Genomic DNA, 56285 nt, shown 5'->3' on the forward strand with positions numbered 1-56285 from the left:
GTTCGCGGCGAATGGCTGGGACAATACATCTTCGAAACGATTGAGGAGGCACAAGACCAGGCGACTGAATGGCTCTGGACTTACAACAACGAGCGGCCCAACATGGGCATCGGCGGCATAACTCCCGCAATGAAATTGAAAACAGCCGCATGAATTCTATGGCTGGACCCCATTAAAAATGGGGGGATTACCCTAAGACCTTAATGCTGGCCTCTTTTATAGCTTTACCAGATTCAGTCGCATAACTTTGTAATAGTTTTTCTCGGTTTTCACCTTCGAAAACACTGTCATTAAAAACACGTGTCTCCGAATGTGGTCGATCGCATTGTGTTTGCAGTTCTTTTAAGAGTTCAGCGACAGCGGCAAGGAACAGCGCTGCGTCCACTTGGACGGACACCTCGGACGACACTGTTCGTTTCGCTCCTTTTTCATTTCTGAAGCCATCCAAATGGCCCTGAACTTCGTCGGACATCAATCGATAATTTTGTGAAATAGCCGAAATAGGGCCGCCTGCGGGCTCTAAACGTGAAGCAACAATGCGCATATTAGACGGAATCCCGCGAATGGCGTCAAAGAAATCAAACAGCTTTTTTTGCTCATCGCTCAACTCTAAAAGTTGGCGAGACATCGCCTCGAGCGCAAAGGTGAGTTTACTCGAGCTGCGGGAGAGCGCAACGTCACGTGCAGAAATTTCTTGTCCGATTGCGTGAGACGAAAACGATTCGTAATCGTCGAAACCTTCGGTTTTGAGGGACGCCAAAATAAGCTCGGCACTCTCTTCAGCAGAAAGGCCTTCGTGCTCTTGTTCCAACACCCTCGCGTACAACTCTCGCGTTTTATCGAACAATGCTGACGACGGTTTCAGCCCAATCGACAAGTAACCATTCTCAACAGGTGAAATGATAGCATAAACCCAGTAGGATTTGCCATTCTCACATTGGTTTAAGATATATACGCCAGCGGATTCACCTTGTTGAAGGTGTTTCCAAAGAATATGAAATACTCCTTTTGGCATTTCAGGATGACGGACAACGTTGTGGGAGGCCCCCAGCAGCGCGTCCCATTCGAACCCAGAGACACGCTGAAAAACATCGTTGCCTCCAGCGATTATCCCGTGTTCATCAGTGGCCGAGAATAACAGTTCGTCGAAACCGAGCCGACCGTCGTCAAGATGGCTTTGAAACGTTGATGTGCTGTGTTGAAAAGTCATGATCTGCCCAGATATTGTTTACGCCCACATACAAACAATTTGTTCTTGCTATATCGTTAAGAGATCTCGTCTTAAGTCGTGGCGTGTCACAGCGCTCCTAACTGTGCGCGGTCAAATGTGTCGTTGTTTATGCGCTAAACCCCTTAAAATCTGAATCAACCTTCATGCAATCGGCATCTTTTCCACATGACCTGAACTACATTTCAATGAAATCAAAGCCTTAAAACTTTTACCCAAAATCAATATAAAATTGCTTAAAATTCACCAATTTACCTGCCGTTATCTACTCTGAGCCATGTTGTTTCAATGACGAACAATCGGCGCACGAAGGAGTCAGAGATGACCAGTTCAATTTCATTACAGGGCGGCTTTGACAGCCCATTGTCTGCCGCGATAACAGAACGCGATCGCAACACCATGCAAATGGTGCGCGACGCAATCAAAGCAAAACAGGTCATGTTAGCGTATCAACCCATCGTACAAACGCTGCGCCCTGACCGCCCTGCGTTTTACGAGGGACTTCTGCGTGTTTTGGACAAAAATGGACGTGTCATTCCTGCACGCGAATTTATCGAAGTCTCTGAAACGTCAGAAACAGGGCGCGAACTTGACTGTTTGGCCATCGAAATCGGGTTACAAACCCTGTTGGAACAACCAAATATTCGCTTATCTATTAATATGTCAGCACGATCCATAGGTTACCCACGATGGAAAGAAACGTTGCTGAATGGGCTAGCGAAAGATGAAACCATCGCAGAACGCTTGATTCTAGAAATCACTGAAAGTTCGGCTATGATTATGCCCGACATGGTCAGTTTTTTTATGACCGAGCTGCAGGCTAAAGGTATATCATTTGCGTTGGATGATTTCGGCGCTGGGTATACTGCTTTTCGGTACTTTAAAGATTTTTATTTCGACATGGTCAAAATCGATGGTGCATTTATTCGTGACATTGCGAACACGCCAGACAATTAAGTACTGACCCAAGCACTCATCTCAATTGCTCGACATTTCGATATGTATACCGTTGCAGAGTTTGTCGAAACGAAGGAGGATGCTGATTATCTTTCTTCTATTGGAGTCGACTGCTTACAAGGGCATTATTTCGGCGCAGCAACAATCGATCCTCTGTGGAAACAGCGCTCTGTACATAAAATTGCCAGCTAAACTGGATTTTTATGGAAAGTAAGGCGACCTGACCATTGATTATGATGCAGTCGCGGCATAGTCTTGAGTCGGGGAGTGCGCAACTTTGTTGCAAAAAATTCGCCTTATTGGCAATCTCCCTCTAAATTTTTAGGAGAGATAGCACTATCATGACAAATGTCGTAATCGCCTCGGCCGCTCGCACCGCCGTTGGTAGCTTTGCCGGCTCTTTTGCCAATACGCCAGCACATGACCTTGGTGCCGCAGTCCTTGAAGCCCTAGTTGCGCGCGCCGGTATTGAGAAAACCGAAGTCTCTGAAACCATTCTAGGCCAAGTTTTGACTGCAGGCCAAGGCCAAAACCCTGCTCGCCAAGCACATATCCTTGCTGGTTTGCCACAAGAATCTTCGGCGTGGAGCATCAATCAAGTCTGTGGATCTGGTCTACGCACCGTCGCATTGGCAACTCAACATATTATGCTTGGAGATGCAGACATCGTTTGCGCTGGCGGACAAGAAAACATGTCCTTGTCTCCCCATGTCGCCAACCTTCGCGCAGGCCATAAGATGGGCGATATGCAGTTCATCGATTCGATGATCAAAGACGGCTTGTGGGACGCATTTAACGGCTACCACATGGGCATCACCGCTGAAAACGTTGCCAAGAAATGGGACATCTCGCGCGAAATGCAAGATGCCTTTGCATTGGCATCGCAGAACAAAGCGGAAGCTGCGCAGCTGGCTGGTAAGTTTGTGGATGAGATTATTCCGTTCACGGTCAAAACCCGTCGCAGTGAAACTGTTATAGACGCAGACGAATACATCCGTCACGGCGCGACACTTGAAAGTATGCAAAAACTGCGCCCTGCGTTTGATCGCGAAGGCACTGTGACTGCCGGCAATGCCTCTGGCCTCAACGATGGCGCGGCAGGCGTTTTGCTAATGTCCGCCGAAAACGCCGCCAAACGCGGCATCAAGCCACTTGCACGCATTGCATCCTATGCAACAGCGGGTCTGGACCCTTCCATTATGGGCGCGGGCCCGATCCGAGCATCACAAAAAGCGCTTGAGAAAGCTGGCTGGAAAGCGGCAGATCTAGATCTTGTTGAAGCCAATGAAGCTTTCGCCGCACAGGCCTGTGCCGTAAACAAAGACATGGGTTGGAACCCAGAGATTGTGAACGTCAATGGTGGCGCGATCGCGATTGGTCACCCAATCGGTGCTTCTGGTGCGCGCATTCTCAACACTTTGTTATTCGAAATGCAGCGTCGCGATGCGAAAAAAGGTCTCGCAACACTTTGCATTGGTGGTGGCATGGGCGTCGCTCTGTGCGTTGAGCGCGATTAACAAAGACTCACTGCGCAACCATTTTGCGCAGTGATACACCTTTATTTTTGAAATTACTCGCCGGGGAGGGCACAATGGCTAGAGTTGCACTTGTAACAGGAGGCACGCGCGGAATTGGCGCTGCCATCTCGACGAAATTGAAGGCTGAAGGCTATGAGGTCGCGGCGAATTTTGCTGGCAATGAAGACGCTGCCGCAAAATTCACGGCCGAAACAGGCATTCAAACATTTAAGTGGAATGTCGCGGACTATGATGCCTCAAAAGCAGGAATCGCCGCAGTCGAAGACGCTCTAGGTCCAATTGACGTCGTTGTCGCAAACGCAGGTATCACACGCGATGCGCCGTTTCACAAAATGACCCCTCAGCAATGGCATGAGGTGATTGATACAAATCTCACAGGCGTCTTCAACACAGTTCACCCTGTGTGGCCCGGTATGCGCGAACGCAAATTCGGACGCGTGATCGTTATTTCATCGATCAATGGTCAAAAAGGTCAATTCGCACAGGTGAACTATGCCGCGACCAAAGCGGGTGATCTGGGTATTGTAAAATCACTGGCCCAAGAAGGCGCGCGCGCAGGCATCACAGCGAATGCGATTTGCCCCGGCTACATCGCGACCGAAATGGTTATGGCAATCCCCGAAGAGGTTCGGAACAAAATCGTCGCGGGTATACCTGCGGGCCGCCTTGGCGAGCCAGAAGAAATCGCGCGCTGCGTCGCGTTTTTGGCAAGTGATGATTCGGGCTTCATGAACGGGTCTACGATTTCCGCAAATGGCGCACAGTTTTTCGTTTAAATTAAATGCATGCGTAACAATTCGGGTCGCCTACGGGCGGCCCTTTTTGTTGACCTGAACATACTAAGCGGACATAGATCGAACCATGTCTCAACGCTCCGCAACCTTCATTGGATTTATCGCTATTATACTGTGGGCGCTACTCGCGCTTTTGACAGTCGGCACAGATCCTGTACCGCCCTTCCAATTGAATGCGCTTTGCTTTTCAATCGGCGGGATCATCGGGCTTGCATGGATTGCGACAACCAAAAGTTGGTCTGATCTTAAGCGCGTCCCCCTGTCGGTGTATGTCTTTGGAACGCTGGGGCTTTTTGGTTATCATTTTCTTTATTTCTCAGCCTTGCGCGCAGCGCCACCGGCAGAAGCAGGGCTAATCGCCTATCTTTGGCCGTTGCTGATCGTTTTGTTTTCAGGGCTTTTACCTGGCGAGCGTCTACGCCTGCTCCATATTGTTGGGGCGGTCATATCTTTTGCTGGCGCCAGCTTGATTGTCGCTGCAGGTGCCGAATTCGAAATTGAGAGCCTATTCGGATATGGGCTTGCACTGGCCTGTGCATTTACTTGGTCCGCCTATTCCGTTTTGTCGCGGCGGCTGGGCGATATCCCGACTGCTTCGGTTACTGTGTTTTGTTTGGCAACAGCCCTGCTATCAACCCTCGCGCATGTATTTTTGGAAACCACGGCTTGGCCAACCGCACCTATAGGGTGGCTGTCCATCTTGGCGCTTGGAATGGGGCCTGTTGGAGCGGCGTTTTATGTCTGGGATATCGGGATAAAGCGCGGAAATATTCAAATTTTGGGCACCGCATCCTATGCCGCACCACTGCTGTCCACACTTATACTGGTTGTATTTGGCGTCACAGCTCCAAAGGGATCACTTTTTCTATCAGCCATTTTAATCACGTTAGGCGCCGGCTTGGCAGCATATGCGAGCCGCCAAACCGATTAAAAAATCTATGCCGACAGGCGAGAAATTTCTTCTTTGAGACGGAGTTTTTGTTTCTTCATCGCTGCAACTTTAAGTGCATCGATACTTGGCGAACGTTGGGCACTTTCAACGGCATCAGCAAGGTTTTGGTGTTTTTTCTTCAACTCATGGATGTGGGAACTCAATGTCATTTCAAATCCTCTCTCTCGTGTTGACTGGCTCATTTTAAAGCCACACAAAGAGTGCAGCATATTTTTTGAGTCTTGTCACCTATCTGTTACGAAACATGTCAGTGGACCGATCTTGGCACGCAAAACCTTGCCAATTTCTTAATCATCCCAGCACAAAGCCGCTGAATGTCGCAAAATAGATAACGCTTTGTCACTGTAACTGTCGCCATCTCGTTCGTGACGCGGCCCATCATGCATTCGCAAAGGGGCCTCGAGCACGAAATCGGCACGCCCCAGTTTGCGCGCTTGAACGATGACCAAACGTGCGGCACGACCTGCCCTTGCCTGAATGGGTCGTACACGCACTGAGCCAAGTCGCCCTTCGAGCGCAGACAGAATATCAAGCAAACGGTCTGCCTTTTGGATCATGGTGAAGTATCCACGAGGCCCAAGCCTGCGCGAGGCGACATCGACCCAAGTGTCCAAAGGTGTTTCACCGCTGACCGCGACATCCCGTCCAAAATCGTCGGATGCTGTGGATTTTTCTTTCAAGTAATAGGGTGGATTGGCGATGACATGGTCAAAGCGACGGTCACGCACATGCAAAGGCAAAGCACGAATGTCCGCCTCTACGACTTCCATGTCCGCGTTGTTTTCTGCTGCATTTCGACGCGCCAGATCTGCATAATAGGGCTGGATTTCGACACCAACAAACGTCATGCCCTGTACGCGCGCATTGAGACACAGCGAGGCAGCACCTGCACCGCAGCCAAGTTCTAAAACGGATTGGCCCGCCGCACCTGGTGTGGCGGCAGCCAGAAGAACAGGATCAACCCCCGCGCGATAACCACGCGCAGGCTGCCTAAGCTGCACCAGACCCATTAAAAATGCGTCAACAGTCTCGGACTGATCCGTCACTCAGGCTCCAACTCAAACTCATTATCGATAAGAATTTGACGTGCCTCGGCAAGATCATCATTGAGCACCATGAGGCGGCGCGGCAATATGCCAACGGACCCTTCTAGCACGCTCATATGGACGTCCATTTCAAAGCAGTTTATATCGTCGCCAGCAAGCAGTGCTTTGGCATAGATGATTTTCATCGGGTCAGTTGTGCGTAAGAGCTGTTTCATGTTTCCGATTTAACGGCAGACGGTTTGATTTGTCGAGTGAAGGACCTGAAGAATGAGCCTTGATAACGCAACTGTTAAGCCACATGAAAAATTAGCAGCGGCACTCGCCTCAGAATTGGCAGAGGTCAATACACTTATCAAAGAGCGCATGGCCTCTAAACATGCGCCACGTATTCCTGAAGTGACCGCGCATTTGGTCGAGGCAGGCGGCAAACGCTTGCGCCCGATGCTGACACTCGCGGCGGCCAAAGCCTGCGGATACGACGGCCCCTATCACATTCATCTCGCCGCCACGGTCGAGTTCATTCATACGGCCACATTGCTGCATGACGATGTTGTTGACGAAAGCGCCCAGCGCCGCGGTCGCCCGACCGCGAACCTGTTGTGGGACAACAAATCATCGGTGCTTGTGGGCGACTATCTGTTCGCACGCTCATTCCAATTAATGACTGAATGTAATTCTATGCGTGTGATGCATATTTTATCTGGCGCTTCAGCTACGATTGCCGAAGGTGAAGTGTTGCAACTGACGGCCGCGCAAGATTTGGCCACGACGGAAGACATTTATCTGCAAGTTGTTCGAGGAAAAACCGCAGCGTTGTTTTCAGCCGCGACAGAAGTTGGCGGCGTAATTGCCGAGGCCGACCCTGCGATCACCCAAGCCCTGTACAACTATGGGGACGCCTTAGGCATATCGTTCCAAATCGTTGACGACTTGCTGGATTACGAGGGCACTGGCGAGACTGGCAAGAACATCGGCGATGATTTCCGCGAACGTAAGCTGACGCTGCCCGTGATCAAAGCTGTGGCCAAAGCAGACGATACGGAGCGCGCGTTTTGGGTGAAAACCATCGAAAAGGGCAAGCAAGACGATGGTGATCTAGAGCACGCGATTGCCTTGCTCAAAAAGCACAACACATTGGCCGAGACACGTCTTGAGGCCCTGAACTGGGCTGAAAAAGCCAAAGCAGCGTTGATCACATTACCAGACAGCGACATTCGCCAAATGTTGAGTGACATCGCAGATTACGTTGTCGCGCGTCTGCGCTAAAACAAAGATCAAGCGGGCAAAGTACTGGCCGCTTTCACCCACCACCATGGATTACTCTGCGCTATCTGCGCTGCGGCCATTTCTGCCGTAAGCCTGTCTGGATAGATCGCAAAGCAGGTCGCGCCTGAGCCGGACATCCGCGTCAACAAAACCTCGGGCGAAAGCGCCAAAGCCACCAGCACTGCGGCCACTTCGGGGGCAAGTTTTGCAGCTGGACTTTGCAAATCATTGCGCTGCGTGCCCAGCCAATCTGTAAACGCAAGACTGTCTGGCCAGTGCGGCAACTCTTCGGGCATTGGGCGATTATCTTTGCGCGCCAACTGCGCAAAGACCGCTGGCGTCGACACTTCTACCCCGGGGTTGACCAAAACAAGATGCAAAGATGGCAGTTTAACCGGCGTTAAAACATCACCAATGCCCTGCATGCGCGTCGATTTAGACGCCAGACACACCGGCACATCGGCACCAAGCAGCAAAGCATGATCGGAAGTCATCTGCGGGCCACCAAGGCGCATCGCTGCGCGAATCGTCGCCGCAGCATCCGCGGATCCGCCCCCTATGCCTGAGGACGGCGGAAGATGTTTATCCAACGTCAACTCCATCGGAAAGCCGCAAGCTGTTGCCGCCTTCACGACCAAATTGCTATCCCCCAAAGGCACGCCTTGCGCGAATGGCCCGGTGACCGCAAGGCGTGTTTTATCGGCGACCTCTGCCGTGATTTGATCGCCAACGTCCACAAACGCGACAAGACTATCAAGCATGTGATAGCCATCATGACGCTGTCCTGTCACATGAAGTGACAGATTGATTTTTGCTGGCGCAAAGACTTTAACCATCGGTAGGGGTCCGCGTTGGCTCCAGCCCCTCTTCTATCAAAACACGGTCCAATCCGATGGACAGCTTCAAACGAATCCGTTCCGCGTCTTTTTCAGTTGGATCAAAGGACAACGCACGGTTCCACTGAAAGCGCGCCTCGCGTGTGCGTCCAACAGCCCAATACACATCCCCCAAATGGTCATTCAAAATGGGATCAACGGGCAAAAGTGCTGTCGCCTTTTCCATGGGGGCCACGGCACCCTCATAGTCACGCAGACGGAACAATCCCCAAGCCAAACTGTCGGTGATATAGCCGTCATCTGGACGCGCAGCCACTGCGGCGCGGATCATGCTCATGGCCTCATCGAGGTTCTCATTCATCTCAAGAAATGAATACCCCATGTAATTCAAAACCTGCGGCTGGCCCGGTTGCAGTTCAAGCGCATGGCGAAAATCGGCTTCGGCTTTGGCCCATTGACCATCTCGCTCATAGGCGATGCCCCGCGTGAACAACAAAGGCCACTCGGCGGCTGTAAATTCAGACACCTTAGACAGAGCGGTTGAATAGGCATCGATCGCCTCACCATACATTTCTTCACGCCGCATCGCATCGCCCAGCGCCGTATAGACCTCGGGCATATTGCTATGGGTTTTGGATAGGGCACGCAAAACCTCAAGCTCTGCATCCGATTTACCCTCAGCACGCAACGCGGCAGCGCGACCCAATTCGGCCAAGTAAAAGGTGGGAGAGGCAGGATCAATGGCACTATAAACTTGTGTGGCCAGATCGTAATGCTGCAAACGTTCCAGAATGTTTGCAACTCTCAGCGCGTAATCTGCTTTATCTGGGCGCAATTCCAATGCAATCCGCGCGTATAAAAGCGTGTAGCCATCGTCAAACCCGCCATTCACAGCATCCGTGACAGAACTAAAGACTTCAGCGATACCATCTTGTGCATTGGTCACAATATCAAACGGTACGCTTTCGCCCGATGCCAATTGCGCGTCAAACGCAAGCACTTGCGGGTCGCGCGTCGGCCCGAACGCATCACGCAGCAACTGGCGTGCATCATCGTTACGCTCCAACTGACTAAGCATTTGCGCGCGGGCGAAAACCACCCCACCAGTTTGCGGCATAGACGGATCGGACAATAACGCCAAACCGCCCTCAAAGTCGCCCACCAAAGCCAAGGCCAAAGCGTGACTATAAGGGCCAAAGACTTGAAAACCATCATCGCCTTTTGAAAAGGCGTCAAACAGCTCCAGCGCCTCGCTCATTTCGCCCTTACCCACATGAGCCCAAGCGCGGCTCAATCCGTCAACGATAGATGAGACGCCCTCGCCCGCTTCGATGATGGTCAAAAGGGCATCCCAGTCCCCAGCTTCAACATAGCGAGGAAACAAAATCATCGCGGCAGTTTGACTGCTGGGGTCGATGTCTTTGAGCATCGTCGCATAGCCAAAGGCATCGTCAAATGCGCCAACAGAAATTTTGGCTGCGATTAAGGTTTCCAATAAATCTGGGTTGCGCGGATCAGAGACAAGAGATTGGCTCGCATACTGAGCTTGCTCTTGGTAATCGCGCTCCATCACAGCCTGACGCGTCGCCAAGTAAGACCCTGCATCAGCGAAGCTCGCTGTGGTCGAAGACAGTGTCAAACCAACGGACAGACCCAAGGCGGCAAGTTTTAAAATCGCGAACTGTTTCACACGCATCTCCCTATGTGTTGACATAAGCCTAGCGCGCACATTCGGGGGCTGCAATGGATGGGGGGCCCGCAAAGGCCCCCTAAACTGTTCAATTAAATCATGTTCGCGGCAAAACGCTTACATATTAGGATAATTCGGCCCATCCCCGCCCTGCGGAACGGTCCATGTGATATTTTGGCTCGCTTCCTTAATGTCGCATGTCTTGCAATGCACGCAGTTTTGGAAGTTGACCACAAACTTAGGCTCTTGGCCTTCTTCCGTCAGATATTCGTAAACACCTGCGGGACAATAACGCGCGGCAGGTCCGCCGTAGACGTTATAGTCTGTGGAAACCGCAACAGCAGGGTCCGCCAATCGCAAATGGCTTGGCTGACTTTCTTCATGATTTGTTGCCGCAAACGACACATTTGTCAGGCGGTCAAAGGACAGCACGCCATCCGGTTTCGGATAGTCAATCATCGGATAATCGCTGGCCTTGCCTGTGCTTGCCGCATCAGATTTACCGTGCTTCACCGTGCCAAACAATGACGTCCCAAGGATCGTGTTGCACCACATATCAAAGCCACCCAGCGCCAAAGACGGGAACAATCCCAGCTTAGACCAAAGCGGCTTCACATTGCGCACTTTTTTCAGGTCTTTGCCAACCGCGCCGCTGCGCAATTCAGTTTCGTACGCCTCAAGTGTATCGCCAGAACGTCCGTCTTTAAGCGCCGAGACAACGGCCTCAGCAGCCGCTTTGCCAGACAACATCGCGTTATGATTGCCTTTGATCCGCGGCACGTTCACCAAACCAACAGAGCAGCCCAGCAAGGCCCCACCTGGGAATGCCGCCTTAGGCATCGACTGATAACCGCCCTCGGAAATCGCGCGCGCGCCATAGGCCACGCGTTTACCGCCTTTGAGCAGCTCAGCAATCATCGGGTGATGTTTGAACTGTTGGAATTCCATATAGGGGAACAGGTTCGGGTTTTTATAGTTCAAGTGAACCACGAAACCAATAAACACTTGATTGTTTTCAGCATGATAGACGAAAGCGCCGCCACCAGCTTTGCCGCCCAAAGGCCAGCCCATTGTATGGGTCACTGTGCCCTCGACGTGTTTGGCGGGGTCAATTTCCCAGATCTCTTTCATGCCAAGGCCGTGCTTTTGCACGTCGCGCCCAGCAGACAGGTCGTATTTCGCAATAACCTCTTTGGACAAAGACCCACGCACACCTTCGGACAGCAACACGTATTTGCCATGCAATTCCATGCCGGGCTCTGAATCAGGGCCAAGCGTGCCATCAGCTTCAAGACCAAACACACCCGCGACCACGCCTTTAACTTCGCCGTTGTCGCCGTAAATAAGCTCAGAACAGGACATGCCTGGGAAAATTTCGACGCCCAGCTCTTCGGCCTGCTCAGCCATCCAGCGACACACGTTGCCCATCGACACGATATAATTGCCGTGATTGTTCATCAAAGGCGGCATTGGAAAATTAGGAATGCGGATTTGACCAGCGGCACCGAGCATATAAAAATTATCGGTTTTCACAGGTGTGTTCAGCGGCGCGCCTTTGGCTTTCCAATCGGGGATCAATGCATCAAGACCACTTGGGTCTAGCACAGCGCCTGACAAAATATGCGCGCCCACTTCTGAGCCTTTTTCCAAAACAACAACGTTTAGGTCAGCATCGAGCTGCTTCAATCGGATTGCGGCGGATAGACCAGCAGGCCCCGCCCCAACGATAACGACGTCATATTCCATCGCTTCGCGCTCAATATTTGACATAAAATTGCTCCCTCGATCAGTCAATCGTTCAACCTTCCTACCCTTTAAAACTAGGCATGGTCAATTTCTGGAAGGTCATTTTGTACGTTATCAGCAATTATTTTTTGAACAATTGCCGCAAAGCAGCATAAAGCACCAAGACGCAGACGATAGATGCATAGCCATCCACTGCATAATGCCAGCCCGTATAGACCGACAAAAACAAAATCGTCACGGCAAAAGCAATCGCGACAGGCGCAAAGAACCAGCTTCGCTCTGTCATATAAACCGCCCATACAGCAGCAATCGCCACATGCATAGACGGAAACGCGGAAATGGCCGCCCCGCCGGTATTCATGCCATCGTCCGTGACGAGCGCCTCCCAAAGCCGCGTTTGTAAAGCGTCCACAGAGGTTCCGGGGAATGTTAAATCTTTGAGCGATGCAATCATTGGCGCAAAGGCGTCTCCACCATAATAGCGATCAATGTAAATTGGCCCCACAGATGAAAATGCCGTGGCGATCACATTGCCAATCAAAATCCATGCCAAGGCGTAGAGCGCCAAAAATCGAACCTTGCGGGCCGGATCTTGATCACTCAATGCCAAAAACGCTGGGAATGAAAACGCGAAAGCTCCCCAAAAACCGGAATAGGTCCGCACGGCGCCATCCGTATCTATATAGGCGCTCAACCGATGCGACAGTTCCCAAGGCGCCACGCCGCCGTGCAATGCAAGATCCCATTGCGCGAACATCCCATCGGCCCAATAAGGCACCAGTACGGGAATGGTCCCCTTCATCAAAGTGTAAGCACACACCAAGGCAATCGTTGCGATAAACCCATATAGTGCCTCAGAAATGCGCGCGGGATGACGCACCACGTAGTAGACAAGAACGGGGAACAACCACATTACCCATGGGCCTGCGCCCATATATTTAATCAGATCCGTGGCCAAGAACCCGATTTCCATCAAATGCCCAAAGGAAAACCCATAAAGAACCACAGTCGTGACGATGGCAAAGATGAGATAGATAATGGAAAATCTTGCAAAAACAGTCATTTGGCCTTGGCTCTCTCAAGATTGTTTACGTTCACCTGATGTATTGTTTACGAATGCGGCACAATTATGGAAAACAACACGGATTTTTTCCGCCGCTCGCACCTCGTCAGTGGTGTCTGCTCTTGCAATTTGGGCGCGTTCGGGGTCTGGTGTTTGAACAAAATCAACAACCAGACGCGCAGCATTCAGTGCTGTGACGTCTTTTTCGTGCGAATGAGTGCTATGGAAAAAATTCTTATGACCCGCGCCGGTCACGCCGCGCTGAGTGCTGAGCTCAAAAATCTCACTTCAGTTGAACGCCCTGCAATCATTCAAGCGATTGCAGAAGCGCGCGAACATGGCGACCTATCGGAAAACGCCGAATATCATTCAGCACGTGAGAAACACAGCTTCATCGAAGGCCGCGTCAAAGAGCTCGAAGGCATCTTGTCTTTGTCTCAAATCATCGATCCCAAAAGCCTGTCAGGCGCTGTCAAATTTTCTGCGACGGTTACGATTGTTGACGAAGACACCGATGAAGAAAAAACCTATCAAATCGTCGGCGAACACGAAGCTGATATTGAAAACGGCTTGCTAAACATCAAGTCGCCAATCGCACGCGCTTTGATTTCAAAAGAAGAAGGCGATAGCGTCGACGTTCGCACACCCGGTGGCTTGAAAAGCTACGAGATTCTCAAAGTTGAATACATTTAGTCCGCAAGGGCTGTCTGCTTAAAATATTTCGCTGGGAGGCCACTTTGGCTCAAGACGGCAAACAATCCATCGAACTTGGCGTGTACACCCGCCCAGAAGATGATGCGCGTATCACGACGACTGAAATTATCGCTGGCGCTTTGTCCATCATCTGGTTGGCAATGACAGCTGTTTTTTTCATCGTTGTCGATGGTGGTGACAACGAGTCTCACTTTGACAGCATCCGCTTTGTCATGATGCTGATCGCTATTTTCATGCCGATTGCCATGATTTGGGTCGGCGCACTTGCCGTGCGCGCCTCTCGGACGATGCGTGATGAAAGCAGACGTCTGCAGGCTGCAATTTCTGCAATGCGCCAAAGTTATCTTTCTGGTCAAGGCAGCGGTGCCTCTGCATCCGTTGAAAAAAAGCTCGAAGAAATCGTGGCCGCACAGCGTAAAACGCAGACGACGTTGGCGACCTTTACCTCAATCCGCCCCCAAGAGACCCCGCCCGAAGACAGGCTTGCGATTGCATCGCCGGTCTTGGCCGAGGATCAAGCCTCTTTGGCCTTGGGAACACCGTCAGAAAATCTGGCACCGCCCTTATCGGTTGCAGACTTTATTCGTGCGATGAATTTTCCTGAAACAGCGGAAGACAAAGAAGGTTTTCGTGCCCTACGTCGTGCATTGACCGATCGCAAAGTCAGCCAGCTTATTCACGCCGCACAGGATATTTTAACCCTGCTCAGCCAAGACGGCATTTATATGGACGATCTGCGCCCAGACCGTGCCAAGCCAGAGGTTTGGCGCCACTTTGCCAAAGGCGAACGCGGTCGTGTTGTGGCACCTTTGGGCGGAGTGCGTGATCGGTCCAGCTTGGCGCTGGCCTCTGGGCGGATGAAACAAGACGCCATTTTTCGCGATGCAGTCCATCATTTCTTGCGCAAATTCGATAAAACCTTTGCCGAATTCGAAGCCACAGCAACGGACGAAGAAATCGCTGCCCTGTCGGATTCACGCACAGCGCGCGCCTTTATGTTATTGGGCCGTGTCGCAGGAACTTTTGACTAGATTTATATAAATCGCCCCATTGACGATCAGATCGACCATTGATTCAGATATTTTTTGGAAACAGACCATGCAGCAGCCCCATCAACGCAAGCCGTTCACTCAAGGCGCTTTAGACAGTCTGCCATTTTTTATCGTCATCGTGCCATTCGGGGTTTTATTTGGCGTGATTGCCACCGAAGCGGGCATGAACTTGGCGCAAGTGATGGGCTTTTCCATACTGGTCATTGCAGGGGCGGCGCAACTGACAGCGCTACAGCTTTTGACAGAGCACGCCCCCACCTTGATCGTTATCGTTACAGCCTTGGCCGTGAACCTTCGTATGGCAATGTATTCAGCATCACTTGCCCCGCACCTTGGTGCCGCCCCATTGTGGAAACGCGCTTTTGCGGCCTATGTTCTATTCGATCAACCTTATGCTCTATCGACGATTGAATTCGAAAAACGCCCCAACCTTAGCACCGCAGACAAGCTGAGGTATTTTTTTGGCGCAGGTGTGCCTTTGGGGCTGACTTGGTACGTCGCAACGTTTGGTGGTGCCGTTTTGGGTGAAAAAATCCCTTCCGATCTTGGGGTTGATTTCGCTGTGCCCATCACTTTTTTAGCCGTCGTCGCGCCTATGCTGAAATCTTTGGCTCATGTCGCAGCGGCGATAACCTCAATTGTCTTGGTGCTTGCGCTTAGTTTTATGCCTTACGGCACAGGCCTATTGGTGGCGGCAGTCGCAGCGCTTGTGGTGGGCGCGCTGGTTGAAACATGGGTTGAAATGCAAAGGAACACAGAATGATTGAGGCCAGCACCGCACAAATCTGGATCATCATCATTGCGATGGGGATCGGAACATATGTGATCCGGTTTTCATTCTTGGGATTGATCGGAAGCCGAGAGCTGCCGAACTGGCTTTTAAAAATGCTTAGGTTCACACCTGTGGCTGTTTTGCCGGGCGTGGTGGCGCCTATGCTGATCGGCAGCAACGCCGCGCATTCCGCCGACCCGCTAAGGTTGTCAGCGGCCATGGTCACACTCATCGTCGGCTTGCTAACCCGCAATGTACTCTACGCGATTATCGCAGGTCTGAGCGTCTTTTTCGGTCTGGGCGCTTTAATCGGCTGATCACATTGATCGGATAATCAATTGAGCAGCAAGTGCGGTGCTTCTACGAAGTGACCATTTTGCGCTGGCGAATCGTCGGAATGAGATGTGGTTGTCACATTTGGCAATTCATCAAACCATGTCATCACCTTTTTGGGGAACATGGTTTGCGGCGCATCTTCAAATCCCGGTAGGCCTGCCAAAATGTCCGTTATGCTATCCGCACATTGCGCCTTAGCCACAGCACCATACGCTTGAATGCGCGCCAAAGCCAATTCTGCAACCTCGGGGCTAACCAGAACGGTTTGCTCGATCACATCGTAGGTCACACGGGCATGGTAATCGATGTAGAATGCAACGGCTGCATCAGACATGCCAAAAATCACATCATTGCGTTCTGGCAAATGCGGGTGGTTGAATGTACCTGCTGGATCAAACATAGCGCGTTGGGACGGCGCGTTGACCATCAAGCCAGAATGTGCGCCCGCACCAGATCGGGCACCAACAACTGTGAAAAGCGTGATCGCGCTTGGCCCATCGTGACGATAGACAGAGCGGGAAACTTCGGAATCGGGCGCCCAAACAGGTTCAGCCGCACCGCAAGCCGTCAAAACAACTGCCGCTAGAAACAACACCCCTAGCCGCAGACCGCGCAACGATCCACTTCCCACACGTTTACTCATACTTAGGTTCTGAAGATCGCGAGGAAAACCAACACGAGAATCGAGAAAACGCCAACGCGAGTTGACCACTTCATGAAGCCTTCAAAAGACTGTTCTTGAACGGAAATATCCATTTCACCGTGTTTATGTTCGGACATGTTCTTTGATCCTTATCGCTATTTTTGGAATGAATTAAAGGAAATGCGCGCCTGTGTCACCTGCTCTTCGCACCCTGTGTGAACTTATGTCTCACTGTTGCTTTCCAGATCGTCGACCAAACGAAACCCAATACGCGTTGCAGCGACTTCTGGTTTTTGCTTTGGCAAGGCGCGCAGCATGACGTTCAATTGGGTCACGTGTTGCACAAGCTGGGTTTTGGTGCCCGCTTCGTCTGATCCATAGAATGTGACGAGATCTGGATCAAAAAACCCCATCCCCTCAATCCGCAACGCGCCCGTGCTAGACCCCGTGTATCCCATCGCGATTTCGTGTTCACCGTCGAGCTGTTCTTCGAAATTTTTGATGTACAAAATCAGACGTTCATAGGCCCATTCCGCAGGGCTTTTTTGATCGACAGGCTTACGTGACAAAGCGGCTGGAAGTGGCTTTTGCTCAGGCGATTGAGGCGCATTGGGATCACTGTGAACCACCCGAGCACGCGGCATTGCGGCGGCTTCCGCAGCTTCGGCTGACGTTTGAATTTGATCTGTTTCGTTCATTGCTGATCCTTACGTTGCCATACGATTGCGCCATCCTCGCGCAGACTGCGGGTGACAAGCCCATTGTGATACAAATGCACGCAATGCGCCATGGCCTCAACCATCGCCAATCCGTATTCGCCGCCTTTGATCTCACGTTTGAACAAAGGCACAAAACAGTCGCAGGCAGCATGTGGCGCGGACAAAAACGCCAGCAGGCGATCCAGTGCGGTGTGATGATTGGCAATCAATTGCGCAAGTCGCGCGGGCAGTCCAGTATAGGGCAGTTTATGCCCTGTCAGAACAAGTTGGCTTTCCAGCGCATGGTTCTGGAACGCCGCGCAAGAGTGCATCCATTCACCCACAGGATCAGCAAAAGGTTCCGTCGCACTGACGCCTAGGTTGGGCGAGATTGACCCCAAAAGCTGATCGCCACCCAAAACAAGCGCATGATCTCGTGACCAAAACGTCGCGTGTTCTGGCGCATGGCCATCGCCACAGCGCACATCCCAGATACGTCCGCCGATTGTTATTTCATCGCCGTCTTTGATCCGCGTATAGCCCAAAGGCAGCTGACCAACGACATCGGCGGTGTTGAACGGGCGTTCAGATATGCGTTTTGACAGAATATCCGACGCCATGCCGCAGGACCGCCAAAATGCAATCATTTCAGGTGTTGGCGCGTCTTGCACATCAAGTTGCAACATACGGGCCATCAAATAAGCGGTACGCGTCATCACAAGCTCTGCGCCGTGCTCAACGGCAAACCAGCCCGCTAATCCGACATGATCCAAATGATGATGCGTGACAATCAGTCGTTTGACCGGCTTAACGCTTAATGGTCCTGACAAAAGTTCGGTCCACAAACGGCGGGACAGCTTTGTGTCTACGCCTGTATCCACCACCGTCCAACCATCGCCGTCGTCCAAAATGTAGACGTTCACATGGTTCAAGGCGATCGGCAAAGGCATCCGCGCCCAAAAAACGCCCTGCGCCAGCTCGATCATTTCGCCCTGTTTTGGGGCCTCATCAAATGGAATGCGTATAGGATCGGTCATCCAGTGCTAAGCTCGTCCATAGAAAAGGCATAAAGGTCCGCCGCGCCAAGGCGGGCTTGCGCCAGTAAAGCGCCATGCTCAGGCAAAAGCCGTCGCATATAGAATGCTGCCAATTTGGTGCGCTTGCCCTCGTCCTTTTCGGCGATGGCAGCCTTTAAATGATAGTGCCCGCCCAAAACGCGCGCAAAGGCGCGTAAAAATGGAACTGCGCCAGCAAAGCGATCGTTCAGCGGCAAGGCGATCATAGCCTCAACACCTTCGCGCAATGTTTCCGCAGCACTCCAAACCTCTTTGGCCAAGGCAGGCATGTGCCCCCTTGCCGCTTCGGCAAAACTTTCGATTTCATCCAAAATCGCAAAGGCTGCATCGCCGCCATCATTGAGTTTTCTTGACACCAAATCCATCGCCTGAATACCGTTAGTTCCCTCATAGATCGACGTGATCCGTGCATCGCGCGCATATTGCGCGGCACCTGTTTCTTCAATGTAGCCCATGCCGCCATGAACCTGAACACCCATCTGCGCCACTTCATGCCCTATATCCGTCCCAAAGGCTTTGGCGATGGGAATCAAAAAGGCCCCCTTGGCCGCCTGATCGGCATCATCAAGCGCCATATCAAGCGCAACGCCGCAAGCCAGCGCGATTGAGCGCGCGACAAACGTTTCAGCGCGCATTGTCGCCAACATCCGTCGCACATCCGCGTGGTCACAAATAGCACCACTTTCGCCAGCCAAAGGCACGCCTTGCACGCGATCTTGTGCATAGCTCAGCGCGCGTTGCGTTGCCGCCTCTGCCACGCCAACACCTTGGGCCGCGACGCCCAAACGCGCATTGTTCATCATCGTGAACATGCACTTAATGCCTTCGTGTTCGCGCCCGATCAGCCACCCCTTGGCCTCGTTATAGTCCATCACGCAGGTCGGTGACCCGTGTATCCCAAGCTTGTGTTCAAGACTGACAACACTGACAGCATTCGCCTCACCCAGACTGCCATCCGCATTGGGAATGATTTTAGGCACCATGAACAAAGAAATCCCTTTGGTACCCTCGACCCCATCCGGCAATCGCGCGAGCACCAGATGGCAAATATTTTCGGCGAAATCACTGTCGCCCCATGTGATAAAAATCTTTTGCCCTGTAATAGAATAGGTGCCGTCGGAATTGCGTGTCGCTTTGCTGCGCAGCGCACCAACGTCTGATCCCGCACCGGATTCTGTCAGGTTCATTGTGCCGCACCACGTGCCATCCATCAATTTGGGCAAATAGAGCGCTTTGATCTCATCGCTGGCGTGATGCTCTAGCGCCTCAATCTGGCCTTGCGACATCAAAGGATTAAGCGACAGCGACAGGCAGGCCCCAGACAGCATATCGTTCACAGCCGTCGCCACAGACAAAGGCAACCCCATACCTCCGCTCTCTGGCGCAGCCAACATGCCAATCCAACCGCCTTTGGCAAGTGTTGCGAAACCATCTGCAAAGCCAGGAGACGTTTTGACAGCGCCGCTCTCCAAAGTGGCGCCCAGTTGGTCACCGCCGCGATCAAGAGGGGCAATCACGTCGCTGGCAAGTTTAGCAGCCTCAGCCAAAATCGCCGCGGCAACGTCTAAATCAACATCAGAAAAACGCTCTATGTCAGACAGTCCCCCAAAATCAACGACCTTGTCCAGAATGAACTGAAATTCATCGGCGGGGGCGCGATATGGCATGTGGTTCTCCTGGGCGGGCCGTCCTTGGTCCGACGACAAACAGTCAGGACTAAGGGCTATGTGAAATATATATGGGTTTAAGTCTACTCAACCTCGCGACTGCGACCAATCTGAACGCTGCGTCATGAGTTTTAGGCGCGCCCAGATTCAGCAGATAAAAGTGCGGCATTGACCCCCAAGGTTTCTAAAGCAGCCGCCCATTTTCGATCACCACTCAGATCAAAAACGATTCGACTGTCCGCATCACAGGTCAGCCAAGAGTTCTGCGCAATCTCCGCATCAAGTTGCCCCGGCGACCAACCCGCATAGCCCAAGCACAACAGACGCCGCATTGGGCCATTGCCCTGTGCAATATCGCGCAGAATATCTTTCGAGGCGGTCATGGAAAACGTATCATCAACGGGCAAGGATGCGTCACCATCGGTGTAATCCGTGCTGTGCAACACAAAGCCACGCGCCATTTCCACGGGACCACCATAGCAAACATCCAAAGCATCCATGGTGTCGCTAGGCGTGATCTCCAGTTGTTCAAAAACATCTTTGGCGGAAATTTGCGCCGACACTTTGTTGATGATCAACCCCATCGAACCTTCATCAGAATGTGCGCACAAATAAACCAAGCCCCCCTCAAAACGAGTGTCTTGTAGTCCAGGCATGGCAATCAAAAGCTTGCCTGTGAGATCGTGAGATGTTGTTTGAGCCATAAGATCAACTCACCCGATCCAGACCTCAAGTGCAAGAGCATGAAGATGGAAAAGAGACGATTTGACCACCCCACGCGCATCTCTCTCAAATGTGAGTTTCCCGTCAGCACCTTCGAGGCTATATCATCCTCATGAAATTCAAATCCGCCCCCAGCCTTTTCGCACTCTCATTTGTCGCCGGTCTAAGTCTGTCAGGTCTTTCGGCCGTGGCCGATGATCCTATTGGAACAATGGCAGAAGTGACTCTTTTGCCGGGGTGGGGTATGAGCAACGGTCACTACATGGCCGCCATGCATGTCAAGCTGGCCCCCGGCTGGCATACCTATTGGCGAGCGCCCGGTGCAGCGGGCATCCCTCCGCAATTTGACTGGTCTGGATCACAAAATATCGACGGCGCACGTTTTCACTGGCCCGTGCCAGACATCTACGAACAAAACGAGATGCGTTTTCTAGGGTATGAGAACGAATTGATCTTGCCCATCGAATTTACGACCTCAGCCACGGGCACCCTCATCGTAAATGGTGAGGTTATGATGGGTGTTTGCGAAGACGTCTGTATGCCCTACACCGCCCGTTTCCAAGGCACGTTTGATATGGATGCAGCGGCAACCAATATATCCAAGATTGAAATGGCCTTGAACAATCAGCCCAAATATTTATCGGGAGTGCGCTGTGCGGCTTCTACAATTGACGACGGGATGAAAATCACCACCACCCTTCAAGCGCCCCATTTAGGCGATTTGGAAATGGCAGTGGTTGAGCATCCGGACCCAAGTGTTTGGGTGTCTGAATCAATGCACACGCGTAAGGGTCGCACCGTTACGATTGAAAGCGAAATGGTGCCGCCCGAGGCCGCACCATTCTTCGTGGATCGCTCGCAATTGCGCATCACTCTCATCGGTGCAGGCGGCAAAGCCTATGAGGCACAGGGCTGCACCGGCTCTTAACTCATTGTCACAGCGCGGTTACGCATCAAAGTAACACATGCGGACACCACATAGATCACTATCAAGCCCGCAGTGAGCCCTGCCAGAAATACAGCTATGGCTGACAGCATACTGTCACTGCCGCCCATAATCTGTGGCAAAGCCCCTGTCACTGCGACGTGCCCAAGGGTGGCCGCGAACCACGCGATGGCGCCAACGATCGCAATACCAAGTACAACAGAGGCACGCCCGAACCCTTTCGGGTTTTGCACTCCGCGACGCAGACTTGCGATGTAACGCGCGACATCGACCTGCATTGATAAGATCGCGGGCACCATCAGCAACACAATCACCATGCCGAACCCAAGTCCGTAGACCAAGGTGATCACCGTTGGCTTCAAGAACTGCGCGTCTGCCGAGCGTTCAAACAACAAAGGCGCGAGGCCCAAAACGGTGGTGAGCGTCGTCAACATCACAGGACGCAAACGGTCCGTGGTGGCATCAACGATGGCAGGGGAAATACCGCGTTCTTCGGCGTATTCATCAATGGTCGTGACCAAAACGATAGAATCGTTGATGATGATCCCCGTCATCCCGATCAAACCGACGACTGAAAACATCGACAGCGGCACATCCCAATAAGCATGGCCATAAATCGCGCCAATTAGCCCGAAAGGGATTACAGCCATCACCACAACGGGCCGCGTCCAACTGGAAAAAATCCAAGCGAGCGTTAAATAAATGCCCAAAAGTGCCGCGGAAAACCCGAACATAGCATCGGACAAAAAGCGGTTTTCTTGTTCCGACAGGCCAGAGACGCGCTCAGTCACGCCGAAGTCTTCAGAAATTTGCGGCAGAATGTCGTCGGTCAGCGCTGTTTGGATTTCAACGGCGCGGGCGGGATCATCTTCGCTTAGATCGCCAGTGACCGACACCAGTCGCAAGCCATTTTCACGACGCACAGTTGAGAACCCCGATTGGCGCGTCACAGAGACGATATCCGACAGCGGCACATATTGACCCGAGGCTGTGCGCATCTGGGTCTTGTCCAAAAAGTCCGCTTTCAACTCAGTGTCTGGCAATTGCACCGTCACCGTTGCAGTGCGTGCGCCATCAGGAAATGTGGCCGCTTCTATCCCACCCAAACGATTGGACAGAACCCTGCCCAAAGGTTCAATGCTAAACCCAAGCGCTTCACCCTGCGCTGTGAGTTCCAAGATCAGTTCTTCTTTGTCATACGATAAAGAATCTTCCAGCGCAGAGACTTCTGGGTACTGTGCCAGTTTGGTTTTCAACGCCTCTGCTGCGGCTTTCAATGTGGCCGAATCTGCACCGTACAGTTGAATATCGATCGCATCGCCACCAGGGCCAAAACGCCCGCCTCGGAAAGACACCGTTTCCGCCAAGGGATGATTGACCACAGCCTCTTGCAGGTCTGTCACAAAGGCGCGTGACGAATACGGGCGCAGATCGGCGTCAATAAGTTCGATCGAAATGCCACCCAGCTGATAGCTTTCTTTCGTGTCAGTCCCCGCAAGGCCACGGCCAGCGCCTGCTCCTATTTGTGCCACAACATAAGCCACCGGATTGGTGCCGTGTTTGTCGGCATAATCTTCGCCCGTTTGTTCGACTGCGCGCTGCAATTCTTTCATCATAGCAATCGAGTCCTCGCGTTTGGCACCGGGCGCCATAGCAAAGTTCCCCGAAATCACAGCTTGCTCAGGTGAGTTGAAAAACCGCCACGGCACCTCGCCGGAAACCAGTAGCGACACCTGCCATGTCAGCAAAAACAACGCCGCAGCCACCACCGGATAGCGCAGCTTGATCACCCATACCATCAGAGGACGAAATAGCACATCGCGCACAAACCGAAAGCCTTTGTTAACCTTACGTGATGGCCAGTCATACCAATGATCTTTGGCGGTAGAGGCAATTGAATGGCTCAAGTGGTTTGGCAAAATTAAAAAACATTCGACCAAGGACGCAATCAAAACGACAATGACCGTAAATGGGATATCAGCGATCAAATTTCCAAAGCGACCCGAAATGGCCATCAACCCAAAGAAGGCAATGACGGTGGTGATCGTCGATGAAAACACTGGCGCAAACATGCGACGGGCCGCATTTTCAGCAGCCTCGACAGGCCCCTCGCCAAGCTTTCGCACCCGAAAATCGGCATGCTCGCCCACCACGATGGCGTCATCCACAACGATGCCCAAGGTGATGATCAAAGCAAAAAGCGAAATCATATTGAACGTCAGCCCCGCCACATACATTAGCGCAATCGCAGACAACATCGCCACAGGAATACCCGCCGCGACCATCAAAGCGGTGCGGGCGTTGAGAAACAAAAACAACAAAAGAGCAACAAGCCCAAGCCCCATCAAACCGTTGGTGATCAACAAATCCAAACGCGCTTTAATTGCTTCGGCGCGGGTGCGAAACAGATCAAGCGTTACCCCCTGCGGCAGTGTCAGTTCCATCGTGTCAGTCACATCTTGAACGATACCTTGAATTTCAATCGCATCGCCCAAATCGGACCTGTTGACCTGCACGGACACGGCCGCATTGTCACCGACGTAAAAGGCGCGATCCCTGTCGATGCCCTCAACGCGAATCTCAGCGACATCGCCGATGGTCAGTTTTGAGCCGTCCTCATTGGTGCGCAATACAATGCCCGCGATCTGGGGCGCAGATCGTTTTGCGACACCCGCGCGCACACGGGCAGCGCCGCCACCGACATCGCCAGCAGGATTCGCGTCGGCTTCTGCACCGATGGCAGCCGCTATATCGGCCATCGACACATCGTATTGAATAAGGTTGATGGTCGAGACTTCGACAATTGTTTCAGGTGCCGCAACACCGGTGATCGAGGTGCGTGTGACACCTTCACTGAACAGGCGGATGACCAATTCGTCCGCAAAACGCGCCAATTGGTCGGTGCCAACAGGCCCCGTGAGAATGATTTCGGTGACACGATCAGACCAGCCGCCCCAACGCACGGTTGGATCATCTGCCCCTTCTGGCAAATTGGAAACCGTATCGATTGCTGCTTTGATGTCATCCGCGCCGCGTTGAATGTCCCAGCCTGGTTCGAATTCCAAACGAATAGAACCGCGCCCCTCGGAAGACGTGGCTGAGCTTTCCGTAACACCTTCGACGGCCAACAATGTCGGCTCCAAAACCTGCACCACAGCGGCATCAACATCTTCTGCGCCAGCCCCGCTCCAGCTGACGGACACCGAAACAGTATCAACGACCACATCGGGGAAAAACTGCGCGCGCATGTTTGGCAAAGCCACAAGGCCAGCGCCCAACATCAGTACCAGCAGTAGGTTCGCAATCGTCGCATGTCGTGTGAAATACGACAGAATGCCCGATGCCTTAGACGTCAGCGGATCTGATTGAGACCTCTTTTGATTCTGTGACATGATCAGCCCCCCATTCGGCTTTCAAGCCGCGTGACCAACGCCAATGGCACCTCATCCGCTTTCAACTGTTCGGCCATGCGGTCGCGCACCTCTGCCGGCATACCTGTGTTGCTTTCCACAAAGGCCAACAGTTTTGCGCGCCGATCATCCGTCAACGCAACGGTATCACTGTCGTCTGTTGGAGTATCGGTGGACGTTACATCATCGGGGCTCGCGTCGCCTCGCTCTGGCATCTCCGCTCCGATCACCTTGACCCGAATGCCTGCCCCAAGCAAAGGCGAGCGTTCAGACACAATTTGACGCCCTGCAATGGCACGCGCAGCGACAATCACGTTGTCCCCTTGGCGACGCAAAATCGGCGCGGATAGAACTTCAAGACGGCTATCAGGCGTGAGCGCAAGAACAGTATTCGCGGCATCAACCGCTGCCGAGGGGATCAGCGCGACATCCCGCAACACTGGCTCTTCAATACGCACAGTTACAAAATCGCCGGGACGCAAGCCCAAGGACGTTTCCAAACTTGCGAACAATTGGCGGCCCGTCTGACCCGAGCCCACAACTGCACTTTCACGCGAAATGCGGCCTTTGGCCGTCAATTCCAGATCTGCCATGCTCAAAGAGGCCTCAATTGGCAAATTTGACAGTGAGCCGCTTTGCGATGTGAGATTAGCGTATTGCTGCGTCGAGACCCGAAAGGCGATTTCCAGATCGCTTGGATCAATCAACGTACCGATTTGTTCATTGTCATTGAGGATCGCGCCAAGAGCGACCGAAACATCCGACAGCGTACCATCAAAAGCGGCGATCACTTGCGTATTTTCTAAGGCGCGTTCGGCTTCAGCCACGTTAATTTGAGCACGCAACACGCCGTTTTTACTTTGATCGACACGCGCCACAGCCGCTGCCAAAGACTGACGTTTAGACAAAACCGACTGGCGTGCGGCAGCCTCAGACAAGGCAGCCGTTTCGACTGAGGACTCAGTGCCGACGCCACGATCCGCCAGATTGCGTTGTCGCGCGAGCGCTGTCACGCGCAGGTCCAACTGTCCTTGGGCCGCTGCCAAATCATCTTCGGCGATATCAAGTCCACGTTCGGCATCGTTCAACTCAGCTTCGGCTTCTTGAAAATCGGCTTGGGCCACACGCAAATTCGATTCCGCATCTGTGGGATCGACACGCAGCAACACATCGCCAGCTTTGACTGCCCCGCCCTCTTGGAAGGTCTCAGCCAGTTCGATAACTTCACCGCCCTGAGGCGCGCGTAATTCTAACGTTCTGCGCGCAAGCACTTCGCCGAATGTCGACAAAACCGGCGCGATTTGAGTTGGCTTGACCCGCACCGCATTCACAGAAAACTGCCGTTCTCTAGCAGGCGGACGAAAGCCCTCTTGCGCTGCTTTTTCTCGGATCGATGCATACATATTATACCCCGCCCCAAATACCAGCGCCGCGCATACAGAAATAAGGAACAATCCAAACAAAGAGCGGCGAAGGAATTTCATGAGGCAGCCTTACATATTGTCGTCTTATATAGAATTAGCACGCGCAGGCGTACATTCCACAGTCATCATTCGAGGCAGAGCGTCAAACAGTCTGTGGTTGATTTCCAATAAAACCAAAATCATTTTGCCGTGATCTATTTACGACGCATATGCTCATCAAGCCGCGGAAGAATTTGCACGAAGTTACAGGGCTTGTGGCGGTAATCAAGCTGAAGCTTTAAAATCTCGTTCCACGCATCCTTGCAAGCCCCTGTTGATCCGGGCAAAGCAAACAAATACGTCCCCTTGGCAACACCTCCCGTCGCACGACTTTGCACAGCAGAGGTACCAATTTTCTGCATCGACACGACCGTGAACACAGTCCCGAAAGCGTCGATTTCTTTCTCATACACATCACGGTGCGCCTCAACAGTCACATCACGACCTGTCAGCCCCGTGCCGCCCGTTGAGATCACAACATCAACATCAGCACGCTCGATCCATGTCGTCAGTTGGTCGCGAATGAGAGGGCGATCATCTGTGATGATGGCACGATCCGCTATGGCATGTCCCGCCGCTTCGATCATCTTAACCAAAGTCGCACCTGATTTGTCGTCATCAAACCCGCGCGTGTCAGAGACGGTCAAAACAGCGATGCGCACTGGGATGAATTCCAACGAAGTATCAAGTGTGGACATGCGTGTTCTCGCTTGTGATAAAATTTCAGGTGAGGTTCGCAAGCTTGGCACGCAGATCCAAAAGGTCCGCCCAGGCCTCGCGCTTGGCAATGGGGGTGCGTAGCAGGTCACGCGGCGACATCATCGGTAAAACGGGCTTGCCCAACACAGTCTGCCAATTGCCCCGTAATCGGGTGATCCCTGCGCGCCCTAAAACGGTCATACAGGCGGCATTGCCCATCAGCACAATCACGTCAGGTTTGGCCAATTCAATATGCTTGAGCAGAAACGGCTTGAGCATCGCAATCTCTGTGGGACTTGGGTCGCGGTTTTCAGGCGGCCGCCATGGCAACGCAGTCGTAATATACAGACCCTTGTTAGCATCCTCGGCCGCGCGATCCAGATCAATAGCGGCAAACATTTTGTCAAACAGCGCGCCAACAGGCCCCGTAAAAGGTTTGCCCTCAATGTCGTCTTCACGACTGGGAGTATCCCCGACAACCATAAGTCGCGCGCCAACAAATCCATCTTGGAACACAAGGTTACGCGCACCGCGCCGCAGGTCGCACAACTCAAAGCCCATCAGGGCCGATTTCAAATCATCTATCGAGGTGACACCGCTGACAGCTTTTTGCGCTTCATCAACAGAATCAACCTCTGGGGTCTTAACCGGCGGAGGGGGCGCTTTCGCATCCACGGCAGCAGCAGGTTTGGGCATCGTTTGTGGCGATTCATAACGATTCACAGGAGTTTCGCCGATGGCTTCGCTCACGCCAAGCTCGACTTGCCACTCTAACAGAGCATGCGCATCCCAATAATCGATCTGAGTCTCCATGCCCGTAAGCTACGCGTCCTTTGCACGAAGGTAAATCGCAAGAAAGCATCGACGCAGCATTGCCGCACCTGCCCTGAGTTTCTATAAGCAGATCAGAGGCATTCTATCGCCGCACAGCATTCACGGGGGCACCATGGCATTTCGGCAAAAACACCTTCTCGGCATAGAACCCTTGCACCCCACCGAGATCACCACGATTTTGGATGTGGCCGACAGCTATGTTGACCTCAACCGTCAAGCCCACAAACATTCTGATGCTCTGACGGGCATGACCCAAATCAACATGTTTTTCGAAAATTCCACCCGCACCCAAAGCTCGTTCGAATTGGCGGGCAAACGATTGGGCGCGGACGTGATGAACATGTCGATGCAGGCGTCATCGATCAAAAAGGGCGAAACCCTGATCGACACCGCACTGACGTTGAACGCCATGCACCCTGATCTATTGGTCGTGCGCCATCCTCATTCGGGCGCTGTTGATTTGCTGGCTGAAAAGGTCAATTGCGCAGTCTTGAACGCAGGGGACGGAAAACACGAACATCCGACGCAAGCTTTGCTGGATGCCTTAACCATTCGCCGCGCCAAAGGGCGCCTGCATCGCCTGTCCATCGCGATTTGTGGTGATATTGCCCATTCCCGCGTTGCCCGATCGAATTTGATCTTGCTGGGAAAAATGGAAAACCGTGTGCGCCTTGTTGGTCCGCCGACTTTGATTCCGACTGGCATGAACGAGCTGGGCTGTGAGGTCTATGAAGACATGGAAGAGGGGCTGAAAGACGTCGATGTCGTGATGATGCTTCGTTTGCAAAAAGAACGCATGGATGGCGGATTTATCCCGTCAGAGCGCGAATACTTTCACCGTTATGGTTTGGACGCGGCAAAACTGGCCCATGCCAAACCCGATGCGATTGTGATGCACCCCGGTCCTATGAATCGCGGCGTCGAAATTGACGGCAGCATTGCGGACGACATCAACAGGTCGGTCATTCAAGAGCAGGTCGAAATGGGTGTCGCCGTGCGCATGGCTGCGATGGACCTGTTGGCGCGCAACCTTCGTGCAGAAAAAGCCGCCAACCAAGACGGCGTAATGGCATGAGCGACACGCTCGACATAACAACAGCCCCACATCGTTCGGTTTGGATTTTCGCGATTGATCTGCCCGACGGTGAAATTGATGCGTTTTCCCATGAAACAGATAACGGCAATGAGGATCACAGTTGGCCATTGGGTGACGCGCTAGGCGTGACGCCCTATCCCGATCAGGATTTTGTCGAAGTCCTCGATTTGGAGGCCCTGCGCGCCTTTGGGTTTTCCAATTACCTAACCGAAGGCAATGGCCTGAACATTGGCGGCGACGCAACAATGTTGGACGCATTGACCGGCCATATCTTGTTGGTGTTTTCCCAAGGTGTTGAAAACGGACAAACCGCTTTTGTGCCACAAGCGCCGCTGAGCTTCGTTGCGCGCTATAGCCAAGTGATGGAACATTCCTTGCATGAACCTTTGACCAGCAACGCAGCCCAAGGCCAATTGCCCCAAGGCAAGGCGCCGAAATCAGACGCCCGTATCGGCGGTATGGTGGCGACATTTGTTTTGATTTTCTTGTTTATCTTTGTTGGCGTGTTCGTGTGGATTGCCGGATGATGACACAGCGCTCACCCGACCAATCGATCTGCATCTGCCCACATGACTGCACATTCCGATTCTGTATAAGAGGCCGCATATGAGTAACTTTATCAACGCCCGTCTCATCGATCCTGAAACACTCACCGATACGCTTGGCTGGCTGCATGTCGAACATGGCGCGATTGCAGCGATCGGAACCGGTACAGCCCCCTCTGACCTTTTGGGCGATATCGTCGATTGCGCTGGCAAATGTCTGGCCCCGGGGATCGTCGATCTTGGAGTGAAAGTGTCTGAACCAGGCGAGCGCCACAAAGAAAGTTTTGCCTCTGCAGGCCGCGCAGCCGCCGCTGGCGGTGTCACAACTATGGTGACCCGCCCTGACACGCTGAGCGCGATTGATACGCCAGAAGTTCTGGAATTTGTGGAACGCCGCGCCGCCACGGATGCGATTGTGAACGTCAAACATATGTCTGCATTGACCAAAGATCGCGCGGGCAAAGAGATGGTCGAAATCGGCTTTATGAAAGACGCAGGCGTGGTGGCCTTTTCCGATTGCGATCATGTCGTGGAAAACACCAAAGTTCTGCAACGCTGCATGACCTATGCGCGCTCTCTAGGTGTCCTTGTGATTGGCCATCCGCAAGAACCGACATTAACCAAAGGCGCGGCCGCCACATCTGGTAAATTCGCATCTTTGCGTGGTCTGCCTGCCGTGTCGCCTATGGCCGAGCGTATGGCCGTAGACCGTGATATCGCTTTGGTGGAAATGACAGGTGTGAAATATCACTTTGATCAACTGTCCACCGCGCGCGCCCTGCCCGCTTTGGAACGCGCCAAAAACAACGGGCTCGATATCACTGCGGGCGTATCGATCCATCACCTAACATTGAATGAATATGATGTCGGCGACTACCGCACGTTTTTCAAAGTGAAACCACCGCTGCGTTCAGAAGACGACCGTTTGGCGATGGTCGAAGCTGTGGCCTCGGGCCTGATTGATATCATTTCATCGATGCACACACCGCAAGATGAAGAAAGCAAGCGCTTGCCGTTTGAGGAAGCAGCTTCTGGCGCTGTGGCGCTTGAAACACTGCTGCCTGCGGCCATGCGTTTGGTGCACGCGGGTCAACTGACGCTGCCGGAACTGTTCCGCGCGATGTCTTTGAACCCGGCCAAACGTCTTGGTCTGGAGTGTGGGCGCTTGACCATCGGGGCGCCTGCGGATTTGGTGCTGTTCGATCCCGATGCGCCTTTTGTGTTGGATCGCTTTAAATTGCAGTCCAAATCCAAGAACACCCCATTTGACGGCGCACGGATGCAAGGCAAAATCAAAGGCACATGGGTGGCAGGCACTCGCGTTTTTAACGCCTAACTCCGTTTCATAATTAGGATAAACACATGACGATGTTCTTGCTGCTTTTCACTGCTGTTTTGGCTTATTTACTTGGGTCGATCCCTTTTGGCATTGTCATGGCCAAGGTGTTCGGGCTTGGAGATTTGCGCGCCATTGGGTCGGGCAACATCGGAGCGACAAACGTTCTGCGTACGGGCAATAAGTTGGCGGCATTTCTCACGCTTTTGGGCGATAGCGGAAAAGGGGCTGCGGCCGTGTTGCTCGCACGGGCTTTGATCGGCGAAGAAGGCGCTGGCACAGCTGCACTTTTTGCGATGCTTGGGCACCTTTACCCAGTCTTTTTGAAATTCAAAGGCGGCAAAGGCGTTGCGACATTCTTGGGGACACTTTTGGCCCTGTCATTCCCTGTGGGGTTGGCTGCTTGCGCGACCTGGCTCGTGACGGCTGTGATCTTTCGATACTCAAGCCTGTCGGCACTGGTCGCGGCGCTGTTGGCTCCGCTGTACACCGCAGTGCTCTATCATCAGCACGGCGCGATTTTGGTGGGTATATTGTCAGCTTTGATATTCTATAAACACCGCGAAAACATTGCGCGCATGCGCGCTGGTAACGAGACAAAAATCGGTCAAAAGTAACGAGGAACTCATGGATTTTCAAACTGCAGTCAAAACCTGCTTCAATAAATATGCGACATTTTCTGGCCGTGCGAGTCGGTCTGAATATTGGTGGTGGACCCTATTCGTCATCGTCGCCAGTATCATTTTGCAAGTGGTGGACTTTGCCATTGGCTTGGGCGATTGGGGCCTCTTCGGCAACATTTTTAGCCTTGCGACGATTGTTCCATCCATTGCCGTGGCCGCGCGTCGTCTGCACGATGTGAACAAGTCAGGTTGGTGGCAACTTTTAGTGATTGTCCCACTTGTCGGATGGATCATCTTGCTGATCTGGCTCATCAAAAAAGGCAGCACGGATGTGAACCGTTTTGGTCCTGCTGTCGTGACTGTCAGCGATTTTGTTTCTGAAGACTAAATAAATCACTTCGACAAACACGCAAAAGCCCCGCACGATGTGCAGGGCTTTTTTGTAACTGCATCACAGTTGATTAATAAGAATACTCACCAAAAACGCGGGTCGCGTCTCCGTTCCATTCGCCCTCAAATTTGGCGATCAATTCATCGGCTGGCGCTTGGCCTGAATCCAAGCTGTCTTTGAGAGCATTAAGAAAATGGGTTTCGTTGGCAACCAAGCCACCAGCCCCTTCGCGCGCACGCGCCACAAGACCCGCTTCGGAAATCGCTATCGTCTCGCGTGCCAAATCCATCATTTTAACGCCTTGCACTTCCGCTTGCAGGCCATCGACGGAGGCCGCAACACGCAACTCTTCGCGGAACTCAGGCGTCCAGTTCTTGGCGATATCCCATGAGGCATCCAGCGCGGATTGATCATACATCATACCGACCCAATAAGCGGGCAGCGCGCACAGACGACGCCAAGGGCCACCATCGGCGCCGCGCATTTCCATATATTGCTTGATCCGCGCCTCAGGGAAGATCGTGGTCAGATGGTCGGCCCAATCAGACATCGTTGGCTTTTCACCGGGCAAGGCAGGCAGTTCGCCTTTGAGGAAATCACGGAAGGACATGCCCAGCGCGTTGATGTATTTGCCATCGCGATAGACAAAATACATCGGCACATCGAGAGCAAAATCGGCGTAGCGCTCGAAACTCATGCCCTCCTCGAACACAAAGGGCAACATGCCGGTGCGGCTGTCATCCAAGTGACGCCAAATCCGTGAACGCCACGATTTATGCCCGTTCAGCTTGCCTTCAAAAAAGGGCGAATTGGCGAAAAGCGCCGTGGCCACAGGCTGCAGCGCCAAAGCCACACGGAATTTTTGCACCATGTCAGCTTCAGAGCCGAAATCGAGGTTCACTTGCACAGTACAAGTGCGGCGCATCATCTGTGTGCCCGCCGTGCCAACAGTGCCCATATAGGCGTCCATCAACTTGTAGCGTCCCTTGGGCATCAGTGGCATGTCGTCATGCGTCCAATGCGGAGCAGCGCCCAGACCGATAAATTTGGCACCGATTTCATCGGCCACAGTTTGAACCTCGTGCAGGTGCGTATGCACCTCGCCGCAAGTTTGATGGATGTTGTCCAAAGGCGCGCCAGAGAGTTCAAGCTGGCCACCGGGTTCCAAGGACACATTCGCCCCCTCTTTGGTCAAACCGATAAGATGTTCGCCCTCAAAGACAGGGTTCCATTGATACTTGTCTTGCAGACCTTCAAGGATCGCTTTGATCGAGCGGTCACCATCATAGGGAATGGGCTGGAGCGTATCTTTACAGTAGCCGAATTTCTCATGCTCTGTGCCGATCTTCCAATCTTGCTCGGGCTTACAGCCTTCGGCAAAATAATTGACCAAGTCATCGTAGCTTTCGATCAGGCCGCCGCCGGATTGTGGAATGGACATATCGGGTCTCCGGTGGAGTTAAATAAGGTGTCTACAGTTGTGCGAACCGCCCCGCGAAGTCAATGCAGAGCAAGTGTGCGTTTTCGCCATATCACCACTGGCGATTTTGGCGTTTCCTTGATTTGCCTCAACATGCGTTCGGTTTCTATGCCATCAAGCGACACAAACACATCGAACAACTTTTCGGCATCCACCGCATTCAGTGGGATTGTCAGCGGAATTTGCCCCGAGGCTTCCAATTGCCAATGCGCGATGCCTTTATCTGCGGGAATCAAAATCACTGAGGTGAGCATTTCGATTTCCACCTGCCCGCCAGTATAAGCGGTCAAATAGCTGATGATGCCCTCGTCAATTTCAACAACACCAACGCCCTGCCCGCGCGAGGCAAAACGCGCGCGTTGAAACGCAGCAAAGGCCAGAAATATACAAATAAGCGCAACACCAAAGCCAAGCCATCGCATGAAGCCAAAGCTCGACATCGCCCACCACAGACTTAAGACCATCAAACCCAAAGCGGCAATCACTTCGCGCAGTCCCCAGATCTGTTCTCTTACTTCGGGGCGGATCATGACCAATCTCCCAAATGTTGTTGCCAGACGGTCATCGCCGCCACCGCAGCAGTGTCAGCGCGTAAAATGCGTGGGCCCAAAGACACAGGATGCGCATAGGGCAAGGCATGTAATTTTTGCCGCTCCGATTCTGAAAACCCGCCTTCTGGTCCAATCAGAATCGCCCATTTGTCGCCTTGAACAGCCCCCAAGACCTCGGCCGCACCCACTAGCGCCTCATCACAGAACATGATCTGACGCGTCTCGTCCCACTCTGCCAGCAAACGATCAAGTTTTTGTAAATCGGTGACCTCAGGCACATAAGTGCCGCCGCATTGCTCTGCGGCTTCCAACGCATGGGCTTGCAAGCGGTCTTGGCGGATGCGTTCCGAATTGGTGAAATTTGTGCTGACGGGCACGATCTTGGCCGCGCCCATTTCAGCGGCTTTTTCAACGATGAAATCCGTACGCACCTTTTTGATCGGGGCGAAAATCAGCCACAGATCAGGGGGCAATTGCAAAGGTTTGCTTTGCGCATGACAGATCAAAGCCCCGCCGCGTTTGTTCGCGATCGTGACCTCGGCCTGATATTCACCATCCACGCCATTGAACAGCGCGACAAATGCGCCGATTTGCAACCGCATGACCGCAAAAAGGTAATTAGACTGGTCCTTATCGAGGGGAACAGTTTGCCCTTGGGTCAAAGGGTGATCTACAAAGAGTCTGACTTTAGCTTGAACCATGGACAATACATATGACCGACAAAGCCCAAGCACCAGACCCGCAAGACGAAGAAATGTCAGGGCAGGTTGCAGACGCCGTCAAAGGCAACTGGGTTGACAGCCGCGCCCCCGCTTGGACACGGCCCTATTTGCGCCTATCACGCGCGGATCGCCCCATTGGCACATGGCTTTTGTTGCTACCATGCTGGTGGGGCGCTCTTTTGGCCGCGTCTATCACGGGCCAACTAACGTTGCGTACGGTTTGGGTGTTGGTCGGTTGCGCGGCTGGTGCTTGGCTGATGCGCGGCGCTGGGTGCACATGGAACGATATCACAGACCGCGATTTAGACGCCGCAGTCGCGCGGACCAAAAGCCGCCCCATTCCATCTGGGCAAGTCACAACGAAACAAGCCACCGTTTGGATGGCACTGCAATGCCTGCTGTCCTTAGGTATTCTGTTGAGCTTTGGTACACTCGCGATTGTATTGGGGATTGTTTCTTTGATCCCTGTTGCGATCTACCCTTTCGCCAAACGCTTTACATGGTGGCCGCAGGTGTTTTTAGGTGTCGCCTTCAACTGGGGCGCTTTGCTGGCATACGCCGCCGTCGCAGGCGAATTAACGGCTGCGCCTGTGTTCTTATATCTATCTGGTATCGCTTGGACGCTGTTTTACGACACAATCTATGCACATCAAGACAAAGAGGATGACGCCCTGATTGGCATCAAATCCACCGCGCGGCTTTTTGGCGATAACACGGCTGTTTGGCTCAAACGTTTCATTATTATGTCCGTTGTGTTGTTTGCTGGTGCGGTGATTGAGGCGCTGATCGATGGATCGATTTTGTCTGTACTCGTTGCGATCGGTGGCGCTTGGGCTATGGGGTGGCATATGACGTGGCAATTGAGCAGACTTGACATTGACGACCCAGAAAAATGCATGATGTTATTTCGTTCGAACCGCGACACGGGACTATTGGCTGCGCTGTTTCTTGCCATGTCTGTCTTCCTGTGATTGCAGCTCAGGCTCAGACATCCTAAGACATTCACCAATTGCGATAAAACCGGACAGCAGCCCATGCGCCTATCCTCAATACTTCCCATCCTTGGCGCCTTCAGTGGCGCCGCCCTCTTGTCCGTCGGGGCAGCGGCCATTGGTGCGAATGCGATTCAACGCACATCGCAGAAAGCTGTGGCCACTCAACTTGAGCTTGAAGGCTTTGAATGGGTTGACGTTGATGCAGATGGCTTGCAGGTCATTTTAACAGGCGATGCACCAAATGAAGCGGCACAACTTGCCGCCCAGCGCGTCGCAGGTCATGTGGTCGATGCAGCGCGCATCATGAATGTGATGACCATTGCAGAGCAGGACGCGACACCTGCTCCCCGCTTTTCCATTGAAATCTTACGAAATGATCAAGGCATTTCCTTGATTGGTTTGGTTCCAACGGCTTGGGATCGCGAAGAATTTATAGAGACGCTGAAAAAGGCTGGCGGCACCGGTTCTGTCGCAGATTTATTGGAACATGCCGACTACACCGTGCCCGAAGATTGGGATGCTGTCATGCAATATGGCGTCACGGCGATTAAACAATTGCAGCGGTCCAAGATTTCGTTGTCCGCAGACCGTATCGACATCACAGCTTTGGCAGACAGCAAAGAACAACAAGCAAGACTTGAGCGATCCTTGAACGCGAGCGCCCCCAAAGACGTAGAGGCATTGATCAACATTTCATCCCCACGGCCAGTGATCACGCCGTTTACAGCCCGCTTCTTGATCGATGAAGATGGCGCTCGCTTTGACGCCTGTACGGCTGAAACCCCTCAAGGCCACGCCCGCTTGCTTGCGGCAGCCAAGGCATTGGGTGTTGAAAATCCAACTTGTGTTGTGGGCTTAGGCGCGCCGACCACCGCATGGGCCAGCGCAGTTGAATCTGGCATGCGTGCGGTTGAACAACTTGGCGGCGGCTCTATCACATTTTCCGACGCTGATGTGTCGTTGATCGCGCCCGAAGGGACCAGCACCTCAATGCTTGACCGTGTTGCTGGTGACTTGGAAGCGACTTTTCCTGATACATTTTCGCTGCATGCCAGCGTGCCGCCAAGTGCGAACAATGAGGCCAGTGACGAACAGCCAGAATTCGTCGTGCTGCGCTCCCCAGAAGGACAAGTGCAATTGCGTGGACGTATCACGACCGAGCGCAATCGCATCGCAACCGAGGCTTTGGCCAGCGCAACATTCGGGTCACAAGCGGTCTATTCCGCGATGCGCGTTGACGACAACCTGCCACGCAACTGGGCCACCCGCGTTATGGCCTCTATCGATGCGCTCAGCCACCTCAACCAAGGCTCTGTCACCGTCACTGAAGACCTCATTTCTGTGCGCGGTGAAACAGGTGATCCCACAGCCAAAGCTGAAATCACAGGTCTTTTGGCGTCCCGCTTGGGGGATTCACAGACCTATGACATCACTGTGAATTACGTTCGAAAACTGGACCCCATTCTCAACCTGCCAACACCGCAAAAATGTGTTGATGCAGCCAACCAAGCCATCTCAAGTGGTAAGATCGAATTCGCGCCGGGGTCTACAGATGTTGATGACAGTGCCAATGACACGCTTGACCGTATCGCAAAGGCACTGGATGAATGCGAAGATATGCAAATGGAAATTGGCGGTCACACTGACAGCCAAGGTGGCGAAGACATGAACCAGCAACTCAGCCAAGCCCGTGCCAATTCTGTACTAGACGCCCTGCTCGCGCGCCGTGTCACGGGGGTCAAATTCACGGCCAAAGGCTACGGCGAAATCGAACCGATCGCTGACAATGAAACAGCCGAGGGCCGCGACGCCAACCGCCGGATTGCCTTTAAACTGATTGAGGTTCCTGAGACCTCAAACGACGAAACCACATCACCGGACACCAGCGCCGCACCAGAGACAAACGAGGAAAACAATGAATAGAATTGAGCTTATCATCGCAACGGCGATCGTTCTTTTCATCGCCTTTTTGATGGGTTGGTTTACGCATTGGGTGATCCATCGCTTTGTGCGTGTGGGTGACGCCGACATGTCTGACCTCGACACAATGGCGCAGCAATTACATGAAGCCGAAGAACAACGCGACCAAGCTGTAACCTATTATCAGCAACGCGAGGCCGAGATGAGCAATCAGCAAACGCAGACCGAAGCAGAGCTACGCGCGGCTATGGAAGGCTTGCGCGAAGCACGCCACGAGGCAGAAGAGCTGCGCGCCTACATTGATCGCAAGGCCGCCGAATAGAACAGAATGTCTCATGGAAAGCATAACAGCGTCGTCAGATTGCGGTTATGGCTTACCAACGCGTCAAAGCATCTTCGTCACTGTCTTTTGCAGACACCCATTGCGCCACAGTCCCGTCTCGGCTGATTTCTTTTTTCCAAAAAGGCGCACGGGATTTTAGGTAATCCATAAGATATTCGGCGGCTTCAAAGGCCTCGACCCGATGCCGGCCCGCTGTAGCCACCATCATGATTTGTTCGCCGACATGCAGCTTTCCATAGCGGTGGATCACCAAGCAATCGGTGAGCGACCAGCGTTCGGCGGCGTCTTCGGCAATTTTAGAAATCGCGCGTTCGCACATGCCGGGGTAATGTTCGATCTCAAGGTGGTCCAATACACCCGTATCATCGCGCACAAGCCCCGTGAACGTCACCGTGGCGCCTGTGTTGGCCGCTTGCCCAAATCCCGCCAGTTCTGCCGCGAGATCGAAATCATCAGATTGAACACGGATTTTCATCGCCTACCCACCTGTCATTGGTGGGAAAAATGCGACCTCGCGCACGCCTGCCAAAGGCGCATCAAAGTCTACGAGTTCTTGATCCACCGCCACGCGTAAAGACTCCAAATCCGCGAAAGCAAGATCATAACGCTCTTCACGGGCTTTGAGTTCCGTCACAAGGTCCATCACAGTTTCAGCCGTCGTCTCGATTTGCTCAGACGGTAAGCCGATGCGTTCACGCACCCATGCGAAATAGACAACGTCGATCATCACGCATCCTCAGATAAAAATGGCATGGCTTTGCGTAAATAATCGACTCCCGTGATCACCGTCAAACATGCTGCGATCCACAGCAAAATGATCCCGCCGTTGTAGGACAAAATCGTTCCATAATAACTGAAACGTAATCCTGTTTCGTCAGACAACTCGCCGGCCATAATGGCATCAACTGTCGCGCCATCCATACCGAATGAGCCCATGCCAAGGTAATGCGAAAACACCCCAAAAGAAAACAGCACCGCAATGGCGACCATCTGGGCTGTGGTTTTCCATTTGGCTAATTTTGTCACTTTCAACAACCCCGCCGTTTCACCCAAAAATTCGCGCAATCCAGATACGAATGTCTCGCGCAACAAAATGAAAGCGGCAGGCAGAATAATTAAGGGATTAGGGCCAAAGTTCATCGCCAAAACTGCAATCGCTGTGATCACCATAGCCTTGTCTGCGATAGGGTCCAGCATGGTGCCGAACTTGCTCATTTGGTTCCACTTGCGCGCCAGATAGCCATCAAACCAATCGGTGATGGATGCGCCAGCAAACAGGATCAAAGCCACCCAATCTGAAAAAGGGTGCGGCAAAAAAATAAAGGCGATCGCGACGGCAGGCGCGCAAAGCAGCCTGAAGACGGTGAGAATATTAGGGATGTTCCATGTCATAAGACTACCTTTACCTGTTCAATCGCCTTCATGGAAGAAGTCATAAATGGTTTGGGCCACCTTACTCGAAATTCCCTCAACTGCAGTCAGATCGACCAAATTGGCATTCGCCACAGCTTTTGCAGACCCAAAATGCGCCAGCAGCGCCCGTTTTCGGGTCGCGCCCACGCCAGGCACCCCATCCAGCGGATTGGCAATAAGCGCCTTTGACCGTTTGGCGCGGTGGGTGCCGATTGCAAACCTGTGTACTTCATCGCGGATACGTTGGATAAAATACAACACCGGATCGTTGCGCTGCAACGCGATAGGGCGCTTGCCCGTGCGGTAGAATTCTTCTTTACCATGATCGCGAAACTCGCCCTTGGCCACACCGACCATCGCAATATCAGCCACACCCAACTCATCCATGATTTCTTGCACAGCAGACACCTGCCCCGCGCCGCCATCAATCAACAGCAGGCTGGGCCATGTGTCGCCTTTGCGCTCAGGGTCGTCTTTGAGCAAGCGCTGGAATCGGCGCGTCAGCACCTCTTTCATCATGCCAAAGTCATCACCGGGGGTGAGCGCATCGTCTTTGATGTTGAACTTGCGGTATTGTGATTTGATGAACCCGTCTGGTCCCGCGACAACCATTGCCCCAACGGCGTGTGCGCCTTGGATATGCGAGTTGTCATAGGCTTCGATACGCGTGGGCACCTGCGGCAGATCGAAAGCTTCGGCGACCCCTTTTAGCAAACGGGCCTGCGCCGCACTTTCGGACACTTTGCGCCCAAGGCTTTCGCGCGCATTGCGCAGGGCAAAGCTGACAAGATCAGCCTTTTCACCCCGCTGTGGTACGATGATTTCAACCTTTTGACCCAACTTATCCGTAAACGCTTCTTGCAGCAATTCGCGGTCTTCGATGTCATGCGACAGGATCAGTTGTTTTGGCGGTTCTTTTTGGTCATAGAACTGCCCCAAAAAGGCGGTCAAAACCTCGCTTGCATTATTGTCAGCTGCGATACGCGGGTAGAAATCTTGGTTGCCCCAGTTTTGATTGGCGCGAATAAAAAATACTTGAACGCAGGCCTGCCCGCCATCCATATGCAAACCGATCACATCCGCCTCAGTCACGGTACGCGGATTGATGCCCTGTGCAGTTTGTACTTGGGTCATGGCCTTGATGCGGTCGCGTAAAGCAGCTGCGCGCTCGAATTCCATATTGTCAGAAGCCACTTGCATCTGCGCCGCCAGACGTTGCTGCATGCCTTTGTCTTTGCCTTGCAAAAACTTTTCCGCATCCGACACCATCTCAAGATAATCCTCTTTCGATATCTTGCCGACACAAGGCGCAGTACAGCGTTTGATTTGGTATTGCAGACAAGGCCGCGTGCGCCCTTCAAATTCTGCATTGGAACAATTGCGCAGCAAGAACACCCGCTCAAGCTGGTGTAGCGTTCGGTTCACTGCTCCCGCCGACGCGAAGGGACCGTAATACGCGGCCTTGCGTGATTTTTTTCCACGATGTTTAGAAATCTGTGGAAACTCGTGATCTTTGGTCACCATGATATTCGGAAAGCTTTTGTCATCACGCAACAGCACATTGTAGCGCGGCTTCAACTGTTTGATCAGGTTTTGCTCAAGCAGCAGAGCTTCGGTTTCAGTACGCGTGGTCAGAAACATCATCTGACTTGTTTCAGAGATCATCCGCGCGATGCGCCCGCTGTGACCATGGGGGCGCGCATAGTTCGAAACACGATTTTTCAAGTGCCGCGCTTTGCCAACATAAAGCACGTTATGCTCAGCATCGAGCATCCGGTACACACCCGGCGATCCATCAATCTGACGCAGATATCCCTCGATAACCTTATGGCCTTTTGGGATGGCCTTGATGGGATGAGATGGGGTGTCTTCAGTCATGCTCAATCTCTTATGATTCCCACAGTAGCTGCAACCTTATGGCATTGAGGGCAAGAGGAAACAAATCCACCGTTTCTGTGGATAACCCTGCTGATAACTCTCAATGGACGCCACTTTTTCCTTTGTTTAAGGCAATTTCCACCGATTGCCTTAAAAATAGGCAAAAACCCAAGTCACTGAAATGCAACGTTATTTTTTATCACCGCCGGTCAAATCATTGAATTTATTTACATTTTGGTCATATTTGGCCCAGACAACAGTCACAGGTGCACAACTTTAATCTGATTCAAGCCAAATCATCTCTGGAGCGCCCCATCCACATCAATCGTCTGCCACCCCAAATGTTGACCGCCGTCGGTGCAAATCAACTGACCCGTCACACTCGGGGCGTCCCAAAAGTACCCCAAGGCAGCGTTAATATCTTCTGGATTGGACCCGCGCTCCAAAACTGTCGCACTGCGCTGCTGAGCAAAGGCTTCAACTGTTTGGTGCGTGCCTTGCAATGTCGGACCGGGCCCAATTGCATTTACCCGCACACGCGGCGCCAATGCTCGTGCAGCCGTCTGCGTGAACGCCCATAAACCCATTTTGGCAATGGTATAGCTCATAAAATCGGGAGTTAGCTTGCGCACACGTTGATCAATTATATTGACCACCAAGGCCTGCGCCATCGCTTCGCCACGCTCATCAACCGAAGCCTCTGACACCTGTGTGGCAAAATTTTGCGTTAACACCACAGGAGCGCGCAGATTGCTTTCGATATGACGATCCCAACTGTCACGGGTCGCTGTCTCGATGGTGTCTTGTTCAAAAATAGAGGCGTTGTTGACCAGCAAAGTCAAAGGCCCGCCCAGTGCGTGCGATGCACGCGACACCAAGGCTTGCATATCAGCCTCGATCAACAAATCCGCTTGCAGCGCCTCGGCTTTGACGCCCAGCGCACGCAGTTGCGTCGCTACCTCTTCTGCACCATCGTGCGAACTGGAATAATGCACAGCGACATCAAACCCGCGCTGCCCAAGGTACAACGCCATAGCACGGCCAATACGTTTGCCAGCGCCTGTGACCAATGCTTTTGGCTTATGCATCACGCCTCCTTAACTGCAAGACATCTACGATGAGAGTAAAACTCTCAAGACATAAGCAACATATAGCCCGCTAAAGACAAATCCCCAAAACCGCGTGATATCAATACGCTTGATGACAAAAACACCCAGCAAAAGCGATGCCGCCAGCATGATCCAAATGTCAAAAGACATCAGCTCCGCCCCCACGGGCAAATTGCCCACAAAACTGGACACGCCAATGATGCCAAGCAGATTGAACATATTTGACCCGATGACATTGCCAAAGGCCACATCAGCTTGTTTGCGCAGCGCGGCCATAACTGTGGTGGCCAATTCAGGCAAGGATGTGCCAATTGCCACGAGCGTCAGGCCAATAATTTCGTCGGACACGCCGTAGGCAGTCGCGATATTCGTTGAAGCATCGACCAATAGTTTGGCGCCCAAAGGCAAACCCATCAAACCTGCGACCAAAAAGGCGATGATTTTCCACCAAGGAAGATCAGGGTCAGCCCCTTCTAAATCTTCGATAGCGACCTCATCGCAGGCTTCTTTTACCGCATCAGCCGCAGCCGTGTCACGACGATGGCAGCGCGCCTGAAACACGGCATATCCAAGCATAGCCGCCAAAGCAGCCAACAAAATGAAACCTGAAACCCATGTGAACGTCCCGAAACTGGCCAAACCAATAAACAAAGCCGTACCAGCGATCATTTGTAGATAGCTAGAACGTGTGGAATTGTCTGTCACATGTAACGTGGTGATCAGCGCGGGAATGCCCAAAACCAGCAAGATATTGGCAGTATTGGAGCCGATCACATTGCCCAAAGCCAATCCCGGAACACCCTCGTGGATGGCAGAGACTGAGATCAGCAATTCCGGCGCAGAGGTCCCGAAGGCCACGACTGTTAAGCTGACAATCAAAGCGGGAATGCCGATCCGCAGCGATAAGTTGACAGCGCCACGCACCAACGCATCGCCCGCGAGCAACAATAGGACCAAGCCAACGCAGGCAAGAATAAAATCCATCAACGCTTTCCTTTTTCGCAGGCACAGGGGCCCTTGCCGATCTTATACCGACCGCATGTTTTGCAGGTCAGTGCCTTGAGTTTGTCTTGTCCGGGAAACCGAAACTTCCCCACGAGGGCTAACACCATCATACCAACAAGAAACAGGGTGATTATTTTGAAAATCACGTCATAAACCGAACCGCGCCCAAAGTGCGTGTTCCTCAACAGATGATGTCAGTGCAGAACTCAGTTGCGCGCCAAAGCGTGACAGCAGCGGCTTTTTCGGACCGTAAACAGACAATTGGACTTTATCGCCGTAGATATCTTTCATCATGGGCACAAGATGTCCAATCCCGTCCGCCAAGCCCAAAGACACGCCAGTTGTGCCGGTCCAGAACGAGCCGTCAAACAATTCAGTCTCGGTGCTCAAACGTCCCTCACGAGAGGCACGCACATGTGCGACAAAGGCATCATGAATTTCAACCTGCAGCGATTTGATGCGTTTCACATCAGCTGCATTTTCTGGCTTGAACGGGTCCATCTGGCTTTTGGATTTGCCAGCTGTATAGACGCGACGCTCAACACCATGCTTTTCGATCAGCTTGTCAAAACCAAACCCAGCCGAGATCACGCCGATAGATCCAACGATAGAACTGTGATCGACATAGATTTTATCAGCCGCACAGGCCAACCAATAACCGCCTGAGGCAGCGACATCTTCGACGAAAGCATATACTGGGATTTCTTTTTCCGCTGCCAATCGACGAATACGCGCGGCAATCAGCGAGGATTGCACCGGCGATCCACCCGGAGAATTGATTGACAGAGCCACAGCGTCAGGCTTGCCACGCCTGAACGCGCGTTCGATAGCTGAGACCATAGATTGATCATTCAGCCCGCCTTGACGGGTCATAATCGCACCATTTAATCGCACCACACTCACGCGTGGGGCAGATTTCACAAAAGGGATCCATTTTTTCATATGTTGGATGTAAAGACGCCCAGCACTACAAACAAGTGCTGGGCGCAAGGTAACGTGGAATTATCTGCAGGCATCAAAGCTGTCAGCCACGCCTTGAATCAGTTTTCCGTAAAAATCAGGGCCAAGATCAATGTCTCGTCCCAATGGATCGATCACACCATTATGTGCTGACGTGCCTTCCAAGATGGTTTTCACAAGCCCCGCATTGAATTGTGGTTCCGCAAAGACGCAATCGACACCTTCATCTTTGATCATGTGCTGTAACTCTGAAATACGCGCAGGGCTTGGCGCCGCCCCATCGCTCAAAGAGATCGCCCCCGCCGCGTTGAGGTCAAAACGTGATTCAAAGTAATGATAGGCATCATGGAACACGACAAATTTGAGATCGTGCTCATCTGCCAGTTGCTCTTGCAGGCGCTCAGTCAGTGCGGTCAGTTGAACAGCTCCTTCAGCGGCGTTTGCGGCATATGTCTGCGCATTTTCGGCATCAAGGTCACTTAGGATTTTGGCGATAACATCCAACCATGCAATCGCGTTTTGTGGGTCTAGCCATGCGTGCGGGTCCAGTCCGGTATGGTCGTGGCCATCATGGCCTTCATGCGCCTCATGATCGTCGTGACCGTGGTCATCATGATCATCATCCGCCGCGTGATCGTCGTGATCGTGGTCATCATGATCTTCATCCGCCTCATGATCGTCGTGACCGTGGTCATCATGATCATCATCCGCCGCGTGATCGTCGTGATCGTGGTCATCATGATCTTCATCCGCCGCATGATCGTCGTGATCGTGATCGTCATGGTGGTCATCTTCCGCGTGATCATCATGATCGTCATGGCCAGCATGATCCGCGTGATCGTCATGGCCAGCATGATCCGCGTGATCATGTGCTTCAAAGGTCGCCCCCTCACGGAACTCAAGCTTGATGCTCGTCTCTTCCTCGATCAACGGCACAGAAACAGCATTAGGGGCCAGCGTATCAATCGCGCCCCCCAGCCAAGGCGCCAAAGCATTGCCGGACCAAAACACCACATCAGCCTGCTGCAAGTTTCTCGCTTCAGAAGGCCGCATGGCATAACTATGTGGTGACGCGCTCTGGTCCATCAAAAGGGTCGGCTCGCCCAAATCACCCATCACTTGTGCGACCAATGAATGAATAGGTGCAATGTCGGTGGCAACGGTTGGCACCTGCGCCATCACGGGTGAGGTAGAAAGCATTAGGGCCGCAAAAGCGGAGGTATAGCGTGTCATATCAATCATCCTGTTATACTATAACACCCGCTTGATATATGTCATAATATAACATATCAACCCCAAAATAGTAAGACAGTCATTAAGGAGTGCCCATGCCCCTCAACAGCGACCCCATCGGATTTGCCCACCACGATCACGCCAGTTGCGTCACCGATGCCGTGGCCTCAGTGGAAGCACGTTGTATCGCTGCTGGATTGCAGTTCACACCTGTGCGCAAACGCGTGTTCGAAATCTTACTCGAAGAACACCGTGCTCTCGGAGCTTACGAAATTCTAGATCGCTTGCGTGACGAAGGGCTTGGGTCGCAGCCCCCCGTTGCCTACCGTGCCTTGGACTTTCTCACCAAACATGACTTCGTGCACAAAATAGAACGCCTCAACGCTTTTATCGCCTGCGCCCACCCGCATGAGGTTCATACGCCTGCATTCTTAATCTGCCGCGACTGTAATGCTGTGGCCGAAGCCGAAACCAATTTGACACAAGGCCGCTTGGCACAAATTGCATCTGCCACAGGGTTTATCATTGAACGCGCTATTTTAGAGGCCGAAGGTCTTTGCCCCAATTGCATCCCCAAAAGTGAACCTGCCTGATGTCCGACACGCTTATTTCTCTCAAAAACGTCTGCGTTCACATCGGGGCGAAAGTCGCGCTTCATGATGTAAATTTGGCGATCAAATCTGGCGAAATCGTTACTGTTGTCGGCCCGAACGGGTCAGGCAAATCCACCCTATTGCGCACGCTCGTGAGCGCGATCAAACCCACGGGCGGCCAGATCACCCGCATGCCAAATTTGCGAATAGGCTACGTGCCGCAAAAGCTGCACATTGATCCGACGCTGCCCCTCACCGTGCGTCGGTTCCTCAGTCTCCCACGCCGCGTCAATGACGCCGTGGCCGAAAAAGCGCTTAATGATGCTGGTGCAGGTGATCTCGGAAAACGCCAGATGACTGGCCTATCGGGCGGGCAATTCCAACGCGTCTTACTTGCGCGTGCCCTGCTCAACGATCCGCATATTTTAATTTTGGATGAGGCGACACAAGGCCTCGATCAACCGGGATCTGCTGATTTTTACGCTCAAATCGCGCAAGTCCGCCAAAACTTCGGCTGTGCTGTGTTGATGGTCAGCCATGAATTGCATGTCGTGATGGCTGCCTCGGATCGCGTGATCTGCTTGAACGGTCATATTTGCTGTGAAGGTGCGCCAGAAATTGTGGCCTCAGCCCCTGAGTATCGCGCCCTGTTTGGCTCAGGCACCCAAGGTGCCTTGGCCCTGTACCGCCATGAGCATTCACACACACATGATGAAACTTGCGCGCATGATCACGCGCAGAGCCATCACAACGAAAACAGCCACGACAACTCTGAGGCCACATTATGACCCTGCTTGATGATTTTATGGTCCGCTCCACCCTTGCTGGGCTTGGTGTGGTTCTGGCTGCTGCACCTTTGGGCTGTTTTGTTGTCTGGCGACGTATGGCCTATTTCGGCGATGCCACCGCCCATGCGTCGATTTTGGGCGTGGCGCTGGCTTTGGCCTTCAACGTGTCCATTCTGGGTGGCGTATTGTCCGTCGCCTTAATCATGGCCTTAACTGTCTCTGCCTTAGGCGGGCGCGGCTATGCAATGGACACGCTGCTTGGCGTCATGGCGCACAGCTCGTTGGCGTTCGGCCTTGTGGCGGTTTCGTTCATTGATGGCGTGCGCGTTGATTTGATGGCCTATCTGTTTGGCGACATTTTGGCTGTTGGGCGCGTTGACCTGCTGGTGATTTGGGGGGGCGCGGCTTTGGTCTTGTTGTTGCTGCTTGCACGTTGGTCAGCGCTGTTGACCTCGACATTGAACCCTGATTTGGCGAGTGCAGCAGGCATTTCGCCTCGTCGCGAGCAACTTATCCTGTCGCTGGCACTTGCCATGGTTGTCGCCGTCGCGATCAAAGTGGTGGGCGTTTTACTCATCGCTGCGATGTTGCTTATTCCGGCAGCCGCCGCGCGACCCTTTGCGCGCACGCCCGAACGCATGGCATTGATCGCTGTGGTGATTGGCGCTGTTTCGGTCTTATCGGGCATCCAATTGGCATTTCAATTTGATTCTCCCACAGGGCCGACCATTGTATGTGTCGCAGCCGTGTTATTTTGCGCAGCCAGTGTCATGGATTTTCTACGCGCAAATCGCATTTAGGCTTAGGTATCTGAGGCAATAGCCACGGTTTTCACGATAGCGAAACAAGGCACACCAACATCCAATGCCATCGCAGAAACGGACCGTCGCGTCACCCGTGCAAGCACAGCGCCTGCGCGGGTAGACACTGTGACAATAGCGCTGGATGCACCAGTGTCTTGGATCGCCTCAACCCTGCCCGCAACGATATTAAGCGCCGACAGCCCCGACGGCCGCGTTGTCGCCAACATGACATCAGAGGCAGGCAATCGCACCCGCAGATTCGTACCGATGTCCGCCTTCACATGCGGCAAGAAATATGAATCGCCGCTCGCATCAAGTTCCGTCAAACCGTCTTGGTGATGCGCTTTGATTCGCACATTCAAAACCGCACCGACTTGACCAACGCCCATGGGCATCGTCGTCGGATCGGCCAACACATCAAGCGCGGGGCCTTTGCGAAGAACCTTGCCCCCTTCAAGCGCAACCACAGTGGTGGCCAAGCGCGCGACCTCATTGGCGGAATGACTAACATAGATGATCGGAATTCCGGTCTCATCACGGATACGTTCAAAATAGGGCAGGATCTCAGCTTTGCGCGCAGCATCCAAGGACGCCAGAGGTTCATCTGCAAGGATCAATTGCGGATCGGCTAAAAGCGCCCGCCCGATAGCAACCCGTTGTTTTTCGCCGCCCGATAATCCGAGTGGCCTGCGATCAAGCAGATCGCCAATGCCCAACATTTCGATGACCCGCTCACGCTGCACCGTATCAATGCCACGCCTTGCAGCCCGCGCACCATAATCCAAATTGCGCGTGACAGTGAGATGTGGAAAGAGACGGCTGTCTTGGAAAATATATCCCAATTTACGTTTGTAAGCGGGCATAAAAATGCCTGCACCACTGTCTTGCAGCACCTGTTCATCAATGGAAATTTTGGCATTATCTGGCCGTATCAATCCAGAAACGGCATTGATGATCGTGCTCTTGCCCGAGCCTGAGCGCCCATACAAAACAGTTAAGCCTTTAGGAACTTCAAAGGACACGTCCAACGCGAAACCGTCAAAGCTATGCTGAATCGAGATAGACAAACTCATACGCCAGTCATCCGCTTCATAGTCCGGCGCGCCAGCACTTCAGACAAGAGCAAGGCTCCCATCGCCAACACGACCGACACGAGGACCAATCTCAATGCTGCGTTTTCTTGACCTGGCACCTGCAAAAGCGCGTAAATCGCCGAAGGCACCGTTTGCGTTTGCCCCGGAACTGCGGACACAAATGTAATTGTCGCGCCAAATTCACCCAAAGCTTTGGCAAACCCCAGAACAGTTCCCGCCAAAATGCCCGGCACAGATAGGGGCAAGGTGATGGTCAAGAAAATCCACACAGGCGACGCCCCCAAAGTGGCCCCAGCCTGTTCCAATTTTGGATCAACCGCTTCCAACGACAATCTGATCGCCCGCACCATCAAAGGAAAGGCCATAATGGCGGCAGCCAATGCGGCCCCTGTCCAGCGAAAGGCGAAAACAAGACCCCAATCTTGCAAAAAGGCCCCGACAGGCCCGCGCGTGCCAAAGACCACGAGCAGCAAATATCCCGTCACCACGGGCGGCAAGACCAAAGGCAAATGCACAAGCCCGTTCAAAAACTGTTTGCCGAAAAAATCCCAACGCGCCAATGCATAGGCCGCAGTTAGAGCCAAAGGCAGACTGAACAAAGTTGCCACGAAAGACACTTTGATCGACAGCGCTATCGCTTGCCATTCTGCGGGCGAAAAGTCCAAAAGCATCAGTGATCCACGTTCCCGAACCCATGCTCATCAAAAATCGCGCGGGCCTCTGGTGACGCAAGATATGCAGCGAATTCAGACGCCGCCACTGTCGCGGGCGCGATCACAGCGGCGGGATAAACGATGGGAGCATGGCTGGCCTGAGGAAACTGCGCAACAACGGATACACGCGCTTCGCTTAGTGCATCTGTTGCGTAGACAATCCCCAATGGAGCCTCGCCCCGCGCCACCAAAGCCAAGGCACTCCGCACATTATCTGTTTGTGCAACATGCGTCGACAGGCTGTCCCAAAGCCCCAAGTTGACCAATGCCGACTTGCCGTAAATGCCCGCAGGCACGGCCTCGACAAACCCCATCGCCATAGGGCCTGCTTCAAGCAGACCAACAAAATCGATGTCATCGATCGACGTTTTTGGCATGTCCGCATCTTTAGGTACGATCAGCACAAGTTGGTTGGTCAACAAAGTGACACGGCTATCTGCGTCAAGCAGACCTTCAGTGGCAAGCTGGTCCATCCAATCGGTATTGGCACTGATAAAGACATTGGCGGGTGCGCCCCGTTCGATTTGGCGCGCAAGAGCTGACGAGCTCGCGAAAGACAGCAATACCTTATGATCAGATACGAGTTCGAACTCTATCGCGACGTCATCCAAAGCTGCTTTAAGACTGGCGGCTGCGAACACCGTCACAGTGTCAGCCTGCGCTGATCCCAGCCCTGCCAGCAGAACACAGGCAGCACCTTGTATCACAGAACAGATGAAACGTATGGGCATAAACCCCCTAGTCGTAGTTGCACGGCATCATTGCCTATCACTACATCACAAGCCAAAGGGCTGCAAAGCAAGGCCTATTTACAAATGACCTCGGTCGACGACGAGAAAACACATGCAGTGAAGTTAGTGCCTTAAGGCCCAAGATCGCCGCTCCCACAAGATTTAAAGTTTTCGCCCTATGAATCACAATACCTGCGCAGTAACATTGCGCCGATACCGATCATCAAGACGAACACTTCACTCTTTTACTTTTCCTGCTGTGCAGCTGCTGAGGACGCATTCGAAGATGAAACAAGTGCCTAAAGAAACGACCGACGATGCCTTGATCCGTGAATTTTTGGAAAAAGGCGGCAGTATCAGCAAGGGCAAAACCAAGCCCATGCCAAATGAACTTCGCATCAGTAACAACGCTTGGAACACCAAGCTGACCAAAGAAGAAAAAGCGTCTATGGCCGCGCCGACTGGGCCTGTTCCTAAAATTCCTAAGAAATAAGGCCACTAGGTATTAGGTTTACGAACAGAAAAAAGCCGAGCATTTGACTGCTCGGCTTTTTCATTTAGTTCAGCGCAGGCGGTTTAGCCTTTGCGTTTTGGGGCCGCAGCACCACCCTTAGGCTTGCCGTATTTCGCAGCAGGCTTGCCGCCAGCTGGTTTGCCACCGCTTGGCTTACCCGCATAAGGTTTACCGCCACCAGGCTTGCCAGCACCAGCCGGTTTCTTGCTGTACACACGTTTGGAAGGATCGCCTGCCCCAGCGGCAAATGATTTCTTCTCGTAAGGCTTTTTCGCTTTGTCGCTCACAGCGCCATCGCGAGTTGGGTCTTCGAACTTTTTCTTAAATGGCTTTTTCTCGTAAGGTTTTTTGTCGCCATCTGCGGATTTCGCATAGGGCTTTTTATCGCCATACTCTTTTTTCGCATAAGGCTTTTTGTCGCCAAACGATTTCTTTTCATACGGTTTTTTATCGCCGAATGATTTCTTTTCGTATGGCTTTTTCTCAAATGGCTTTTTGCCACCACCAGAACGATCACCACCCAAGTCAGGCATCGTCGCCAAACGGGTCGCTTTCACGTTTTCTTCCAAAATACCGTTATCAAGCGCAGCTTCAAAACCATCTGCAGCAGCTTCTTTCAACTCAACAAAGCTCTGTGTGTCGCGAATACGGATCGCGCCGATAGAGGTTTTGTCGATGTTGCCAGCACGACAAACCAACGGCAAAAGCCAACGCGGCTCTGCACGATCATCACGACCAACAGACAGGGCGAACCAAACAGATTTGCCAAAGTCTTCGCGTTGTGCACGCTCTGGACGTTCACCTGGCTTTGGTGCAGGACCGAGTTCCTCTGGCGCGGACACGCCAGCACGATACAAACGCAAGTACGCTGCAGCGATTTTCTCTGGCGAATGCATTTCCAGCATTTTGGCTGCAAACACGGCCTCTTTTTCAGACGGTTCAGCCATCAATGCCTCATCTGTCAAAAGCTTCTCTTCGTCTTTCGCCAAAATCATCTCTGCGCTTGGCGCCTCAACCCATTCAGCCTGCAATTTGGCCCAGCCAAGCAAACGTGTGGCTTTGGATTTCATCTTTGGCGGAACGATCAGCGCAGAAATCCCTTTGCGACCAGCACGACCCGTACGGCCAGAACGGTGCAACAAAGTTTCGGCATTGGTTGGCAATTCAGCGTGAATAACCAATTCCAAGTTCGGCAAATCAATCCCGCGCGCAGCAACGTCAGTCGCCACACAAACACGCGCACGACCATCGCGCATGGCTTGCAAAGCATGCGAGCGCTCAGATTGGCTCAACTCACCAGACAGGCAGACAACCGAAAAACCACGGTTGGCAAAACGGGCTGTCAAACGCGCCACAGAAGCACGGGTGTTGGCAAACACGATGGCGTTTTCCGCATCATGGTAACGCAACATATTGATAATAGCGTTTTCTTCGTCACGCGGAGATACTGACAGGGCTTGGTAAGAGATATCAGCGTGCTGTTTGGCACCAGCAGCAGTGTTCACACGCACAGCGTCACGTTGATATTGCTTGGCCAATTTCGCGATCATCGCAGGCACAGTGGCCGAGAACATCAAGGTGCGACGCTCGACGGGCGCCTCGCCCAACATGAATTCCAAGTCTTCGCGAAACCCCAGATCAAGCATCTCATCAGCTTCATCAAGAATAATCGCGCGCAAGCCCGACATATCCAAAGAGCCGCGCTGAATGTGATCCCGCAAACGGCCCGGCGTGCCGACAACGATATGCGCGCCACGTTCAAGGGTGCGTTTCTCATCACGGTAGTCCATGCCACCCACACAAGACGCCAATTTCGCGCCTGCTTTGGCGTAAAGCCATTCAAGTTCGCGTTTCACTTGGAACGCCAATTCGCGGGTCGGCGCGATAACCAAGGCCATCGGTGCCTCGGCACGATCAAAACGTTCTGCCTCGCCCAAAAGAGTGTGCGCGATGGCCAAACCGAAACCAACAGTTTTGCCTGAGCCGGTTTGCGCAGAGACCAAAAGATCCGCGTCTTGCAACGCAGGATCGTTCACCGCCTCTTGGACTGGGGTGAGGGTGTCATAGCCGCGCTCGGCAAGGGCGTCGGAAAGGGCTGTAATCATGGGAGATGCGTGTCCGTATTGGGCAATTGCCGCATGCGCGGAAAGACCGGAGGTAAGAAAGATGCCCTGATACGGCAAGAAGGCCGACTTGTATAGGGGCAAAGCATATCTTTGGCTTAACATCGTTATACGTTTAGTGTATTGGGCCGCGCCTTGTACTGCAGGCACCTTCGGCAAAGCACTTATCGAAGAGGACGATTATGAAGCCGTGGAAACAAGTTGGAGTTGGTACACTTATCCGATAACTGGTGACACCAGTTGGCAAACCGCGCAAGTTTAGTATGCGCTATTTTGTGGCAGTCGGCAAAACGGGTATTGGTGGTAACGGCAGCTAGGCTACGCATCGCGCCCACCCTATCCGGTTATTTGTATGACAGAGGCTCGCGCCTCATTTCAGCGGCGCGTTTCGTTGCGAAGGATCGCGCCCGAATGCTTTGGTCGGAAGACCATGCGCGCGCTGAGCTTTCGCCGCCTTGCTCCACCAGAACATCTGTTCCAGCGTACGACCAAAGTAAGATTCCCACTCTGCCACGTCAGCATCCGCTCCGAACGATCCGTCTTCTTCAAAGACGTCCTGTGCGTGCGGAATGTAGATCATCGCTGACACCGGCAGGCATCCCAATTCGCTCAGATAGGTCCGCATATTGACCGACGCCCGCGCACCGCCCCACTGGCCTGCGGAATAGGTCACGATGGCGCTGGGTTTGAACGCAAAACTCGAGCTTGCGAAGTGGTTGAGCAGGTTGGCAAGCGCGGGGCTCATTGAATGGTTGTATTCTGGGCTGACCATCACATAACAATCAGCAGCTTCAATTTTCTCGGCAAGACGCTGCATCGCCACAGGTGCTTTCCCAGCGGAATAGGCAAAGTGCGGCTTGAATACGGTAGGCAGATCGAGATCCAGCGGATCGATGACTTCTACGTCAACCTCAGCACCTTCAAGCAGCCTCGCCATCGCTGCTGCGACGCGCGCGCCAAGCCTAGCCGGACGTGGCGGCGTGCTCTCGCGGACCGATCCTAGAAATACGATGACTTTCATATGTGTCTGGCCCATATTCGGCCTGCCGCTATTGGCAATCGTCCCAAATTTTCAAAAGCTCTGCGGGAAGTTCCATCGGCTCAAATGGCTTGAGGATGATACCCTTGGCGCCAAGTTCCCTAAGCTGACCAAAATCAGCACGTGATGCCTTTGCCGTCACAAAAACGATAGGTACATCTGCAAAACGATCCCGTTTTCTGAGCTGCTTTAGCGTCTCGACGCCATCCATGACGGGCATCATAACGTCCAGTAACACCATATCTGGCGTCACATCAGGGTCCCAGTCGAGTGCATCTTGACCGCAACTGAATTGCTGCACATTAAAGCCACCCACAAGCTCAAGAGACATGCGTGTAATTTCACGTATGTCAGGATCATCTTCAACGTGCATGATGTTCTGAAGTGCTTTCATGCGGCGATCTTATATGCACCGCACTGAGAAACAAGCACATTATATGTCTCTCGGTGATTTTAAACCGCATGAACCGCGAAAAAAAAGTAGTTAAAATCTTCAATTCTTAATTTAGCCACACTTTGACCCAATTTGTTAGGGAATGTCACCCTAAAGTTGAATGCAGGTACAAAACGATACGATTCATGAAACAATCGTAGTGAAGCCGCAGAGCAGATATTATTTTGGAGACTATGATGTCACTTCTAGTTGTCGACGATGATCGCAATATTCTGGAATTAATGGCGGCAATTCTGGCGTCTCAAGGGTACGAAGACGTTGTCTATGCGCAAAGCGGCGAAGAGGCGTTGAACTTGATCAACCAAGGGCAACACCGCTTCTCGACCTTTATCTTGGATATTCAAATGCCAGGCATGGACGGGGTCGATTTGTGTGGTAGAATTCGTGCCATCAGCGAACACCGCCGCACCCCGATTATCATGCTCACAGCTATGAGAGATAAAGAGCACATCGATGCAGCCTTTTTGCGTGGTGCCACGGATTATCTAACTAAACCGATAGATACGACCGATCTCAATGCGCGACTAAACGTTGCGCAGCTTCTTTTCAATGAACAGCAATCCGCGTTGAATGCGACACGCCGCGAGGAAAACCTGCGCTTGGACATGGGCAACAAGTCCAATTCGGATTCGCATTTTGATCTGGCTGATGCCGTTACAATTTATGACGTTCCACGCGTACTCGGCAGTCTTGAAATGGAAAACTACCTACACCGCCTGTCTCGGGGCAAACGTTTTATGTGTGGGGCGATTTGTTTTCAAATTCAAAAGCGCGAACGCCTTTTCTCGATGACCTCTCCCTTGGAATTCCATGGGATTTTGACCGATGTTGCAGAAGCCATTTTCGAAAGCTTGCGCAGCCACAATGTTATGATTTCCTACTTTGGCAACGGACAGTATGTTGCAATCTTACCCCGCACGCTTCATCTTGACGAAGCGGAACTGGAACTCAAATTATCATTAACTTTGAACGAATTCGGCCTGATCGGCGGGGATACCGTGCCTTTGGATGTCACGGTTAGAGTGGGTGAAACTGTCAGAATGTCGATGTTTGATGCCTCTCCTGAGGCCCTTATTGCCCGTGCGATATCGAAAGCCGAACTTAAGAGTGCCGAGCCGCGTTCTTTGCCAATGTTCGACCCCAAAAGACTATCCATGCGTAGCTAAACGTTTGGGCCGCAGTCCTTAGAAACATTAACGGTTTTGTGTCGATAGGCTTATGATAAACAAAAAACACTCTCAGACAGCGATAGAGCAAAAGCTGGCCCAAACCCTCGAGCGTACGAAACAACGCTTCATTGTCGACTTAAATCACAAGATTGCTGAAATAGAGACGATTCAGATCTTAATACAAAACGAGACAGAGCGTCAAAACGCTTTGGCTCGTTTGGCGTTTATAACACATAGATTCAGTGGGATCGCGGCAACTCTGGGGCTTCAAAGCATAGGGGACTGTGCTGCTGAAATCGAACAACAGATTGCAAGCTTCATTCAGACGCCAACCCAACTAAGCATTCTATCGGGCCGTATCGAAAAACTTCTTGATCTGATGGAAGATGCGATCGTAAAGGCCCTATAAGACACTCAATAGCGCACTGTTGCCAGTCTCAGCCACGCTCAGCGCAGGCATAAACAGTACTGGAATAAACAGTACAGGCCAGCCCATTATCTCATTTTTTAGGTTA

General features: G+C 52.6%; 59 protein-coding genes and 1 pseudogene. 25 read left to right on the forward strand and 35 right to left on the reverse strand.

The window, feature by feature from the left end:
- Positions 1-153, forward strand: a 153-nt coding sequence (locus tag KO497_RS11930) for an integrase core domain-containing protein (RefSeq protein ID WP_215942552.1), incomplete at its 5' end; no start/stop codon positions are given.
- 34 nt (positions 154-187) lie between these two features.
- On the opposite strand, the gene KO497_RS11935 is transcribed toward KO497_RS11930, so the two are convergent.
- Positions 188-1210, reverse strand: a complete 1023-nt coding sequence (locus KO497_RS11935; RefSeq protein ID WP_215944201.1) for a PAS domain-containing protein — start codon at positions 1208-1210, stop codon at positions 188-190.
- A gap of 339 nt (positions 1211-1549) precedes the next feature.
- On the opposite strand from KO497_RS11935, the pseudogene KO497_RS11940 reads away from it, so the two are divergent.
- The 4 genes and pseudogenes from KO497_RS11940 to yddG all read left to right on the forward strand — a co-directional run bounded on the left by KO497_RS11940 (position 1550) and on the right by yddG (position 5448).
- Positions 1550-2377, forward strand: a pseudogene (locus KO497_RS11940) (EAL domain-containing protein).
- Positions 2378-2526: 149 nt separating this feature from the next.
- Entirely contained in the window at positions 2527-3702 is a 1176-nt protein-coding gene (locus KO497_RS11945) for an acetyl-CoA C-acetyltransferase (protein ID WP_215944202.1), read from the forward strand.
- A gap of 74 nt (positions 3703-3776) precedes the next feature.
- Positions 3777-4499, forward strand: a complete 723-nt coding sequence (phbB, locus tag KO497_RS11950; RefSeq protein ID WP_215944203.1) for an acetoacetyl-CoA reductase — start codon at positions 3777-3779, stop codon at positions 4497-4499.
- Between the two features lie 85 nt (positions 4500-4584).
- Positions 4585-5448, forward strand: coding sequence for an aromatic amino acid exporter YddG (gene yddG, locus KO497_RS11955; RefSeq protein WP_215944204.1), 864 nt, complete (start codon positions 4585-4587; stop codon positions 5446-5448).
- Positions 5449-5453: 5 nt separating this feature from the next.
- On the opposite strand, the gene KO497_RS11960 is transcribed toward yddG, so the two are convergent.
- The 3 genes from KO497_RS11960 to KO497_RS11970 form a co-directional block, all read right to left on the reverse strand.
- A complete protein-coding gene (locus KO497_RS11960; RefSeq protein WP_215944339.1) occupies positions 5454-5618 on the reverse strand; it encodes a YdcH family protein in 165 nt (54 codons plus the stop codon).
- Between the two features lie 138 nt (positions 5619-5756).
- Entirely contained in the window at positions 5757-6515 is a 759-nt protein-coding gene (locus KO497_RS11965; RefSeq protein ID WP_354668117.1) for a tRNA1(Val) (adenine(37)-N6)-methyltransferase, read from the reverse strand.
- Positions 6512-6730, reverse strand: a complete 219-nt coding sequence (locus tag KO497_RS11970; protein ID WP_215944205.1) for a putative signal transducing protein — start codon at positions 6728-6730, stop codon at positions 6512-6514. The genes KO497_RS11965 and KO497_RS11970 overlap by 4 nt, the downstream gene beginning before the upstream one ends.
- Positions 6731-6782: 52 nt before the next feature.
- Between KO497_RS11970 and KO497_RS11975 the strand changes: the two genes are divergently transcribed.
- Positions 6783-7781, forward strand: coding sequence for a polyprenyl synthetase family protein (locus KO497_RS11975; RefSeq protein WP_215944206.1), 999 nt, complete (start codon positions 6783-6785; stop codon positions 7779-7781).
- A gap of 8 nt (positions 7782-7789) precedes the next feature.
- Here the strand turns inward: KO497_RS11975 and KO497_RS11980 are convergent, their stop codons facing one another.
- The 4 genes from KO497_RS11980 to KO497_RS11995 form a co-directional block, all read right to left on the reverse strand.
- The gene (locus KO497_RS11980) at positions 7790-8617 is read right to left on the reverse strand and encodes a 4-(cytidine 5'-diphospho)-2-C-methyl-D-erythritol kinase (RefSeq protein ID WP_215944207.1); all 828 of its coding nucleotides are present in this window, start codon (positions 8615-8617) and stop codon (positions 7790-7792) included.
- The gene (locus KO497_RS11985; protein ID WP_354668118.1) at positions 8610-10307 is read right to left on the reverse strand and encodes a tetratricopeptide repeat protein; all 1698 of its coding nucleotides are present in this window, start codon (positions 10305-10307) and stop codon (positions 8610-8612) included. Before KO497_RS11985 ends, KO497_RS11980 begins: the two co-directional genes overlap by 8 nt.
- Positions 10308-10424: 117 nt before the next feature.
- A complete protein-coding gene (locus tag KO497_RS11990; protein WP_215944209.1) occupies positions 10425-12077 on the reverse strand; it encodes an electron transfer flavoprotein-ubiquinone oxidoreductase in 1653 nt (550 codons plus the stop codon).
- 97 nt (positions 12078-12174) lie between these two features.
- Positions 12175-13116: a phosphatase PAP2 family protein gene (locus tag KO497_RS11995; RefSeq protein WP_215944210.1), complete on the reverse strand. Its 942-nt coding sequence runs from the start codon at positions 13114-13116 to the stop codon at positions 12175-12177.
- 222 nt (positions 13117-13338) lie between these two features.
- Between KO497_RS11995 and greA the strand changes: the two genes are divergently transcribed.
- The 4 genes from greA to KO497_RS12015 all read left to right on the forward strand — a co-directional run bounded on the left by greA (position 13339) and on the right by KO497_RS12015 (position 15971).
- Entirely contained in the window at positions 13339-13809 is a 471-nt protein-coding gene (gene greA, locus KO497_RS12000) for a transcription elongation factor GreA (RefSeq protein ID WP_215944211.1), read from the forward strand.
- A 44-nt stretch (positions 13810-13853) separates the two neighbouring features.
- The gene (locus tag KO497_RS12005; RefSeq protein WP_215944212.1) at positions 13854-14861 is read left to right on the forward strand and encodes a hypothetical protein; all 1008 of its coding nucleotides are present in this window, start codon (positions 13854-13856) and stop codon (positions 14859-14861) included.
- Between the two features lie 67 nt (positions 14862-14928).
- The gene (locus KO497_RS12010) at positions 14929-15645 is read left to right on the forward strand and encodes an AzlC family ABC transporter permease (RefSeq protein ID WP_215944213.1); all 717 of its coding nucleotides are present in this window, start codon (positions 14929-14931) and stop codon (positions 15643-15645) included.
- Positions 15642-15971: an AzlD domain-containing protein gene (locus tag KO497_RS12015; RefSeq protein ID WP_215944214.1), complete on the forward strand. Its 330-nt coding sequence runs from the start codon at positions 15642-15644 to the stop codon at positions 15969-15971. The genes KO497_RS12010 and KO497_RS12015 overlap by 4 nt, the downstream gene beginning before the upstream one ends.
- 17 nt (positions 15972-15988) lie before the next feature.
- On the opposite strand, the gene KO497_RS12020 is transcribed toward KO497_RS12015, so the two are convergent.
- The 6 genes from KO497_RS12020 to KO497_RS12045 form a co-directional block, all read right to left on the reverse strand.
- Positions 15989-16633, reverse strand: a complete 645-nt coding sequence (locus KO497_RS12020; protein WP_215944215.1) for a hypothetical protein — start codon at positions 16631-16633, stop codon at positions 15989-15991.
- A 2-nt stretch (positions 16634-16635) separates the two neighbouring features.
- Positions 16636-16770: an aa3-type cytochrome c oxidase subunit IV gene (locus KO497_RS12025; protein WP_215944216.1), complete on the reverse strand. Its 135-nt coding sequence runs from the start codon at positions 16768-16770 to the stop codon at positions 16636-16638.
- A gap of 84 nt (positions 16771-16854) precedes the next feature.
- Positions 16855-17331, reverse strand: a complete 477-nt coding sequence (locus tag KO497_RS12030; protein WP_215944217.1) for a DUF6173 family protein — start codon at positions 17329-17331, stop codon at positions 16855-16857.
- On the reverse strand, positions 17328-18368 hold the full coding sequence (locus KO497_RS12035; protein WP_215944218.1) for an MBL fold metallo-hydrolase: 1041 nt from the start codon (positions 18366-18368) through the stop codon (positions 17328-17330). The genes KO497_RS12030 and KO497_RS12035 overlap by 4 nt, the downstream gene beginning before the upstream one ends.
- A complete protein-coding gene (locus KO497_RS12040; protein ID WP_215944219.1) occupies positions 18365-20074 on the reverse strand; it encodes an acyl-CoA dehydrogenase in 1710 nt (569 codons plus the stop codon). The genes KO497_RS12035 and KO497_RS12040 overlap by 4 nt, the downstream gene beginning before the upstream one ends.
- A 131-nt stretch (positions 20075-20205) precedes the next feature.
- Entirely contained in the window at positions 20206-20778 is a 573-nt protein-coding gene (locus KO497_RS12045; RefSeq protein ID WP_215944220.1) for a YqgE/AlgH family protein, read from the reverse strand.
- A gap of 131 nt (positions 20779-20909) precedes the next feature.
- Here KO497_RS12045 and KO497_RS12050 point away from each other — a divergent pair, with 131 nt between their 5' ends.
- The gene (locus KO497_RS12050; protein ID WP_215944221.1) at positions 20910-21725 is read left to right on the forward strand and encodes a protein-disulfide reductase DsbD domain-containing protein; all 816 of its coding nucleotides are present in this window, start codon (positions 20910-20912) and stop codon (positions 21723-21725) included.
- Here the strand turns inward: KO497_RS12050 and KO497_RS12055 are convergent.
- The 4 genes from KO497_RS12055 to KO497_RS12070 all read right to left on the reverse strand — a co-directional run bounded on the left by KO497_RS12055 (position 21722) and on the right by KO497_RS12070 (position 28128).
- Positions 21722-25135 (reverse strand): efflux RND transporter permease subunit, encoded by a 3414-nt coding sequence (locus KO497_RS12055; RefSeq protein WP_215944222.1) that lies wholly within the window; start codon positions 25133-25135, stop codon positions 21722-21724. The genes KO497_RS12050 and KO497_RS12055 overlap by 4 nt on opposite strands.
- A gap of 2 nt (positions 25136-25137) precedes the next feature.
- On the reverse strand, positions 25138-26637 hold the full coding sequence (locus KO497_RS12060) for an efflux RND transporter periplasmic adaptor subunit (protein WP_215944223.1): 1500 nt from the start codon (positions 26635-26637) through the stop codon (positions 25138-25140).
- Positions 26638-26771: 134 nt separating this feature from the next.
- Complete coding sequence (gene moaB, locus KO497_RS12065; protein WP_215944224.1) at positions 26772-27314, reverse strand: molybdenum cofactor biosynthesis protein B; 543 nt, start codon at positions 27312-27314, stop codon at positions 26772-26774.
- A gap of 25 nt (positions 27315-27339) precedes the next feature.
- A complete protein-coding gene (locus KO497_RS12070) occupies positions 27340-28128 on the reverse strand; it encodes a uracil-DNA glycosylase (RefSeq protein ID WP_215944225.1) in 789 nt (262 codons plus the stop codon).
- Between the two features lie 133 nt (positions 28129-28261).
- On the opposite strand from KO497_RS12070, the gene KO497_RS12075 reads away from it, so the two are divergent.
- From KO497_RS12075 to KO497_RS12095, 5 genes are all read left to right on the forward strand, one after another.
- The gene (locus tag KO497_RS12075) at positions 28262-29224 is read left to right on the forward strand and encodes an aspartate carbamoyltransferase catalytic subunit (RefSeq protein WP_215944226.1); all 963 of its coding nucleotides are present in this window, start codon (positions 28262-28264) and stop codon (positions 29222-29224) included.
- On the forward strand, positions 29221-29772 hold the full coding sequence (locus KO497_RS12080) for a hypothetical protein (RefSeq protein WP_215944227.1): 552 nt from the start codon (positions 29221-29223) through the stop codon (positions 29770-29772). Before KO497_RS12075 ends, KO497_RS12080 begins: the two co-directional genes overlap by 4 nt.
- A 79-nt stretch (positions 29773-29851) precedes the next feature.
- On the forward strand, positions 29852-31126 hold the full coding sequence (gene pyrC / locus KO497_RS12085) for a dihydroorotase (protein WP_215944228.1): 1275 nt from the start codon (positions 29852-29854) through the stop codon (positions 31124-31126).
- 26 nt (positions 31127-31152) lie between these two features.
- A complete protein-coding gene (gene plsY / locus KO497_RS12090) occupies positions 31153-31743 on the forward strand; it encodes a glycerol-3-phosphate 1-O-acyltransferase PlsY (protein ID WP_215944229.1) in 591 nt (196 codons plus the stop codon).
- A gap of 10 nt (positions 31744-31753) precedes the next feature.
- Positions 31754-32137, forward strand: coding sequence for a DUF805 domain-containing protein (locus KO497_RS12095; RefSeq protein ID WP_215944230.1), 384 nt, complete (start codon positions 31754-31756; stop codon positions 32135-32137).
- A 73-nt stretch (positions 32138-32210) separates the two neighbouring features.
- Here the strand turns inward: KO497_RS12095 and KO497_RS12100 are convergent, their stop codons facing one another.
- From KO497_RS12100 to KO497_RS12110, 3 genes are read right to left on the reverse strand one after another with little or no spacing between them, the layout of a single operon-like run.
- Entirely contained in the window at positions 32211-33581 is a 1371-nt protein-coding gene (locus KO497_RS12100; RefSeq protein WP_215944231.1) for a glutamate--cysteine ligase, read from the reverse strand.
- A gap of 59 nt (positions 33582-33640) precedes the next feature.
- On the reverse strand, positions 33641-34150 hold the full coding sequence (locus KO497_RS12105; RefSeq protein ID WP_215944232.1) for a hypothetical protein: 510 nt from the start codon (positions 34148-34150) through the stop codon (positions 33641-33643).
- Complete coding sequence (locus KO497_RS12110; protein WP_215944233.1) at positions 34147-34872, reverse strand: 16S rRNA (uracil(1498)-N(3))-methyltransferase; 726 nt, start codon at positions 34870-34872, stop codon at positions 34147-34149. The genes KO497_RS12105 and KO497_RS12110 overlap by 4 nt, the downstream gene beginning before the upstream one ends.
- Before the next feature lie 11 nt (positions 34873-34883).
- Between KO497_RS12110 and ubiA the strand changes: the two genes are divergently transcribed.
- From ubiA to KO497_RS12125, 3 genes are all read left to right on the forward strand, one after another.
- A complete protein-coding gene (ubiA, locus tag KO497_RS12115) occupies positions 34884-35864 on the forward strand; it encodes a 4-hydroxybenzoate octaprenyltransferase (RefSeq protein WP_215944234.1) in 981 nt (326 codons plus the stop codon).
- 63 nt (positions 35865-35927) lie between these two features.
- The gene (locus KO497_RS12120; protein WP_215944235.1) at positions 35928-37811 is read left to right on the forward strand and encodes an OmpA family protein; all 1884 of its coding nucleotides are present in this window, start codon (positions 35928-35930) and stop codon (positions 37809-37811) included.
- On the forward strand, positions 37804-38130 hold the full coding sequence (locus tag KO497_RS12125) for a hypothetical protein (protein ID WP_215944236.1): 327 nt from the start codon (positions 37804-37806) through the stop codon (positions 38128-38130). Before KO497_RS12120 ends, KO497_RS12125 begins: the two co-directional genes overlap by 8 nt.
- A 52-nt stretch (positions 38131-38182) precedes the next feature.
- Here KO497_RS12125 and KO497_RS12130 read toward each other — a convergent pair whose 3' ends face one another.
- From KO497_RS12130 to KO497_RS12165, 8 genes are all read right to left on the reverse strand, one after another.
- A complete protein-coding gene (locus KO497_RS12130) occupies positions 38183-38626 on the reverse strand; it encodes a molybdenum cofactor biosynthesis protein MoaE (protein WP_215944237.1) in 444 nt (147 codons plus the stop codon).
- A 3-nt stretch (positions 38627-38629) separates the two neighbouring features.
- Positions 38630-38878 (reverse strand): molybdopterin converting factor subunit 1, encoded by a 249-nt coding sequence (gene moaD / locus KO497_RS12135; protein WP_215944238.1) that lies wholly within the window; start codon positions 38876-38878, stop codon positions 38630-38632.
- Entirely contained in the window at positions 38878-39543 is a 666-nt protein-coding gene (gene pgsA / locus KO497_RS12140; protein ID WP_215944239.1) for a CDP-diacylglycerol--glycerol-3-phosphate 3-phosphatidyltransferase, read from the reverse strand. Before pgsA ends, moaD begins: the two co-directional genes overlap by 1 nt.
- Before the next feature lie 18 nt (positions 39544-39561).
- Positions 39562-41442: an excinuclease ABC subunit UvrC gene (uvrC, locus tag KO497_RS12145; RefSeq protein WP_215944240.1), complete on the reverse strand. Its 1881-nt coding sequence runs from the start codon at positions 41440-41442 to the stop codon at positions 39562-39564.
- A gap of 296 nt (positions 41443-41738) precedes the next feature.
- A complete protein-coding gene (locus tag KO497_RS12150) occupies positions 41739-42530 on the reverse strand; it encodes an SDR family oxidoreductase (RefSeq protein WP_215944241.1) in 792 nt (263 codons plus the stop codon).
- Between the two features lie 24 nt (positions 42531-42554).
- Positions 42555-43535: a calcium/sodium antiporter gene (locus tag KO497_RS12155; RefSeq protein ID WP_215944242.1), complete on the reverse strand. Its 981-nt coding sequence runs from the start codon at positions 43533-43535 to the stop codon at positions 42555-42557.
- A gap of 168 nt (positions 43536-43703) precedes the next feature.
- Positions 43704-44498, reverse strand: coding sequence for a S49 family peptidase (locus KO497_RS12160; RefSeq protein WP_215944243.1), 795 nt, complete (start codon positions 44496-44498; stop codon positions 43704-43706).
- 60 nt (positions 44499-44558) lie between these two features.
- Positions 44559-45749, reverse strand: coding sequence for a zinc ABC transporter substrate-binding protein (locus KO497_RS12165; protein WP_215944244.1), 1191 nt, complete (start codon positions 45747-45749; stop codon positions 44559-44561).
- 95 nt (positions 45750-45844) lie between these two features.
- Between KO497_RS12165 and KO497_RS12170 the strand changes: the two genes are divergently transcribed.
- The 3 genes from KO497_RS12170 to KO497_RS12180 are packed head-to-tail and all read left to right on the forward strand — an operon-like array spanning position 45845 to position 47930.
- A complete protein-coding gene (locus KO497_RS12170) occupies positions 45845-46342 on the forward strand; it encodes a Fur family transcriptional regulator (RefSeq protein ID WP_215944245.1) in 498 nt (165 codons plus the stop codon).
- On the forward strand, positions 46342-47130 hold the full coding sequence (locus tag KO497_RS12175; protein ID WP_215944246.1) for an ATP-binding cassette domain-containing protein: 789 nt from the start codon (positions 46342-46344) through the stop codon (positions 47128-47130). Before KO497_RS12170 ends, KO497_RS12175 begins: the two co-directional genes overlap by 1 nt.
- Complete coding sequence (locus tag KO497_RS12180; RefSeq protein WP_215944247.1) at positions 47127-47930, forward strand: metal ABC transporter permease; 804 nt, start codon at positions 47127-47129, stop codon at positions 47928-47930. The genes KO497_RS12175 and KO497_RS12180 overlap by 4 nt, the downstream gene beginning before the upstream one ends.
- 2 nt (positions 47931-47932) lie before the next feature.
- On the opposite strand, the gene modC is transcribed toward KO497_RS12180, so the two are convergent.
- From modC to modA, 3 genes are read right to left on the reverse strand one after another with little or no spacing between them, the layout of a single operon-like run.
- Positions 47933-49006 (reverse strand): molybdenum ABC transporter ATP-binding protein, encoded by a 1074-nt coding sequence (modC, locus tag KO497_RS12185; protein ID WP_215944248.1) that lies wholly within the window; start codon positions 49004-49006, stop codon positions 47933-47935.
- Positions 49003-49698, reverse strand: a complete 696-nt coding sequence (modB, locus tag KO497_RS12190; RefSeq protein WP_215944249.1) for a molybdate ABC transporter permease subunit — start codon at positions 49696-49698, stop codon at positions 49003-49005. Before modB ends, modC begins: the two co-directional genes overlap by 4 nt.
- Positions 49698-50471 (reverse strand): molybdate ABC transporter substrate-binding protein, encoded by a 774-nt coding sequence (gene modA / locus KO497_RS12195; RefSeq protein WP_215944250.1) that lies wholly within the window; start codon positions 50469-50471, stop codon positions 49698-49700. The genes modB and modA overlap by 1 nt, the downstream gene beginning before the upstream one ends.
- A gap of 286 nt (positions 50472-50757) precedes the next feature.
- On the opposite strand from modA, the gene KO497_RS12200 reads away from it, so the two are divergent.
- Positions 50758-50964 (forward strand): hypothetical protein, encoded by a 207-nt coding sequence (locus KO497_RS12200; RefSeq protein ID WP_215944251.1) that lies wholly within the window; start codon positions 50758-50760, stop codon positions 50962-50964.
- Positions 50965-51047: 83 nt separating this feature from the next.
- Here the strand turns inward: KO497_RS12200 and KO497_RS12205 are convergent, their stop codons facing one another.
- From KO497_RS12205 to KO497_RS12215, 3 genes are all read right to left on the reverse strand, one after another.
- Positions 51048-53090, reverse strand: a complete 2043-nt coding sequence (locus tag KO497_RS12205) for a DEAD/DEAH box helicase (protein WP_215944252.1) — start codon at positions 53088-53090, stop codon at positions 51048-51050.
- A 388-nt stretch (positions 53091-53478) separates the two neighbouring features.
- On the reverse strand, positions 53479-54144 hold the full coding sequence (locus KO497_RS12210) for an NADPH-dependent FMN reductase (protein ID WP_215944253.1): 666 nt from the start codon (positions 54142-54144) through the stop codon (positions 53479-53481).
- Between the two features lie 13 nt (positions 54145-54157).
- Positions 54158-54541 carry a response regulator gene (locus KO497_RS12215; protein ID WP_215944254.1) on the reverse strand — a complete coding sequence of 128 codons (384 nt, stop codon included), beginning with the start codon at positions 54539-54541 and terminating at the stop codon, positions 54158-54160.
- 233 nt (positions 54542-54774) lie between these two features.
- On the opposite strand from KO497_RS12215, the gene KO497_RS12220 reads away from it, so the two are divergent.
- Both KO497_RS12220 and KO497_RS12225 read left to right on the forward strand, forming a co-directional pair.
- Positions 54775-55767 (forward strand): response regulator, encoded by a 993-nt coding sequence (locus tag KO497_RS12220; protein WP_215944255.1) that lies wholly within the window; start codon positions 54775-54777, stop codon positions 55765-55767.
- A 52-nt stretch (positions 55768-55819) separates the two neighbouring features.
- Positions 55820-56179, forward strand: a complete 360-nt coding sequence (locus tag KO497_RS12225; RefSeq protein ID WP_215944256.1) for an Hpt domain-containing protein — start codon at positions 55820-55822, stop codon at positions 56177-56179.
- The last annotated feature ends 106 nt before the right edge of the window (positions 56180-56285 follow it).

It is taken from the genome of Pacificibacter marinus (assembly GCF_018860665.1).
Classification (GTDB): Bacteria; Pseudomonadota; Alphaproteobacteria; order Rhodobacterales; family Rhodobacteraceae; genus Celeribacter; species Celeribacter marinus_A.

Bases quoted from the DNA above. Each gene is read 5' to 3' on its own strand.
- KO497_RS12100 (WP_215944231.1), bottom strand. From the start codon at position 33,581: ATGTCCATTCCACAATCCGGCGGCGGCCTGATCGAAAGCTACGATGAC.
- KO497_RS12025 (WP_215944216.1), bottom strand. From the start codon at position 16,770: ATGTCCGAACATAAACACGGTGAAATGGATATTTCCGTTCAAGAACAG.
- KO497_RS12155 (WP_215944242.1), bottom strand. From the start codon at position 43,535: ATGGATTTTATTCTTGCCTGCGTTGGCTTGGTCCTATTGTTGCTCGCG.
- KO497_RS11960 (WP_215944339.1), bottom strand. From the start codon at position 5,618: ATGACATTGAGTTCCCACATCCATGAGTTGAAGAAAAAACACCAAAAC.
- pyrC (WP_215944228.1), top strand. From the start codon at position 29,852: ATGAGTAACTTTATCAACGCCCGTCTCATCGATCCTGAAACACTCACC.
- moaD (WP_215944238.1), bottom strand. From the start codon at position 38,878: ATGATCGACGTTGTCTATTTCGCATGGGTGCGTGAACGCATCGGCTTA.
- KO497_RS12045 (WP_215944220.1), bottom strand. From the start codon at position 20,778: ATGGCTCAAACAACATCTCACGATCTCACAGGCAAGCTTTTGATTGCC.
- pgsA (WP_215944239.1), bottom strand. From the start codon at position 39,543: ATGACATGGAACATCCCTAATATTCTCACCGTCTTCAGGCTGCTTTGC.
- moaB (WP_215944224.1), bottom strand. From the start codon at position 27,314: ATGTCCACACTTGATACTTCGTTGGAATTCATCCCAGTGCGCATCGCT.
- KO497_RS11975 (WP_215944206.1), top strand. From the start codon at position 6,783: ATGAGCCTTGATAACGCAACTGTTAAGCCACATGAAAAATTAGCAGCG.
- KO497_RS12020 (WP_215944215.1), bottom strand. From the start codon at position 16,633: ATGAGTAAACGTGTGGGAAGTGGATCGTTGCGCGGTCTGCGGCTAGGG.
- KO497_RS11935 (WP_215944201.1), bottom strand. From the start codon at position 1,210: ATGACTTTTCAACACAGCACATCAACGTTTCAAAGCCATCTTGACGAC.
- KO497_RS12200 (WP_215944251.1), top strand. From the start codon at position 50,758: ATGAAACAAGTGCCTAAAGAAACGACCGACGATGCCTTGATCCGTGAA.
- KO497_RS11980 (WP_215944207.1), bottom strand. From the start codon at position 8,617: ATGGTTAAAGTCTTTGCGCCAGCAAAAATCAATCTGTCACTTCATGTG.
- KO497_RS12050 (WP_215944221.1), top strand. From the start codon at position 20,910: ATGAAATTCAAATCCGCCCCCAGCCTTTTCGCACTCTCATTTGTCGCC.
- KO497_RS12165 (WP_215944244.1), bottom strand. From the start codon at position 45,749: ATGACACGCTATACCTCCGCTTTTGCGGCCCTAATGCTTTCTACCTCA.
- KO497_RS12055 (WP_215944222.1), bottom strand. From the start codon at position 25,135: ATGTCACAGAATCAAAAGAGGTCTCAATCAGATCCGCTGACGTCTAAG.
- KO497_RS12205 (WP_215944252.1), bottom strand. From the start codon at position 53,090: ATGATTACAGCCCTTTCCGACGCCCTTGCCGAGCGCGGCTATGACACC.
- KO497_RS12170 (WP_215944245.1), top strand. From the start codon at position 45,845: ATGCCCCTCAACAGCGACCCCATCGGATTTGCCCACCACGATCACGCC.
- KO497_RS11970 (WP_215944205.1), bottom strand. From the start codon at position 6,730: ATGAAACAGCTCTTACGCACAACTGACCCGATGAAAATCATCTATGCC.
- KO497_RS12180 (WP_215944247.1), top strand. From the start codon at position 47,127: ATGACCCTGCTTGATGATTTTATGGTCCGCTCCACCCTTGCTGGGCTT.
- KO497_RS12040 (WP_215944219.1), bottom strand. From the start codon at position 20,074: ATGCCATATCGCGCCCCCGCCGATGAATTTCAGTTCATTCTGGACAAG.
- KO497_RS12160 (WP_215944243.1), bottom strand. From the start codon at position 44,498: ATGAAAAAATGGATCCCTTTTGTGAAATCTGCCCCACGCGTGAGTGTG.
- modC (WP_215944248.1), bottom strand. From the start codon at position 49,006: ATGAGTTTGTCTATCTCGATTCAGCATAGCTTTGACGGTTTCGCGTTG.
- KO497_RS11995 (WP_215944210.1), bottom strand. From the start codon at position 13,116: ATGACTGTTTTTGCAAGATTTTCCATTATCTATCTCATCTTTGCCATC.
- KO497_RS12035 (WP_215944218.1), bottom strand. From the start codon at position 18,368: ATGACCGATCCTATACGCATTCCATTTGATGAGGCCCCAAAACAGGGC.
- KO497_RS12070 (WP_215944225.1), bottom strand. From the start codon at position 28,128: ATGGAGACTCAGATCGATTATTGGGATGCGCATGCTCTGTTAGAGTGG.
- plsY (WP_215944229.1), top strand. From the start codon at position 31,153: ATGACGATGTTCTTGCTGCTTTTCACTGCTGTTTTGGCTTATTTACTT.
- uvrC (WP_215944240.1), bottom strand. From the start codon at position 41,442: ATGACTGAAGACACCCCATCTCATCCCATCAAGGCCATCCCAAAAGGC.
- ubiA (WP_215944234.1), top strand. From the start codon at position 34,884: ATGACCGACAAAGCCCAAGCACCAGACCCGCAAGACGAAGAAATGTCA.
- KO497_RS12215 (WP_215944254.1), bottom strand. From the start codon at position 54,541: ATGAAAGCACTTCAGAACATCATGCACGTTGAAGATGATCCTGACATA.
- KO497_RS12105 (WP_215944232.1), bottom strand. From the start codon at position 34,150: ATGATCCGCCCCGAAGTAAGAGAACAGATCTGGGGACTGCGCGAAGTG.
- KO497_RS11990 (WP_215944209.1), bottom strand. From the start codon at position 12,077: ATGTCAAATATTGAGCGCGAAGCGATGGAATATGACGTCGTTATCGTT.
- KO497_RS12220 (WP_215944255.1), top strand. From the start codon at position 54,775: ATGATGTCACTTCTAGTTGTCGACGATGATCGCAATATTCTGGAATTA.
- KO497_RS12015 (WP_215944214.1), top strand. From the start codon at position 15,642: ATGATTGAGGCCAGCACCGCACAAATCTGGATCATCATCATTGCGATG.
- KO497_RS12175 (WP_215944246.1), top strand. From the start codon at position 46,342: ATGTCCGACACGCTTATTTCTCTCAAAAACGTCTGCGTTCACATCGGG.
- KO497_RS12060 (WP_215944223.1), bottom strand. From the start codon at position 26,637: ATGAAATTCCTTCGCCGCTCTTTGTTTGGATTGTTCCTTATTTCTGTA.
- modB (WP_215944249.1), bottom strand. From the start codon at position 49,698: ATGCTTTTGGACTTTTCGCCCGCAGAATGGCAAGCGATAGCGCTGTCG.
- modA (WP_215944250.1), bottom strand. From the start codon at position 50,471: ATGCCCATACGTTTCATCTGTTCTGTGATACAAGGTGCTGCCTGTGTT.
- KO497_RS12110 (WP_215944233.1), bottom strand. From the start codon at position 34,872: ATGGTTCAAGCTAAAGTCAGACTCTTTGTAGATCACCCTTTGACCCAA.
- phbB (WP_215944203.1), top strand. From the start codon at position 3,777: ATGGCTAGAGTTGCACTTGTAACAGGAGGCACGCGCGGAATTGGCGCT.
- KO497_RS12130 (WP_215944237.1), bottom strand. From the start codon at position 38,626: ATGAAAATCCGTGTTCAATCTGATGATTTCGATCTCGCGGCAGAACTG.
- KO497_RS11945 (WP_215944202.1), top strand. From the start codon at position 2,527: ATGACAAATGTCGTAATCGCCTCGGCCGCTCGCACCGCCGTTGGTAGC.
- KO497_RS12210 (WP_215944253.1), bottom strand. From the start codon at position 54,144: ATGGGCCAGACACATATGAAAGTCATCGTATTTCTAGGATCGGTCCGC.
- KO497_RS12125 (WP_215944236.1), top strand. From the start codon at position 37,804: ATGAATAGAATTGAGCTTATCATCGCAACGGCGATCGTTCTTTTCATC.
- greA (WP_215944211.1), top strand. From the start codon at position 13,339: ATGGAAAAAATTCTTATGACCCGCGCCGGTCACGCCGCGCTGAGTGCT.
- KO497_RS12030 (WP_215944217.1), bottom strand. From the start codon at position 17,331: ATGAACGAAACAGATCAAATTCAAACGTCAGCCGAAGCTGCGGAAGCC.
- KO497_RS12080 (WP_215944227.1), top strand. From the start codon at position 29,221: ATGAGCGACACGCTCGACATAACAACAGCCCCACATCGTTCGGTTTGG.
- KO497_RS12095 (WP_215944230.1), top strand. From the start codon at position 31,754: ATGGATTTTCAAACTGCAGTCAAAACCTGCTTCAATAAATATGCGACA.
- KO497_RS12225 (WP_215944256.1), top strand. From the start codon at position 55,820: ATGATAAACAAAAAACACTCTCAGACAGCGATAGAGCAAAAGCTGGCC.
- KO497_RS12120 (WP_215944235.1), top strand. From the start codon at position 35,928: ATGCGCCTATCCTCAATACTTCCCATCCTTGGCGCCTTCAGTGGCGCC.
- KO497_RS12150 (WP_215944241.1), bottom strand. From the start codon at position 42,530: ATGCATAAGCCAAAAGCATTGGTCACAGGCGCTGGCAAACGTATTGGC.
- yddG (WP_215944204.1), top strand. From the start codon at position 4,585: ATGTCTCAACGCTCCGCAACCTTCATTGGATTTATCGCTATTATACTG.
- KO497_RS12075 (WP_215944226.1), top strand. From the start codon at position 28,262: ATGGCATTTCGGCAAAAACACCTTCTCGGCATAGAACCCTTGCACCCC.
- KO497_RS12010 (WP_215944213.1), top strand. From the start codon at position 14,929: ATGCAGCAGCCCCATCAACGCAAGCCGTTCACTCAAGGCGCTTTAGAC.